The organism is Chloroflexus sp., from assembly GCF_049970315.1.
Taxonomy (GTDB): Bacteria; Chloroflexota; Chloroflexia; order Chloroflexales; family Chloroflexaceae; genus Chloroflexus.
Map to the genome: position 1 here is coordinate 1 of NZ_JBMFNE010000028.1, position 52,054 is coordinate 52,054.

The window sequence follows — 52,054 nt, forward strand, 5'->3', positions numbered from 1 at the left end:
AAAAACCTTGGCGCCCTCTGCGTCCTTAGTGCGCGTCTTGTCTAGCTGTATACCGCACTACTCGGTGACAAGGTACCCAAAAACCTTGGCGCTCTCTGCGTCCTTAGCGCCTTTGCGTTTACCATCCTCTGCGCCTTTGCCTCAACTGCGTCTTTGCTCCCTCTGCATCCTTAGCACCCGCTACCGCCGGTCGGTACGAACAATAACAATCAGCCAAAAAACCTTGGCGCCCTCTGCGTCCTTAGTGCGCGTCTTGTCTAGCTGTATACCGCACTACTCGGTGACAAGGTACCAAAAAACCTTGGCGCTCTCTGCGTCCTTAGCGCCTTTGCGTTTACCATCCTCTGCGCCTAGACCTGTTGCAAGCGGGCCAGCAGCTCTTGCTTCAGATCCCACAACCGTTGACTAAGCGAGACGTGATAAATATGCGGGTTCATAATTCGGCGAACACCGAGATCGAGTCGTTCAACATCAGCATTACGTCGCGCCCGCATCTGCTCGAGTGGTAACGGCTCGGCTACCCGTTGCCCATTCACCATCGCTGGTTCGAGTAGTGGCTCGATCCCGGTCAGCTCGGTACGTTTGAGCAGCCGCTGACGAGTGTGATCGATTGGGTGACGGAGGCGAATATACTCTTCACTCGCCGGATCTTCGTCTTCGAGCGCGATCAGGTCGGCGGTCGCTTTGCCCCGATCATCGTACAAACGCCAAACCCGCTTGAGACCAGGATTGGTCAGTTTCACTGCACTCTCGGCGATTTTGATCGCCGGTTGCCACGTTTGACCATCATGGACTGCTACCAGTTTATAAACTCCGCCAAGGGCACCTTCACCGTGTGAAGTAACGAGCCGCGTCCCAACACCGTACACCAATCGCCGAATGATCGCATCGGCGTCGGCGTTGTAACGCCGTGCTTCTTGGGCAATTTGGCTCTGAATTTGCCAGATCACCAGTTCATCAAGATCGTTCGAGAGGACGATTACGGTATCGGGAAAACCGGCCTGATCGAGCATCAGGGCCGTCTGGATGGCGAGATAGGCAAGATCGCCCGAATCGAGCCGTACCCCAACCGGTTTATGACCTTTGGCGCGTAACTCCTCAAAAACACGGATCGCGTTGGGCACACCGCTTTGTAACGTGTCGATCGTATCGACAAGCAACAGACAATCGTCAGGGTAGACCTCTGCATAAGCACGGAAGGCATCGAGTTCGCTCATACCAAGGGCGAGGAACGACTGCACCATTGCATGGGCATGGGTTCCTTTCGCGGTTTGGCCGATGGTGTAGGCCAGACCGACATTTGAGGTAAAGTCAGCACCACCGATCAAAGCTGCGCGTGTACCGGCATTTGCCCCCAAACCTTGCCCACGCCGTAAGCCAAACTCGAGCACTGTACTGGCACCGCTTGCTTCGCGGATGCGGCTAGCTTTGGTTGCCACCAGCGTCTGGTAATTGAGATGGTTGAGCAACGCGGTCTCAAGAATCTGCGCCATGAACAACGGCCCTCGCACGATGGTCATCGGCGCCTGCGCATGCACGACACGCCCTTCAGGCACCGCCCACATGGTGATCCCACTAAAGTTGCCATGAGCACGCAGATAAGCGAGAAAGTCCTCGCCAAAAATCGGCTTACCAACACGGTTACGTTGACCACGTAATACCTCGATCTCGGCTGGGCCGAAATACGCCGTCTCCATCCAGTCGAGCAACCATTCCAACCCGGCGGCAATACAGTAACCGGCAACGTGCAAACCGTAGTTCGGTGGCTGACGGAAGAAGTGATCGAATTGGGCGGTGCGTTCGTGGATGCCCATGCGAAAATAGAGCTGGGCCATCGTCAACTGGTATTGATCGGTAAAGAGAATACCGGTGGCGGTGCGGAGCTGTGCGCCGTTCATAAGATACTCCAAAATAGTGTAATTATTACACTTAATATATCAACGAAGGCATATTTTGTCAACGAAAGAAAGACCGAAGATGGGCCGCAGCTCTCATTGAGCGTAGCTACACCCCGATGGGGCAGGAGGCAGTGGTTGTGACCTCTCGTCCGTTGTTAGGGTAATTTGTCAGTTTCACACCCTGTGCTAAGGTATAGCCAAAAACTGAGCCAAAGCGGCGAGCAAACTAACAAGCGGTGCGCAACAGCGTGCTCTACACGTTTCGTTGTGGTATCGACAATCCAGATCACCACATTGATGTATCGCCGGGGAAGCCAGGGTGGGTTTCGATAGCGGCAAGCTGACCATGAGTGTAAGAGCCATGTGCTCATCGCTACGCCGGGCATGTTGGCCTTTGTTCACTCAGTGCGGCAGAATAATAACTAATAGCGACCACAGCGATAGGTGGGTTGCACCTTATCGAGCAGCTATAAGATTCGTACAGCCGTCAGGTATTCAACCGAAGCGCTGATTGGGTGAGCAACCCACGCCTGGTTGAGTGACAACCGTTCGTTGCGCCGGGATAATTAACTCTCATTCGCGTTGCTCTGCACGCCGACTTTTCCTCGCCTTGCCAGGCTTTTGAGCCGCCGGATCACCAAAGCTTCGTGAATCTAGCTTTATTACTGTCGGAACATTGGAGAACTGCCCAGACTCGCCCCGCTCTGTTATTGCAGTGCGCTACCCATCCGCTACACTGCATTGTACGTACCGTATCATACAATCCGACGCTTGCTGCATGCTGCGTGGTATACTGATAACAGACTGTAGTGATGAGGTGAATCGTTAATGCTCCGCCTGAACCCACTTAGCGAACGTCTTTGGCATGTCGTCAGTTGGCGACAGGTACCGGCGCATCATCGTGGCCGATGGTTGCTGGGGACCCTTCTGATGCTGTTTGGTATCGGAGTGTTATTGTACGTCTTGGTGACGACATTGCAAATCGAGTACTACCGCTGGGCTGCACGCGGTGATTCGCCACTCCCTGCACCGCGTGTTATAACGAGTGGTTTTCGCCCGGCCGATGCGCGGCCTTTGCCGTTATTACCCGAACTATCGGTCACCTCCCCCGTAACCGGTACGACCGATACGCTCGATCCATCATCGGTTGCACGCACAACTCAAGAGGTACCTACCTCAACGAGCAGCGCTATCGATAGTGGTCTGCTCATTTCAGAGCCTCCTGAACCGCTGCAAGCCGATTGGGTGGCAACGGTAGAACGCTTGGTGATTCCGGCGATTAACGTAGACTCGAAAGTGATCGAAGTAGGTTGGGAGACCGTCGAAGAGAATGGTCAACCGATCTCAGTCTGGCAGGTTGCCGAGTACGCCGTCGGTCAGCATCGCGGTTCGGCCAATCCCGGTGAGGGGGAGAATATTGTCTTGGCCGGTCATGTTGGAGGGTACGGTCGCGTCTTCAAAGATCTCTTCTATCTCAAACCGGGTGATGAAGTCATCGTATACAGTCGTGGTCAACCGTACCGCTATACCGTAGTGGAACGGATTGTGGTTGATGAAGAGGGTGTTTCGCCCGAACAACGTCTTGCTAATGCGCGCTACATTGCCCCAACCGGCTACGAAGTGGTAACGATGATCACGTGTTGGCCGCCCAATGGTCCTGATAAGTTCAAGCAGCGGGTTATCGTCCGTGCGTTGCCGGCACAATCAGACGAACGTACCGATTCGGCGTCAACGCAGTGAGATCTTCATTGCTTACGACTCATGCTCACCGTTGATCCGCGTTGTTTCCAGCATCTCTAATACACTTGCGCCGCGGATAAAAACGCGGCGCAAACCGGCCGGACGGCTGGCGGCAAGTTGGCCGCTGCTGATCAGTCGCTTGACCGTACTGAGGCTTACACCCAGCAAGCGAGCGACTTCTTCACGTGAATAGACGGCATCGGGGTTAATCCCTTCACGGCGCGCCATAGGCCTCCCTTACACCAACCCAAACAACCGGAACACGCCAAGCACGCAGACTACCGCCAAACTCATGCCGGCAATCACCTGCATCAGCGTATGGTTACGAGTGCGTAAGCGTGCCCATCCCAGCACGATAGCTGCCGCCCAGCATATTCCACCAAGTGTAGGTAGATATATACTGGCCAGCGTAGCGCACGAACCAATACTGGCCGAGTGAATACTGATTTTCCAAAATAGGTTGATGATAAATGATAGCAGGTTCATCACTGCTACCGATACCAGCATCGCTAACATCGGGAGCGGTGCTTGTAATACCCACAGAATCGCCGTCCCGATCAGCACATTAGCCATCCCAAACAGATACAGTTCGTTGCGCTGGGTACGAACCGAAATATCATCATCGCTATACGCCCCCTGACGGAGACGAATATTGAAGAAGATCGTTGGCGGGACGACATGGAGAAACGTGCAGAACAACGACCACCACAATCCGCTCACACGGTTATCGTTCCCAAAGATACCAACGATGAAGATGCTAACAATGCCAAGCGGCACTGGATGCAAAATCTGTGAAATCCGACGCGCAATCGTATAACCGCGACCCGGTAAAGCGCCGCGGCTGAGAGCTTCGGCGGTGAGATCTTTCGGTTGCATCATACAAATCATTCCTCACGTGGCCGCGATCATTGCCGCCAACTCACGGTAAATCGCAACGAGATGCTGCCCGGTTTGCTCCCAGCGAAACTTACCGGCTTGCAATGGCCCCGCAGCGCGTAACGGTAACGGATTGCTCAGAGCGACCCGGATACCGGCTGCAATATCCTCGCTGTCAAGTGGATCGACCATAATGGCTGCCGATCCGGCCACTTCTGGTAGGCTCGCTACTTTAGTCGTGACAACCGGCGTTCCACAAGCGAGTGCCTCGAGTACCGGAAAGCCAAACCCTTCGTACAACGATGGGTAAACGAAGGCTTCGGCTAAATTATACAATGCCGGTAGATCGTTATCGGCAACGAAATCGAGAAAACATACTCGGTCGGTCACCTGATACTGTGTTACCGCGGTAAAAATCTCGTCATACAACCAACCACGTCGTCCGGTAATGACAAGCTGCAAATCGGGATAGTCAGATTGTAACAGGGAAAAAGCATGTAACAGACGTACAAGGTTTTTACGCGGTTCCAGCGTTCCGACAAAGAGCAGGAATCGATCCGGTAGTGCTAGCCTTGTGCGCACCGTGGCTAGTTCATCCGACGGTAATGGTCGAAAACGTGCATCCACGGCTGGGTAGAGCAGACGCACACGCCGGCTCGGTATGCCATAGAGTCGACCTAAATCGTTTGCCGTCGACTGTGAATCAACAACAATCAGGTCAGCCCGTCGGAGTGAACGGGGAACAGCCTCGCTCAAATAGCGTCGCAAGCTGGGGTCGGCACAACCCGGTTCGACCAAAAACGTGAGGTCGTGAATGGTCAGCAGGGTACGCGACCGCGTCGGCGGTAAGACAAAATCCGGTGCATGCACCACATCCATCGGTCCGATAAGCCACTCGATCCGCAGTGGTAAGCGTAGCCGTTGCCAGATGATCGTGAGCAGGCGAGGGCTGATCGGTAGCGGCCGTAACGTAACATTTGGATAGGTAGCCGCTAGCTCCTGGGCATAATGGATAAAGGGGTTATCTGGCCCGATCCCACCGGCCGCGTAAAAGAGGTGAAACGTCAGATCAGGCCCGGCTTGGGCAGCAGCACGCACCAATTCTCGCGTGTAGCGACCAATCCCTGCTCCTTGCCAAATACCTGCTGTAAAATCCACTCCGATACGCATCATTACTTCCGCGGGCTGAACAGATAGAGGATGAAACCAAACACGACAATACTCCAGAAGTTGATCAGCCGGTCGAGTAACGTAACTGCCCCACCAAGACTCGTTGCAATGCCGAAGAGGGTCAAGACGACGGTAATCGTTCCCTCGACCACCCCCAAACCGGCGGGGGTAATTGGGAGTGCGGTCAGCAGTGACGATGCTAACGCAATAAAAATAATCGCGGCGAGGTTCAGATCAAGACCGGTATGATGCAAGGATTGAATGACAAACCAAAGCCGAAAGCCTTCAAGCAACCAAATGGCACCGGTGAATGCAAATAAGCGGGGCAGGATTGCCGGCGCAAACGACCGTAGTGCCGATTGCTCAAAATTGCCGTAGACGCGATGCAAACGGCGTGGAATAAACCAGCGTATCTGCGGCCCTAGCCAGCGCATGCCGGCCAGACCACTGATAATAATCACGACCAAGAGCGCTCCAAAGCCAAATACAATCTGGGTACCTTCGGGCATATGCGCACCAAAGGTAAGATACCCGGAGAGCACGAGCAAGCTAAACAGGCCGATCATATCGAGCAACCGTTCGGCAAAAATCGTGCCGAAGGTAGCCGAAAAGGAGACGTTACCGTTGTGTTTGAGTAGATACCCACGGTATGCATCACCGAGCTTGGCCGGTACAATGCAATTGGCAAACCATGACAGATAGATATACTCGATTAAAGCCGGCAATGAAGCCCAACTGCTTCGGCCAGCCTGTAACGGTACACCGGCGTTGGTCAGTAACATACGCCAGCGCAGCGCGCGTAAGGGGAAGGTGAGATAAAAAACCACCAGCCCTAACCCAAGGAGCCACAGATCGGCTGAACGCATGTATTGCCACGTGGTCGCAATGTCAATGTCGAGACCACGGACGACAAATATAATGATCGCGATTGCCAATCCAAACGAGATAAGAGTGCGCGGTTGACGCAATCGTTGACCGAGTGAGAAATCATCGCGCTCTGCTTGGTTGGATTCAGGTAAATCGTTTGTGATGTCAACCACCGATGGACGATCACTCATAGATGTAATCGCCTTCCCATGTGTAGGTACTGATGATGGTTTGCTGGCCGACATGATCGTAGCTACGCTTACGGAATATCTGCAAGGCGACAGGCTATCGATTCACTTCTGCACGGTACCATGCCCAAAAACGCTCTAACCCCTCTTCAATTGCAATGGTCGGTACGAAATCGAGTAATTGTCCGGCTTTCGCTGTATCGGCGAAGGTGATCGGCGGTTCGGTGGCCGGCAGTGGCTTAACCTCGATCTTGGCAGCATAACCGGTGATCTGTTCGAGCAATTGTACAAACCGGCATAGTTCGACCGGTTGCGAATGACCGAGATTAAAGATTTCGTAGGGACGTGGTCGGTCGAGCGCATTCATCACACCGCTGACAATATCATCGATGTACGTATAATCGCGGAACAGATTGACTCCACCGTTAAACAGCGTGATCGGTTGGCGCCGTACCATCCGCTCGACAAAGAGATAGGGGGTCATATCCGGTCGTCCACGCGGCCCATAGACGGTAAAAAAGCGCACGACGCTGGTCGGAATCCCGTACAAGCTATGGAACGTGTATGCGAGAACTTCAGCCGCCTTTTTTGTGGCTGCATACGGTGACAACGGTCGGTCGGTTGGGTCGTCTTCGCGGAACGGAACACGACCGGCTTTACCGTAGACCGATGAGGTCGACGCGATCACGATATTTGCTACTTCGGCACGACATGCCTGTTCGAGAATGACCACGCTCCCGCCAACGTTCACCGACTCGTACAGGAGCGGATTGGCTATCGAGGGGCGTGGTCCAGGCATAGCGGCAAGGTGAGCCACTGCCCGCGGTCGGTAGCGGCTGAAGATGGCAGCGACGGTCTCCGCATCACGAATATCCCCTTCAATAAGGGTAAACCCCGCGTGTTGTAGCGCTTGGGCTAGATTCCGTCGTTTGCGGGCCGGATCGTAGTAGGCGACAAAATTGTCAAGGCCAATCACCTGTTCGCCGCGGGCCAGGAGGCGATCAACCAGATGACTCCCGATAAAGCCGGCAGCGCCGGTCACGAGATAAGTCATAGGTCCTCTTTGCAATTGCGCAGTTCAGTACGACCGATACTGATGGTCGCGATAAGCGCAATGATTGTCCCAAACTGCACTCCCATATTCAAAACATGCAGATTTTCAAAGAGATTGTGACCACTTAGTGTGCTCACCACTCCTATGCCGCCCAGGGCGATACCGCGTGTAAACCAATCGCTCGCTTGTTGAACTGCTCGCACCGCAGTATGCCAAACGCTACCTAGCAAGAGCAGATACGCACTCAATCCGATCAAACCACTTTCGGCAGCGATGTGTAGGTAGTAGTTGTGAGCGTGACCACGAGAATCATACCATGGTTTAATCCATGTGGGTGTCTGCCCACTATACACCAGCCGTTCGTAGGCGATGGTGAAATTTCCCGGTCCTACTCCCAATAGCGGCCGTTCTCGCACCATATGCCACGCTGCTTGCAGGTGCGCCATTCGCTCGACGACGGCGAAGTTATCCGGCGTGATCTCAATATTACGTACATCGAACGGCTGGAGATTGACGATAATGGATGTAAGCCGACTACTCAATGCGGTCGGTAGCAGCCCACTATTCAACAGGATCACTCCACCAAATACTGCCATAAGGATAACCGGTATGCTTTGTCGCAGCATCTGTCGTCCGTACCAGACGCCAAGCACAACCGTCATGACCGTTGCACCGAGTGCTGCTCCTAACCAGCCACCACGCGAAAAGCTCACCAGTAATCCACCAATCAAGCTACCCGCCGTGATGAAGACGACGCCTAAGTGCAACCTATCGCGCCAGGTGTGCCAACGATGTGCGGCGATCATCACTAGGCCAAAACCGGTTGCCAACGGCCATGCCTGATTCAGGTAGCCGGCAAACGAGTTTGGTTGACCAATCGTGCCATAGGCGCGCACCCGCCCGCCCCCAACGGCAAAACTCGCCGGGCCGATCCCGGTCAGGTGTTGACCAATACCGATCAACGCCGTTATCACCGGGGCAGCGAGCAAACAGGCAACGAGTACGGCGCGTCGCCATTGTACTCGATCAGGGTCCTGCAGCGCACTCATTGCAGCAAGGTAGATCAGGAGCACTGTTCCCCAACGGAGTGTCTCTTTTAGTCCCTCACTGCGGCTAAGTGGCGTCAAAGCGGCGGTCACGGCGAGTGTCCAAAGGAAAACAGCCAAAGCAATTCCCGGCATATCCGGCCAAGGCCACCGTCGTTGGGACAATTGCCAGAGGAAGCTTAGGGCCACCAGGATGAAACAGAACTGGGTCACACTCAGCCCACCGGGCAGCGTGACCAATTGCTGGAATGGTACCGAGAGCACGGCCAGCGCTACCGGCCAAATCGGATCACACACCGCCAAACCGAGCGCGGCCAGACCGAGGAGCCAGCTTACGGCGAAAAGTGGTGGAATGAGCGTAATACCAACCCCGACCAAGACAGCCGCGGCTAGCCATAACCACACAGATCGCTCTAATCGTTGACCGGTGAACCAATACATTACCACGCGCCGCGACCGGACAAAATCGCCGGTATGACCATCATCAGAATCCGCAGATCGAGGCTAAACGTCCAATTTTCAGCGTAATAGATATCGAGCCGCACTTGTTCGTCGAACGAGATCTCGCTCCGCCCCAACGCTTGCGGCAAGCAGGCCAAACCTGGCTGCACCGCAAGCCGCCGATGATGCCACGGCTCATACCGCTCGACCTCTTCTGGCAATGCCGGTCGGGGGCCGATCAAACTCATATCACCGAGCAATACGTTGAAGAGTTGTGGTAACTCGTCCAAACTCGTGCGACGCAACCAACGTCCGACGCGGGTCACTCGTGGATCGTCACGCATTTTGAACAACGGGCCATCAGCTTCATTGTATGCCAATAACTCACGTCGGCGTTGTTCGGCATCAGGGATCATGGTGCGGAACTTATAGCAGGTAAACAAACGTCCATTTTTACCGACACGTTGCTGGCGAAAAATGATCGGTCGCCCAGAGTCGAGCCAGATCACAAGCGCGATGATCGCCGCAAGTGGTACGGTTATCGGCAAGGTAAGCAGTACCGCTGCCAGATCAAATGTTCGTTTGAAGAACAGGTTCAATCCGTGGAGTTGGATCTCCTTCGGTTGCAATAACGGTACACCGCTCAGATGCATAATGTCGACGCGGTCAAAGCTCAGTTGATAAATATCCGGGGCAATCTGATACTCGATCCCCATGTGTTGGCAGCGTGCCACCAATTCCGGCAATTGATCGTATTGCCAGAAAGGTAATGCGATGATCACCTGTTGGATGTGGTACGCCTCGATGACCTGTTCGAGATCATGCAGGTCGCCGAGATGATGAAATACTCGCGCGCGGTTGCCGGAAATGATCGGCTGATCGCTAAGATAGCCGACCAACGTGTACCCTGCTCCCGGCGAGGCGGTGAGCGCATGCATGACCAATTGCCCCAAACCGGTACTACCCACGACAACCACTCGCTCGCGCCCAAGCCCGCGCGACCAGAACCAATGCCGTATCCCGATCAGCAAGATGCGCCAACTAAGGAGCAAAGCAATGATCGTAACGGCAGCAAACGCAAAAATGAGCCGTGAATAGAAGAAAGGTCGATGCAGAAATACCACCACAATGAGCAGTGCAGTCATCGTGATCACACTGCCGGTGATAGCGGTAGCCTCATCGGTGAGCGTCATCCGGCGGCTTGGGCGGTAGAAGCCGCGCACCACAAACCGCACACCCAATAGGACTTGGAGAATGAAAACAATGGGAAGGAATGCGCGAAAAGGTACCATGTTCTCGATGGCCACCTCAGCCACAATCTGATCGAACGGTGGTGGCCAGAGAATCTGGTACCGTAACACATACGCCAACACAAAACCGGTAAAAATCAGAATCTGATCGATTAAGAAAAAACCAACCCGTAACCAGCGTTGTGTTTGATGTATCCGCTGGTGTCTTGTTGGTTTCGCGATAACTGGGGCTGGTGAATGTTCGATCATGGACCGGCCTGTGTCTGCATGCCTTACCCGCTTGACAGCACCGTCTAAGGTGTATCGTGGTGAGACGGTGGCGTGTCTCCGGTCTGTTCAAAATGACCGGTAGTGGCCTGCCGCTGCTCAATGTATAGCATTATTCCCGGTGAGACTGCGATTAACACCATGAGCGCAATCAGGCTAATCCAGAGCATACGCGGCTCTTCTCCCTCTTTTTCAGATCGCGGGCATTCGTTGATGAACGGACACGTGGGTGTGCCAGAATCATTTGGTGTCCAGCATACCTGAGTAACACCCAACGTTATCTATCATTTTTGCTGCACAATCTAATGCAGCGCCTTATCTTACCACGATCTTTCCGGTCTGCAACCTGATAAAAAGCTGACAGACGGGAGTTATTCCCGTCTGCCAGTGTCTCAATACAGCTTAGGCTGCATGTGCTTTCGTCGGTTCTTCGGTGCCTTCGGCGGCGGCTTCGATCTGCGCTACGGCATCGCGCGGTCGGACGGTGAGGAACAGGTGGCGATACCGATCCCAGCGGGCTAGAATCTCGCTTCCGCGTAGGCTCTTCGTCAATTCAACGTGGCGACGAATGAGATCGCGCAGCCGCATCTCATCGCGGTCACTCAGAGGGCGCAACTCGACCAACTGGGGATTGTAGCGTCGGGCAAACGTCCCCTGCTCGTCAAGAACATACGCGACACCACCGGTCATACCGGCGCCAAAGTTCCGACCAGTTGGACCGAGCACCACGACCGTGCCGCCGGTCATATATTCACAACCGTGATCACCAATGCCCTCCACCACTGCCGTTGCGCCGGAGTTACGAACGGCAAAGCGCTCACCTACTCGCCCGGCGACGTACAATTCACCACCGGTCGCGCCATAGAGCAGCGTGTTACCGGCAATCACGTTCTCATGCCAGACGTACTGAGCTTCCGGGGGCGGCGCAATGGTGATCAGACCACCGGCCATTCCTTTACCAACGTAATCGTTAGCATCGCCGATCAAACGCAGCGTCATTCCCGGTGCATTGAAGGCACCGAAGCTCTGTCCGGCGTGACCGTGGAACGTAATCGTAATCGTATTGGCAGGCAGCCCTTTATCACCGTACATTTGCCCAATCGCTCCTGCCAATCGTGCACCTACTGAGCGGTCACAGTTGTTAATCTGATACTGTAAGCGCACCGGCCCGCTGGCAGCAAGGGCAGGGCCGGCGTCACGCATAATCCGATCATTGAGACTCTCTTCGGCAGGCAAGGAATTGGGTTTTCCATTGTGTCGGATCGGGCCATAGCCGATGAGCGAGGCTGCACCCAACACCGGTGTCATATCTAACATGTCGGCAGACTCGACTCCAACCTTACGCTGTCGCAGCAGGTCGGTGCGACCAACCGCTTCATCGATCGAGCGTAAGCCGAGGCTGGCAAGAATCTCACGCACTTCTTGCGCCAGATAGCGGAAGAAGGCCATGATCATCTCCGGCTTGCCGGGGAACTTAGCCCGCAGATCGGCACGTTGGGTAGCGATTCCGACCGGGCACGTATTGTTGTGACACGCTCGTGCCATAATACAGCCTTCGGCCACCAATGCTGCCGTACCGAACGAGAACTCATCAGCCCCTAACAGCGCGGCAATCACGACATCACGCCCTGTCTTTAGCCCACCATCGGCACGCAACCGTACCCGCTCGCGTAACCCGTTGAGAATGAGGGTTTGTTGAGTTTCAGCCAAGCCCAACTCCCACGGCACGCCGGCATTTTTAATACTGCTCAGTGGTGAAGCACCGGTACCACCGGCGTGGCCGCTGATCAGAATCGTATCGGCATAGCCTTTGACAACGCCTGCCGCTACCGTACCTACCCCGGCAGTCGCTACCAGCTTCACCGATACCCGTGCATTGGGATTGACCTGCTTGAGGTCGTAGATCAACTGGGCCAAATCCTCAATACTATAAATATCGTGATGGGGTGGTGGGCTAATGAGTGCGACACCGGGCACGGTATGTCGAATACGAGCAATCTCCTCATTCACCTTATGGCCGGGCAATTGCCCACCCTCACCGGGTTTCGCGCCTTGGGCCATCTTGATTTGTAACTCGCTGGCGCTTGCTAGATAGGCTGGTGTGACGCCAAATCGGCCCGACGCTACCTGTTTGATCCGTGAATTGCGTTCATCGTGGTAGCGTTCCGGCGCTTCGCCACCCTCGCCGCTATTGGCCATTGCGCCTAGCCGGTTCATTGCAATCGACAGCGTCTCGTGTGCTTCTGAACTGGTCGAGCCATGGCTCATCGCTGCCGTCGAAAACCGCTTCACAATCGACTCGACTGGTTCGACCTCTTCAATTGGTACCGGCGGACCGGCGGGTACGAATTCCAGCAGATCACGCGGCTCGGTTGGCGGCCGATTGTTGACGAGATCGGCGTAAGCGCGGTAGATCGCATAACCTTCGCGGCTTAGGGTGGGTCCTGTGCTATCACCGTTGAGGGCGTGCGGGCTACGTACCGCTTTGTGTAACGCATGCACGACTGCCGGGCTGAAGGCGTGATACTCACCATCTTTCTTGAACTTGTAAAAGCCGGGATGCGGTAGGATTACACGTTCCGTCTTGAAAGCTCGGCTATGGCGCACGGCAAGGTCGCGGGCAATCCGCTCAAACGAAATACCACCGACGCGCGAAGGCGTACCGGTAAAGCAGCGATCGATCACCTCTTGCGCCAGCCCGACTACCTCGAAAATTTGGGCACCACAATAGCTGTCAAGAGTCGAGATACCCATTTTTGACATAATCTTCAGCAGCCCCTTTTCCAGGGCGTGGATGAAATGTTGTTCAGCCTCGACAGCCAGGGCATGCCGGTATGGCTCGACAGCTTCCTGACTTACACCGTGCTCCGCCCGTTGGCGTACAGCGTCACGCTCGATAGTAATCCGGCGCACACTCGCCAACGCGAGATACGGATTAATGGCTTCAGCGCCGTAACCGATCAGCGCTGCGATATGATGTACTTCACGCGCCTCACCTGTCTCGACGAGCAAGCTCACTCGTGAGCGCAAACCGGTACGGATCAAGTGATGATGAACGGCGCCGGTCGCCAGTAAAATCGGCAAAGCAGCCTGTTCAGCGTTCACACCGCGGTCGCTCAAGATCACAATGGCTGCACCATCGACAACGGCTGTTGCTGCCTCTTCACTCACCCGATCAAGCGCCTTGAGCATCTGCTCGGTGGTAATGTGATGTGCCGGGAAGAGCACGCTGATCGTTACTGAACGCAGCAGCGGATCGGTCTGATCGCGAATTGCTTGCAACTGTGCATCGGTCAAGATCGGTGATGTCAACTGCAAGAGATGGGCATGCTCAGGCGTCTCGAGTAAGATCGAACGTCGGCGGCCAATCCCAACACTCAGCGACATGACCAACTCTTCGCGGAGCGGGTCGATAGGAGGATTCGTCACTTCGGCGAAGCGCTGCTTAAAGAAGTGGAACAACGGGCGGCCTAGTTCCCACTGCGAAAGTGGTGGGATCGGTGTGTCATCACCCATCGAGCCAACCGGCTCATGACCGGTCATGCCCATCGGCTTCAAGATGACGTTCAGCTCCTCAGAGGTATAGCCAAACGCCATTTGCAGTGGTTGGATGTCTTCATTCTCAGTCGGTGGTACCGGTAGGTCGGCCGGCAGATAACACAGATGCTCATTGAGCCACTCGGCATACGGCCGGCGCGATGCGAGGAGCGCCTTCACCTCACTATCGGTGTAAATTCGACCGGCGGCAACATCGACTGCCAACATCTGCCCGGGGCCGAGTTTGCCTTTGCAGACAATCCGTGTTTCGGGGATAGGAACTACTCCTACTTCTGAGCCGGAAACAACCAAGCCATCATCGGTAATGAGATAGCGGGCCGGGCGCAGACCATTGCGGTCGAGCGACGTACCAACGATAACACCATCGGAGAAAGCGAGTGCTGCCGGGCCATCCCACGGCTCGATCAAGCAAGCGTGATATTGATAGAAAGCGCGCAAGGTCGGGTCGATATCGGAAACCTTTTCCCATGCTTCTGGTACCAACATGGCCACGGCGTGCCGAATATCACGTCCGGCCATCACCAGTAGCTCAAGCGTATTATCGAGCATTGCCGAGTCGGAACCGTTCTCATCGATTACCGGCAACAGTTCACGCATCGGCGGAGGACCATCGGGCAGAAAATCGTCCGGTAGCGTAATCGCCTGCTCACGAGCGCGCATCCAGTTTACGTTACCCTGCAACGTATTGATTTCACCGTTATGCGACAGCATACGGAACGGTTGGGCCCGATCCCAGGTAGGGAAGGTATTGGTGCTGTAGCGTTGGTGATACACGGCCAGGGCAGTGGTGAAATCGGGATCGCGCAGGTCGAGGTAGAAATCGGCCAGGTGGGAACCGAGCAGCAACCCTTTGTACACCACAGTACGTGACGAGAACGAGGGAATGTATGCCGGCAAACCAGCCTGCCGGAAGCTTTTTTCCATTGCCTTACGCGCCAGGAAAATCGTGCGCTCGAAGGTACGATCATCGAGACCCTGTGGGCGCCCCACGATAATCTGGCGGATCGTGGGCATTGCCTTACGCGCACGCTCACCGAGTACGTCCGGATCGATAGGTGTCTCGCGCCAGCGGAGCAAGGGCAAGCGATGTTTGTTCAGGGCCTGCTCAACTAGTGAGCAGGCCTTGGTACACTGATCGGGATCGGCAGGCAAGAACAGCATACCAAGCGCGAGATCGGCATCGGCGACGGTTATTCCGGCTGCGGCCAGCTCGCGCTGTAACAGACGGCGTGGTAGTTGGGTCAACACGCCAGCGCCATCACCGGTACGAGCGTCGTCGGCCACAGCACCGCGATGTTCAAGGCGGCCCAAAGCGGTCAGAGCCAGCTCAAGAATATCGTGGCTTGCCCGACCGTTGACGCGGGCCACGAAACCGATGCCACAGGCATCGTGCTCAAAGCGCGGATCGTAAAGTCGGGCTGGGTCTCGCGCAGGAAGGTACATTGCTGGTTCCTTGATCTTCACTAATAAAAACGGATGCCAAAGGTACAAAGAAACACACGCTCGCACGACCTCGGCAACGAGGAGGTGCGAGCGCGCTCTCGCTTTTGCAATTGCAGCGATACGGTGCGAGTACGTCGTCTCACCACAACGTTCGCACGTGGTAGAAAATTCTTAAATAATGATAATAATGGAAGATACAGGGAAGCGCCACGCTCTGTCTTTGAGCGTGATCACTGTACCGCCCGGTACACCTACACATCACTGTTGTCGTGGATTATTGCCTTGTAATATACCGCTCTTGAGCGTTTGTGTCAAGCAATGTGTATAAATGGCCCAAATACCCCCTACTCGCCGGTGAGACGGCGTAATGCTTCGACTAAGCGGCGTGCCTCTGGTGAAAGGTTGGTAGGCAAGACGGCACTTACCGTTACATACAGATCGCCGTACTGTGGGCTGTGCATCAGTGGCATGCCTTGGCCGGTAATCCGAAACACACGACCGTTTTGCGTCTGAGGCGGAATGGTAAGGGTAAGCGTTTTACCCGATAACAAGGGAAGCTGAACTTGCCCACCAAGGAGCAGGGTATACATGCTGACCGGTACGGTCGTATATAAATCTCCGGCTTTACGTTCAAAGCGGGAATGTGGTGTAACCGTTACCACCAGATACAGATCACCGCGGCGGCCACCGTTCAGACCAGGCGCACCTTCCCCTGGAACTCGTACCCGCTTGCCGGTATCAATCCCGGCAGGGATTTTGACCGTGATTGTGCGTGGTGTGCCATTTGGGTTGGCAAATTGGAGGGTACGCTGGGTTCCGTGATAGGCTTCTTCGAGCGTTAGCTCAACCGGTTGCTCGACATCTTGACCGTCGAGGCGAACATTAAATCTACTACCGCTTGTGCGGCGGTTGCCAAAAAGTGTTTCAAACAGGTCGGCAAAGTCCGTTTGACTACTGAAATCGACGCCGCCGAAACCGGTTTGTTCATAGCGATGAAACTCACTGCCGAAGCGGTCGTATTTTGCACGCTGCTCTTTATCTGAGAGTACTTGATACGCTTCGTTAATCTCTTTGAAACGGGCTTCAGCGTTTGGGTCACCTCTGTTCACATCGGGGTGGTATTTGCGTGCGAGTCGCCGATATGCTCGCTTGATCTCATCATCGCTAGCATTGCGGCTAACGCCGAGTACTTGATAGTAATCCTTCATACCACCGCCCTACGCTGTTGGGAAGTTGTTGCAAACATGTAGTTTCGTATTGTAGAGAGCGCTGCCGGTGGCGTCAAGATAAGAGTGTTAGATCTCTGTTAGCAGAACAATGGCGCGGGGTTTGCTCCGCGCCAGAATGAACTTGCCGCCGCAACTGATTGTCAGGCAAACTCGAAACGTTCCAGTTCGTACCGACGGAAGGCGGCAAATGCGGCAAGATCGCGGATCCGGCGCTGAATGAGATCACGTTCAAGTGGATCGTTGTAGCTCCGCACCAAACGCCGGATCGCCTCGTGCCACTCCGGCGGGGGTGTGTAGCGGTATAATGGTTCACCACCGACCGATTTGTTGACGGCCAGAAAGCCGGCGGTGGTTAGCTCGTCAAGTGCTTGTTGGATACTCCAAATATCACGGAAGAGCCGCTCGGCAATGGAAGTCGCCGTTAGCTCACAGCGTGGATGTTCGTGAAACATAAGGAGCAAATGCAATTTTTCCGGTGTATCGAGCACTTGCTCTAGCAAACGTTGCACGTGTGGATCGATCATAGTGCTGCTCCTTCTGGGGTGATCGGCAATGATCACGGGCCAAGTACAGACGAAACCAACGACTCCTACGTCGTGGGAGGAGCGCAACACGGGGATGAGATGAAAATTGTTTCATAGCTCACAGAGATTATACACGATTATTTAACGAATTGCCATCCTTTTGCCGACTTTTTTTATAACAAAAGTGGTTAAACCACAACCAACTTAGTTGTTTTTGCAACCGTTCGCACATGAGTATAATAGAACCGATTGTGGTCGTTCGATAGGAGGTCTCTAATGGCAGCGATCCCAGTTGCAGTCTTAGGCGCAACAGGCGCGGTGGGGCAACGTTTTATCCAGTTACTCGACAAGCATCCACTGTTTCAGGTGGTGGCTCTCACCGGGAGTGAGCGAAGCGCAGGGAAGAAATATCGGGAGGTTTGCCGGTGGGTACTCGATACGCCAATGCCACCGGAAGTGGCCGATCTGACGGTACTGGACGCTGAAGCCGATGTGCCGGCACAACTCGTATTCTCGGCTTTACCTAGCAATGTTGCCGGTCCAATTGAACAACGGCTGGCGGCTGCCGGCCATATTGTCTGCTCCAACGCTTCTAATCACCGCATGGAGCCAGATGTACCGTTGGTGATACCTGAAGTCAATCCCGATCACCTTAAGCTCATCGCCGGGCAGCGCCGCCGCCGAGGTTGGTCGGGCGCGATTGTGACGAATCCAAACTGTACCTCGACCCCTGCAACGATGGTGTTACGTCCGTTGCTGGATACGTTTGGGGTGCACCGAATGTTGTTGGTAAGTATGCAGGCGTTGTCTGGGGCAGGGTATCCCGGTGTCCCAAGCTACGATATTGTCGATAACGTGATTCCCTTTATCGGTGGTGAAGAGCCAAAACTCGAAGTCGAACCGCAAAAGATGCTCGGCCAATTGCGCGATGATACCATCGTCCCGGCTAGCTTCACTACTTCGGCACACTGCAATCGCGTGCCGGTGCTCGAAGGCCATCTCGTCTGTCTATCGATTGAGCTTGAGCGGAAGGCTAGCCCTGAGGAAGTCGCTGACGTGTTACGCGCGTTTCGTGGTTTGCCCCAAGAGTTGCGTCTACCAACGGCCCCTGAACAGCCGATCATTGTGCGTGATGAACCTGATCGACCGCAGCCACGTCGTGATCGCGATGCCGGTCGTGGTATGGCAACGGTGGTTGGTCGGATTCGGCCTTGTTCACTCTTCGACATCAAACTGATCGCGTTGAGCCACAATACCATTCGTGGTGCAGCCGGTGCTTCAATTCTCAACGCTGAACTCATGCATGCACAGGGGTGGCTATGAGCGTGCGGGCAACGATTGCTGATTTAACCGATGATCGCGTGATCTATCGCGATTTACAGCCGTGCGACCCTACCTTACCTTCCTTGCCAATGTTACGTGCCGAATTGGGGTTGCCCGTGAACGTTACGCCACGTAAACGCGATGTGGCTTACGCTCGTGTGATAGTAGCCCTCGCCCGTGCAGCACAGGCGCTCCGCAACGGTCCACCGCTGACAACGGTGGTGGTGATCGGCGATACAGAAAATGACCGACTGCTGACCGTTCATCTCCAGAGCCTTAACGAGGTAGCTACCTATGGGTTCATCGGCGTGGATCGTCCGGTAGCACCGGCGACACTCGAGTGGAACGATGTGGTTGCTACCGCAACTCGATGGGCACTGGTTCATGAATGGGCCGCAGAACTCACGGTACGTGGCGTGAATTGGTCCCAAACAGCGATACTGATCGATATTGATAAAACGTTGCTTGGACCGCGCGGTCGCTCGGATGGAGCCATTGACGATGCCCGTGCTGAGGCGGCGTTGATCGTAGCGACGGAGTTGTTAGGTGATCAATTTGATCGGGCGTTGTTTCGCCGAAATTATACAGAGTTATGCCGCCGCGAATGGCACGCCCTCACGCTTGACAATCAAGACTACACCGTTGCTATTGCCCTATTTGCGACAATTGCAGTGTTTGATTTACCGGCCATCGAAGTACAGCTTGCTGCCGGTCTCTCACCAACATTGTTGGAATTGTTAGTCGCTGCCCAACAGGTACCGGCTGAATTGCAACCGTTGCGTAAGCAGTTGATCGAACGGATTGAAGCGGGGGACCCAACGCCGTTTATCCAATTTCGCCGTGCTGAATTGGTGACGACCGCAGCCCGCATGGCCGATGGTCGATTGACGTTGAGTAACGAGCTGTTTCGCCTAGGACGCGCATTACAAGAGCAAGGTGCGCTCGTGCTGGCTGCTTCTGATAAGCCGGCCGAATCGGCCTTACCATCGCCCGAACAGGTGGCTGCCGGTCTGTTACCGCTCCATCGCATCCCGGCAATACTCGATTAGATAGGCCGAGATCAAAATCACTACCGCTATGGTTGGTTGCACCGACACCAATCATAGCGGTCTGTTGTTGCCAAACAACAAGCTTGTGTCCTAGCCATTGACGACCCGTTCGTGAACGGTAGGGGTTACCGGTAAGAGCTGTTTGATCCGTTCAATCAGCTCATCGAGGAAGAAAGGTTTCGTTACGTAGCCGTTAACGGCTGCTTCGGTAGCAGCTTGTCTTACCTCGGCCGAGTCGTAGGCAGTGACGATTAACGTTGGTGGATAATAGCCGCGTGCGTGGAGTTCCTTGATCAGGCGAACCCCGTTCATACCGCGTAGATTGTAGTCGGTAATCAAGATATCGAATGGTTGTGCCTCCCAGCGTTCGAGGCCCTCTTCAGCGCTAAGAACGCTGGTAAATTCGTAGGGAATGCCAAGACCACGCATGGCCACTTCAATAATGCGCCCAATATGGTTGTCATCCTCCACGAGAAGAATGCGCACAGGTTGATTTGGATGAGATACCGCTGTCATACTTCCTCTCTCCCGATCCCTGCGCCATTGCAAAGTCGGAGAACGGAAGTGGCGCCGGTGACAATAGTACTTTTCTTCCATTCTTAGTATAGCACATGGTTCGCCAGTTGTCATAACAGTTTTATTACTCAATCGTGAATCTAAGTAAATGATGAGAACGTCAGATAAGGCTTTGACAAGCCATGCAAGCGAATCTATAATCAGAGTAGGGGTCACCGAATGGTATGACCCGTCTGATGGGGACATATTAACTTATGTTTTTCGATCAAAGTTTTCAACAGCAATTACGCCGAATTTCTACTATTCTCTTAGTCGTTTACCTTTTTATCTATCCCTTTGCAATTGTATTGGTCGCGCTTGATCAGGTTCCGGTATGGGGCACATGGATGGGTGGTGCGCTCCTGATCTTACAAGGCGCACTGATGGGGATGTGGCTGACAGTTCGTTACCATTGGTATGGCGCTGTTGCTAGCGGCTTGATCCTGATTATTTCGTGGGCGGTAGAGCATATCGGCGCCACGACCGGATTTCCCTTTGGGAGCTATTCCTACACCGATGTGTTGCAACCACAGATCTTTGGGGTGGTGCCGTTGGCTATTCCCTTTGCATGGCTGTTGATCGTGGTAGCGGCCGTCGGTGTCGCCGAGCGGCTGTTTCATCGTGATGGCCGACCGGTCGATGATCGATATCTGCACCCAACGCGCGTGTTGACGGCGGCGTCGTTTGCGTTATTACTTGACGTAACTATTGAGCCGTTCGCCGTCTATATCAACCGCTATTGGGTATGGGCGAGCGATGAGAGCGGCTTTTATTACGGTATTCCGGTTTCTAATTTTGTCGCGTGGTGGGTAACAAGCCTGATTTTATCGTGGGTATTGTTGAGCTTACGGCGGAGTGCCAACCGCAAAGGACTGGTACCGCGACCCTTTATGCAGTGGCTACCACCAACTCTCTATCTGACCAACCTGACGATGTTCGTCGTGGTGAATCTGGCGCGTGGGCAGGTGCTGCCGGCGTTGATCGGCGGTGTGATTATGCTCGTGCTCGTAGGCGATTGGCTGCTGCCACGGCTGGCCCGTCGTCTGCGCCGCCTCGCCGAAACCAACCCCTGACGGTGTCCCAGATGCGATCGATGCCCCAGCGTCCGACGAGCAACGGCTGAAATGTACCGAGCCGTTGCTCGATGACATCGGCACGTAGGCGGTCAACGGCATCAGTAAGGCGTGTAGCGATGTCGGCTCGGATTGCTTCGATGTCATCGTAACTGGCCGGTGGGTGCGGCGGCCCGATCTGGATAAAGGCGTGAGGCCATTGCTGGCCGAGAAATTCATAGCGCAGGGCAATTGGGCATAATGTCACGTCGCGAACGAGTGCAGCAATCCGGGCAATACCCGGGTAGATGGTGAGTGGACGGTAATCATTGGCCTCAATCCGGCCCTGTGGAAAAATGTAGAGGGCCCGGTCGCGTCGTTCACGTAACAGGTTGGCGGCATAGATTTGCGCACGTTGCGCATCTTCAGGGTCGTGACGATTGACCGAGAACGCCCCACACCACGTAAAGAAGCGGTAGGCACGGAGCTGGCGCTCTTCCATCATCAGGTAACTGTCAAACGCGCGATGCATGATGGCCCGGTGAATCAACATCATCATGTAACCGTCCCACCATGCTGAATGGTTAAGATAGAAGATGTACGGTCCGCGCTGTGGATCAGGTCTTGGGCCATATTGGGCAAACCAGACGTGATCGAAGCTGCGCTTGAGCGCGGGTCGGGCAAGCAGATAATAGATAGCTTCGTCGCCGAGCCAGAACTTATGGGCAGGAATGCGTGGCGTGATCATAGGAGCGCGACATTCATCAATTGACTTCACGGGGCAGCGCATGAGGCGCAAGCGCTGCACGGGCGGTTGTGTAGGCGGTTCGCACAAGCTCGATCGGTGCCGGGTCGTCGGCGGTGAGCGCTGCGGTGCCGGTAACCACCAAACCGCATTGGATAACTGCCGCCTGTAATGCCGGCAGCACCGAAGCTGCATATGGCCCAATCGCAACCAGTACTGCATAGCGCTTACCGAGATCGACAGCACATGCCGCGCGTAAGAGATCGTTGAGGCGAGCCGGCAACTGTGGCGTCGATGCCGGCGTGACCATCACGATCAGCTCAGCATCGCGCATATCGGCCACAATCTCAGCTACCAATAGATCAGGCTGTTCGCTGGGAAGGACACCGAGAAATGCGGCTCGCTTGACCGGAGGTATTGCCCCCAACAGGGCACTCAGTACCTCTGGCGCCGGATCGTCTTCAGCAGCACTGCCGCAAATGCCGAGGGTGAAGAGATAACCGTCGTGCATAGCCTAGCCGTCCACTCCTAATCGGCGGCAATTGCCGGTTCAGGCACGACTGCATCTGTTTCGAGATACGGTGCGAAGAATCGCTCAATTGCTTCTTGTGCTGCGGCAAGACTGGTAGAAGTATGAACGGCGACACGCAGATGGTTACTGCCGGGTAAGCCGATGTAAAATTGACCGATCAGTTGCTTGATCTTATTAAGTGCCAGCCGTTCGGGTAATTCTTCGGCGCAGATCGCCATGTACTCCAGCAAGAGATTGTACTTATCGGCAGGAGTTGGCTCAAACGGTGTGCGGCCTTGGCGCAGATCGGCGACTTGGCGAAAAATCCACGGATTAGCGATTGCACCTCGTCCGATCATCACTCCATCGGCGCCACTATCGCGTAATCGGATGAGTGCATCTTGAGCGGTGACGACATCACCACTCCCGATCACCGGGATTGAGACGGCACGCTTGAGCGCTGACACACGTGACCAATCGGCTTGCCCTTTGTACCCTTGCTCACGAGTACGCGGATGCAGCGTTAATGCAGCAACGCCAGCAGCTTCGGCGCGCTGGCCGGCTTCAATAAAATTGAGGCTCTCTTCGTCCCAGCCGGCACGCAGCTTGAGTGTCACCGGAATCTGGACGGCTGCCCGCACCGCTCGCAAGACCCGTTCCATCTTGGGTAGATCGCGCAGCAACGCCGAACCATGCCCGCCACCAGTGACTTTCGGTGACGGACAACCGCAGTTAATGTCGATAATATCGGCCCCTAATTGCTCGACGACCCGCGCTGCATTCGCTACGAGATCGGGATCGTTGCCCGAAATCTGCATGGTCAATGGTCGTTCTTCCGGTAGATAGTCGAGCAAGCGATGGCGACGCAATGCTTTTGGGCTAACGCTCGCAGCGTTGGTCATCTCTGTGCTCACCAAACCACACCCACCCAGCCGCAATATCATGCGGCGGAAGATGCTATCGGTGACGCCGGCCATCGGGGCCAGAATGATATTCGGTTCTATTTTGATGTGTGCGACATAGTATGCTGTTGGGAGCTGCACAATTTCGGTGAAGGGTATTTGGTTACTCATACCTTCTATTATAGCAGAGAGTGGGCAAGGCGATGCAGTTCAGCGCCGATCAATACCGTAAAATCCCGGCAATACGCTGGTGAACGCTTAGCGAACCGTTCGGCACAAAAATCACCTGCCCACCCCGCTCGATCACGGTGGCAATGACTTCGTCAACCGCATCATCGAGCGCACCCGGTGTCGTCGAATCGTCGACCGGTGTTAGGCGTTAGGCGCAAACCGCTCTCGTCGATCAAGGCCGGCTGGTGATAATCTTCTTCCACCAAGAGCGTTGCCATACGACTTTCTTGTGCAAACCGCCATACTTCACCGAGGGTTGAAGTGGCGCGCTTTCCACCCACTGCGGCATCTAGTTCACGCAAGATTTGGGTGCGCCGGTGGTGAAGGTTGGTTTCAACCAACGGCCAGATCAAACGACCGAGATCCTGAGCGCTCATTGTATCGTAATTACCGGTTAGTGTAGCAATGATGGCGTCACTATGCTTGCTCACTTCACGAAAGAAGGCAAGATACCGATCTATGCCGACTAAGGCTAACGGCAATCGATCATCGGCCATAAACGTGCAAATGCGGCATCCACTTGACGAAAGAAGATTCGGTGGTGCTCATCACGATAGGCCGACTGGTTAATTGACGCATCATTGGGAATACCTCGTTTACCGCCCGGCCCAAGGTGGAACATTGGAAACCCACCGGTCTCGATCTCGCTCAGCGTCTCGCGGGTTGCCTCGAACAAGCGAGTTGGTTTCTCGCTGAGGGCCAACACCCAATACCGCGGTGTACGATTGAGGGCAAAGACCAGATCGCGGGTAAAAAAGGTTTCATCGACCACGACCCGCTCGTGGAGCGGAAACGGTACCATGAACATCCGCGCCATGTCTTGATTAACAAAGATCGCTAAACCATCAAGCGTGTAGCGATAGTCGATATCGTTAGTTATCTCTTCTAACCGACGCAATATCGGCTCAATGGTGCGTTTACCGTACTCGGCGATCAGCTGATTCACCGCTGCCGTCACGAGGTTCTTCACGTGGCGTATTATTCCCGACCATTGTTTATTTCTTCCTACCTCTCCACGCACTGCGCTAGCAAGACAATAGGATAACCGAGTAATCCTGAAGTGACTAATGCGGTAACAACAGAATTAACAGCAGTGGTTGTTTCTATTGCACTGATGAGGCCGTTCACCGCGGATAAAAGTAACTGACGCACTGGAAATACAGTTGATCGTCTAGCACTCAACACACTGCGGGATGATATATTCGTTGTAATGCGTTATCGAGGGTTACTGCTGCTGCTCACGTGCCAGATAGTAGGTCATACTCTGCAAGACCGCCACCGGATCAATATACCGTACCCAGACATCTTCCGGCGCTTGCAAAATCATCGGTGCATAGCTTAGGATGGCGCGCACACCGGCCTCAATGAGTACATCGGCGACCCGCTGCGCCTGAATCGCAGGAACCGCGATAATCGCCAATTTGACCTGCTTCTCAGCAACCACGCGCCTCACGTTGGCAAAGTCTTGAACGATCAAATCGCCAACTCGCTGCCCGATCTTAGCTGGATCAGAGTCAAACAGGGCGACGATCTCGATCCCCTCGTTGCGAAAGCCTTCGTAACGGGCAATCGCTTGGCCAAGCAAGCCGATACCAACCAGCACAACCGGCCAATGTTGATTGAGGCCAAGAATCCGCTCAATGTGATGCAATAGCTTTTCGACATCGTAACCGATGCCTTGTTTGCCAAACTCGCCGAAATACGAAAGGTCTTTACGGATTTGGGCAGCAGTCACATTGATCCGCTCGCCGAGTTCCTGTGATGAGACGGAATGGATCCCCTCTTCGAGTAGGTAGCGTAGACTGCGGGCATAGAGTGGTAGCCGCCGAATAACAACATCAGGTGGTTGATCTGAACGCTCCACGAAAGACCTCCATCAGATCGGGGAGAGTATGTGAAGTGTAGCACAAGGTTTGTCGTTCTGCAAGAGTATTTTACCCCTCATCGGTCTGTATTGTGCTAAGCATCATCACGTGGCCCGTCCTCTCGGCAAGGACGTCAGATATGCTACAATGCGCCCGCAGAGAAGTTGCCTGAGTACAGGATACAACAATGGATACGCTGGCGGGTAGGAAGATAGTCTTAGGTGTATGCGGTAGTATTGCTGCCTACAAAGTCGCGCAACTGGCACGCGACCTGACTTTGGCAGGTGCATGTGTTGATGTCATTATGACGGAAGCTGCCGAGCGATTTCTCGGACCGGCAACGTTTCAGGCTCTCACCGGGCGTCCGGTGCTCACCGATATGTGGGCTTTGCCCGAAGATGGCGTGATCGGCCATGTGAGCCTTGGGATGCAAGCCGATGCCGTGGTGATTGCACCGGCGACGGCAAATACGTTGGCTCGGTTGGCTGCCGGTATTTGTGATGATCTGCTGACGACGACCGTTTTGGCGACCCGCGCACCACTGTTGATTGCACCGGCTATGAATCCGTCGATGTACGAGCATCCGGCGACCCAAGCCAATGTTGCGACGTTGCGCGCACGCGGAGCTTGCGTCATCGAACCGGAATTCGGTCGGATGGCCGAACCGGTGTTCGGACGTGGCCGTCTGCCCGAACCGGATGACCTGCTGGCCGAGATTCGCGCTTTGCTCGGTCGTCATAGCGGGCCGCTGCGTGGCCGGCACGTGGTTGTTACGGCAGGCGGTACCCGTGAGCCGATCGATCCGGTACGTTATCTCGGCAATCGGTCATCAGGGCAAATGGGCTATGCACTGGCGGCACGTGCCCGTGATCTCGGGGCAACCGTGACCCTGATCAGCGGACCAACGGCGTTACGTCCGCCGCGCGCGGTAACGTTTGTCGCTGTGGAGACAGCGCTTGAGATGCGTGCTGCGGTACAGGCTGCTTGTACCCACGCCGATATTCTCATTATGAATGCGGCAGTGGCTGATTTTCGCCCGGCACAAGTTGCCCCTGAAAAGATCAAAAAGCACGGTGAAGAGGGCTTGACCTTGCACCTGCTGCAGAATCCCGACGTTGTCGGTGAATTAGCCGCGCGTACCGACATCTTTAAGGTCGGATTCGCAGCCGAAACGCACGACTTGCTAGTCAATGCACGGAGTAAACTTCAACGTAAAGGCCTCCATCTAATCGTCGCAAACGACGCAATTGCTAGTATCGGACAACCTGATATTGCGTTGATCGTTCTCGATGGCGAGCAGGTGGTCGAATTGCCACGCCAGTCTAAAACTGAAGCCGCCGCTACCCTGCTTGATGTGATCGTAGCACGATTTGAGCAATGGCTGGCGACACGTCAGTCATTTGCCGGAGAGATGGGAGACCGATGACCACCGAACCACAACCGAATCAATCATCACCTGAACCATCACCAACGTCACGCGAGACTCGTCGGCTCACTGCACCGCGGTTACCACGCACTGCTGAGCCTAAAGCGTCATGCACGCCTTCACCGAGTGAGATTGATGAGTTGATCAATGCACTTGGTGATCCGAATCATCCACGTCACACTGTCGCCGTTGATGAATTGGTCGCGATTGGGCCTGCTGCCGTTCCGGCACTCTGTGCCGTTGTTGGGCCACATCAGCCGTGGTTGACGGTCTACCGCGCGACCGAAGTGCTCGCTCAGATTGGTGATGGTCGCGCGACCGGCCCTTTGATTGCGGCCCTGAACCATCAAAACGCGAATGTCCGCTGGGGAGCCGTGCGCGCACTCGCGCAAGTCGGTGATGTGCGGGCACTGTTTGCGCTACGCAAAGTTGCCCAGACCGATCAGGGTCGTACCAGTTGGGGCGAATCGGTTGCCGGAGTAGCTCAGAGTGCGCTTGATCTGCTGAATCGGCGCAGTATTTGGTCGCAGAGTCTTGAATTGATCAAACTAGCGATTGTGAGCGTGATCTTCTTACTCTCGATGGCACTGGCCTTCGGCGTGATCGGCACGCTCCGCAATGAACTTGATCAATTTGGGCGCTACGTACCAGGCCAAACCGAATTGCCGACCTTGGTATTGCCGACCACACGACCCACAGCAACCCCGCGCCCGACGCTTGCCGCCAATCAAACAGTGGGTCCACAGCCGACGACACAGGTTATCACCGGTACGGCATTGCAAGTGGCGAATGTGCGACCACTTCCCGGTACGAATAACCAACCGATTGGACGCATTAACGCCGGTGATGAGATTATCTTTATTGCCCGCACTGCCAACGGTCAGTGGTATCTGATCCGACTCGGCAATCAGCGGAGTCCCGACTCGTTTATCGCCAATCCTGATGGTAGCGGGACGGGGTGGGTAAATCAGGCGCTGGTGTCGCCGCCATCGGCTGACGTGCCGGTGCAAGAGCCGTTGCCGGTTACCGTGCCGACAGCAACCCCATAGCGGTAGATGTAAGCAGTGGTTGGCTTGATACGACATACACTGAACCATGCGCTGGGATGGGCTACGGTAGCAGTGCTCATCATTACCTTGCTCGGCCAGTTGCCGATGCAGACGACCTTTGACATCGGTCGTACCGATGCTGCGGTGGTGCAGGGGTTTGGTGAACCGGAAACAGGTGATCCATCGTCTGATGGTATGGTTAGGCGAGCGTTGCCGACAGCAGCACTGCGGATACCGCATGTTGGCGCACCGGCCACGCTCACAATCCGCTGGATGGCACCGGCTGGCACGCCCGTACTGATCGCGGTCAATGACGAAGCGCCGATCCAGCTCCTTGCCCGTGGCGGTTGGGAAGAGCATTCGTTCACAATCACAAGCGGCTGGCGAAAAGCGTTTGATCTGGTTGTGAGGATTACAACACCAGCACCTACAGCGAGCGTTTGGTTGGATCGCGTAACGCTTACCGCAACCCCACCGCTCTGGCCCTATCCGGCGCAACTCGGATATGCAGCACTCATCGGCGCACTGATCGGTAGCTTGTTGGCCCAGCGCCCGCGCTGGCAGCCACTGATTGCCATTGGTGGCTACGGCCTGCTGTGGCTGGTGCTGTACCGTATAAGTTCTTACCCGATCCGCTATCTCCCGGCGATAACGGTTGTCATGCTGGGCGCTATCTGGTTTGTCTGGCGTTGGCCCCAATTGGCAACGTATTGGCCGCCAGCGGTTACCCCGCTGCTAGCAGTCGGAGTGGCCGTTGGCTGGATGATCTGGCTCATACCGGCGATGCAGGCCCACGTCACACTGGCGCGTCCCGGGGTGGAAAATGACTTTCGCGTCTTTGCTACGCGCGATACGATAGCGACTATCTTTCAGGCAGATGGCTTTTACAACCTCGGTTATCCGTTACTCTTGTGGCTAGTACGACCACTGACATTCGACAATCCGTTTTTGGCCGGACGCCTGATCGCTCTGATCAGTGGTGGGTTGCTGATCGGCGGTAGTTATCTGCTAGCTCGCTGTTTTCTGGCTCCTGCGCCGGCTCTGCTGACCACCGTCTTCCTTGCATGGAGCGGGATGGTTGTGCAGTATGGTCTGCTGGTGGGCAGTGATATGCCATTTGCCGTCGCGTTTACGTTTGCGGTTGCCCTGACGCTGCACGCCGGACGTTCTTCGACGGGATGGATGGCAGTGCTGGCCGGAGTGTTGGCCGGGTTCGCGTTTCTGATACGTCACCCCGGTCTGTTACTTCTCGTGTGGGGAGCCGCTACCCTCTGGTACCTGAACAGACGACGCGCTGCATTCCTCTTTGTCCTTGGGTTTGGGTTAGCCGCAGCGCCCCAACTTGTCGTCAATACCGTGCAAACCGGTCAGCCATTGTTTAACCAACAGGCCAAAAATATCTGGTTGGCGGTGTACGCTAACACCGACTGGCAGCGATGGGATGAAGTTCCCAACAGTATCAGCCTACTTGAGGTTGTTGGGCGTGATCCGATCCGGTTCTTCACCAACTGGAGCCGCAATATCGTTGGTTTTCTGGGGGCAGGAGCCGAAGATGTGAGCGAGTTTGGTCGGGCCGATCAGTTACGTCTGTTAGGGTGGCCGACCAATTGGTTGGCTATCGGTGGGTTGGTAGTAGGCGGATGGCTGGCGTGGCACAAGCGAACCGATCGGTGTTGGTTGGCATTGTTGGCGCTGATCGGTTTGTACGTTGCCGCGATCAGTGTCGCTTTCATCTTACCACGCTTTTGGTTACCGTTGGTGCCGCTGTATGCGGTGGCGGCAGCGTGGGCACTTACCCACTTGCTAAACCGGCCACGTTCCTTATTAGCCGCAGGGTTAGGGCTGATCGTTTTGCTCTGGCCTGGACCACAGATGGCCGTCAGTGCGGTCTTGACTGCACAACCATCTGATGAAACAGGAGCTGTGGCATTGGTGCAGCAAACGATAACGACATCCGGGGCGCGCGTGGTTGCCGCGATCCCCGACCGTCTGCCGTTGGTGAAGTATTCAGCGATTGCCCACCTGATTACCGAGCGTGTCCCACTAACAGTTACTTTTGCCGAATTACAGGCGCTGCATGCCGATTATGTACTTTGGGATAATGCTCAAGGCGAACCACCGTTGCCTACGCCAAACCAACGTCGAATCGGTGATGGACGGTTTACCTTGTATCGAGTACGCTGATCAAATGACCGTTCTCTTATCGTGCCCGGTCTGTACGTAATATGTGTCCGACTACGAGCGTATGCTCCTCTTGTTAATCTCTGGTATCATAGCACGGATAAAGGCAGAGCCGATAGCAGACCGTCATGGATTATTCGTCGACGTGCACATCAGCCATTGAACAATTGCAGCGCAGGCCGCTGACTCGCCTGCACGCACTGATCCGACAACCGGTCGTTTGGCTGGTCCTCTTGATGATGCTGGGTCTCGGCTTACGACTATGGTTTTTAGCCGTCAACCGGATCGACCCGCGCTTTTCCGCCGCCGATGACGGCGATTATTACGCGCGTGCGTTGCAGTTCGCCGTTACCGGTGAATACCACGACAACTCGTGGTTGGTACGCCCACCCGGCCACATCTTCTTCTTTGCGGCCATGCTGAAGATCGGTCTTTGGTTAGGAGATCCGGCAATTGGCATCTCCTTAATTCGGGCCGTGCAGATCGGATTATCGATCGCCCTGATCCCGCTTGGCTATGACATAGCGCGGCGTCTATTCGACCGGCGTACCGGTGTGATCTTTGCCACAATCCTCGCCATTTGGATGCCGATGGTTGAATTGCCGGCCCTGATATTGAGTGAGCCTCTCTTCTTCAGTATGCTGGTGATCCACGCATGGATGCTCGTGCGTTGGCGTGACGAACGACGAGCACGTTGGTTGATCGGGGCCGGTATCACGCTGGCGTTGGCTGCTCTGGCGCGCTCACCCGGACTGTACGGTGTACCGTTTGCGGTACTGTTTATCGCTCTGAGCGTATGGCAAGCTGCGCATCAACTGCGTCTTCGGCGGGTGATTCTGGCATTGCTGAGCTTCTTACTGCCATTTGCAATAACCATTGCGCCGTGGACGATCCGTAATTATCTCCTGTACCACGATCTCATCGTGGTTGATACACTCGGCCCGGTTAATCTGTGGATTGCGATGAGCGATGCTGTGCATGAAGGGCGGGGTGAAGGCGAGGCCAAAGGGATATTGCTACAAATTCCACAAAGTGAGCGGCAACGTTTCATCAGCGCTGAGCTGCGAAGGATTTTACAGACAGAACCTTGGCGATTTATTCGCAATTCCTGGCCGCATTTTCAACATATTTGGAAAGCTCAATTTATTGAAGACTTTCTTGTTAAAGCGAGTTTCTTTACCCGTCCGTTGCGCTCAGTATGGCCGCTCGGTCTTATCGGCGATCTGATATGGTTCGCGTTTACCGTCGCTGCACCGTTTACACTACTATCACGCCTGCGCGAAGGAGCCTTCCGCCTTATTGCCCTCGGTTGGATTGGGTATACCTGCCTTATGGTAATGCTCACCCACGTCGAGCCGCGTTATCTCTTGCCCATCTGGCTCTGGTTAGCACTCTATGGCGCAGCAGCATTGGCTCAAATTGGTCAACAGCCGTTGCACTTCGAACGATATAGCTGGGCAGGGCTGGCGGTAAGCATAGCGCTTGTCGCGCTGATTATCGGCTACCGCGATTACCCGCAGATCATTCGGCACGGTATCGCGCGCGAACAGGCGTGGATGGCTGCCCAACAAGCCCTCGCCCGCAATGACCCTGCGGCGGTCGAGCAGGCATATCAGGCAATGTTAACTGCCGATCCCGATTTTGCCGATGGACGTGCCGATTTTGCCCGTTGGCTTCTCGCCCAAGGTCGCTATGATGAGGCGTGGCAGGTGATCGGTGATTACCAAACCCACCGTGGTAATTTAATCCGTGGGGCATTAGCCCGTGCCCAAGGAGATGACGAAACGGCAAAGTTACTTCTGCGCAACACTGAAGAGTTGGCCGGTGAGGATGTTCAGCGGCTAGCCCTCGAGTGGCTTTCACCATCGCCCACGTTTGTTCTTACCCTCGGCAACGATCTCGACCTCGGCTACGTGATGGGATTTGCCCTCGGTGAACAGGTGGGTGATACGACGTTTCGCTGGTTACACCGTGAGGGTATCATTCGTTTGCCGGTACCAACCTTGCTGACCGGTACCGAGATCATCGCGCTCCGGCTCGCTGCCCCCCAACCAACGCCCCTCACCGTAATGGTCGGTTCCCAAGTATACCAGATCACCGTTGTACCGGGCGGTTGGCGGGTGTATCTTCTACCACTCCCGGCAACAACCCGCGGTACCGATGAAGTGGTTATCACGCTACAGGCGCCAACGTTTGTACCGTACCGTCAATTTGCCGATAATACCGATGCACGCCCGCTGAGCGTGATGGTAAACCAAATAGCCATACGATAAAGGTTGGACCATACAGCCTATGCAAACTACGCCTCATATGACGTCGATCGTAGCCGGCGACTATCCCTTCACGGTGAGTGTTGTCATTCCGGCTTACAATGAAGCCCATGGTATCGCCAAGGTTATTGAGCGCATCCGCACTTACATACCTACCGCCGAAATTATTGTGGTCGATGATTGCTCACACGACGACACGGCAGCCGTCGCACGAGCGGCAGGTGCTTGCGTCATTCGTCATCCCGTTAACCGTGGTAACGGCGCCGCGGTGAAGACCGGCATCCGCCGTGCTCATGGTGAGGTGGTGTTGCTGATGGATGCCGATGGGCAGATGGATCCGCGCTATATTCCAGACCTTCTCAATGGGATTGCTGCCGGTTACGATATGGTTGTCGGCGCGCGTACCCGCGATACCCAGGGTGACTCCATCTTCCGTCGTCTGGGGAACCGGGCGCTTGATGCTCTCGGTAGCTATCTGGTTGAGACCGAGGTCCGTGATCTCACCAGTGGGTATCGGGCAATCCGCCGTGAGGTGATCATGGAGTTTATCAATTTGCTCCCCAACCGTTACTCATACCCAACAACCAGTACGCTTGCCTTGCTCAAAGCCGGTTACCTCGTCGGCTATGTCCCGGTGATGGGTCAGCGACGGCAGGGTGGGCGGAGCGGACAAAAGTTGCTGCGCAATGGCATTCGTTTTGGTTTGATCATTCTTCGGATCGTTTCGCTATTCGCACCCTTGCGCATCTACCTGCCGGTAGCCCTTGTGATGCAGGTCTTTGCGTTCATCTCCTTTCTCATCAGTTTCTTTCTCACCGATCCGTTCCGCTTCCATATCCCTAATTCAGCAGTCGGGTTATTCGTCGGCAGTATTATCATCTTCATGTTCGGACTAAATGCCGAACAAGTGGCGGCGTTGCGCTTCCAACGTCCACCGCACGTTCAACAAGAGGACTAGTATGGCGCGCCCGTGGTTCTCATGGTTGCTGCGTTTAATCGGGCCGGCGCTGTTGATCGGGTTTTTGGCGACGAGTGATCTACGCTTACTCTGGGAGATCCTCCGTGCAGCAGAACTTGCGCCGATCGTACTATCGCTGGCGCTCATGCCACCGTTTGTCATTTTTAAATCATGGCGCTGGACCCAAATCCTCCGCGCAATGAACATGTCGCTCGATTTGCCTTCAGCCTGTGCCCTTTACACCGTCGGTCTTTTTTACGGTACGACAACGCCGGGGCAAGCCGGCGATCTGCTCAAAGCGGTCTATTTGCGTGAACGAGGCTTACCGACGGCGCCGGCCCTGCTCTCGGTAGTGCTTGATCGACTGTGCGACCTGATCATCATGGCGCTCCTAGGGATGATCGGCGTCTTTGCCTTAGGCCAACTGTTGCCAAGTCGTGAACTCCAACAACTGATCGTCATCGCAATGGGTGTCGGTTTGATCGTTGTGACAACGCTGCTCACTGCTCGCAAGCCGCGCTCATGGCTCTTAACCGAGGTGTTGCCTCGCGTAGCGCCACGCTTACGTACCCGTCTTGACCATTGGAATGAACAGATGCATAGTCTCACCATCACACCTCGGCTGGTCATTGTGGTGAGCGGTGCGACCCTCCTCTCGGTCGCTTTTACCTTTACCCGCCTGTGGCTGCTCTTTCTCGCCCTCGGTCTTACAGCTATTCCACTGCTGGTGATCGTTGGCTCTTCGGCGTTGATTGCAGTGTTGCAAGCGTTGCCCATTTCAATTGGTGGAGTGGGCGTGCGTGATGTGATCCTTATCGCGATCCTTACCGCCTATGGCTATACCCAAGAACAAGCGCTTGCCCTTTCGACCACTTTCTTGCTGATTAACATCGAACATACGCTGGTCGGTTTCATCGTCTCATTCTGGTACCCTCTCGGTCGGAGTGGTACAATATCCCTATGACTTACGAACGTTATGCGACCGTGTACGACAGAAGTGGTCAAATCCGCTTTGCCGTTCTGACCGCTATGTACCTGAACGAGATTTTACAGCGCCATCCGGTCACGGGTCGGCGCATGCTCGACATAGCATGTGGGACCGGCACTCTGTTGGCAATTCTCGCCGAACAAGGTTGGACGGTGGCGGGCATTGATGCCTCAGCCGCCATGTTAAGACAAGCGGCCACCAAACTTGCTACCGTCACAAGTGAGGGTGAGTTACGGCAAGGTGACATCCGTCACATAGCCGATATAATGCCGGCACAGACGTTTGATCTCGTAACGTGTACCTATGATAGCCTTAACTATCTGCTCAGCCCCACCGATCTGGCCGCTTGCTTCCGGGGGGTTGCCCATGTGCTGGTGCCGGGTGGATTGTTCGTTGGCGATATGAATACCCGTCACTTTCTGGCCGTTGATTGGGAGACATGCTTACTCCATGAACAACCGGGATATGTGCAGATAGAACGTTCTCATTTCGAGCCGGCAAGTACCATCTCAACGATGTGGCTCACCGGCTTTATCGGTAATGATGACGATGGGTACGAGCGCTTCGATGAGATTCACATTGAGCGCGCGTATCCGCCTGAACAGGTTGCCGCACTGATGTCCGATGCCGGTCTTGTCATCGAAGGGTGCTACGACGGCTTTACGTTTCAATCGCCTTGTGCTACGACCCAGCGTATCCATTGGGTCGCTCGAAAACCGTTATGCCAAAACTGCTCATTCTCTCAACCGGTGGTGCGTTAGTTATTCGACGGGCACTAGGTAGCCGTGACGAACAGTCGCTGACGTTACGCCCCGATCTTGCCGTGACCGTTGAAGAATTTGCTAACTTGCCCGGTAGCCATCTGACGCCACAGCAGGTATTTGCATTAGCCCAACGTATTCTGGCGGTGCGCGAAGGATACGACGGCATTGTCGTTGCCTCCGGGAGCGACACCTTAGAGGAAACGGCGTACCTGCTCGATCTCCTGTTACCCGACGGCCCACCACTCACTATAACGAGTTTACCGCGGCTTAACGCCAGTGGCGCATTTGCTTCCAACGGCTTATCGGCAGCCATTTCTGTTGCGACTACACCGTCGGCAGCCAATCTCGGCGCATTGGTAGTCGTTGATGATACCATCTACCCGGCACAGTCGCTCCAGACGCAGTTTAGTCAAGGTGTCGGCATGTTTACCGCTGCCGGCGGCGCCCTGGGGCGGGTAGAAGGCGATCACGTCTGTTTTCGTTACCGTCCACTGAACCGTCAGCATATCGCCGCCCCCCGCCTGGTTGAGCCGGTTGATCTGATCCGGGTCGGACAAGGCGCTGATGATAGACAGTTGCGTCATAGCATCGCCGATAATGTGGCCGGGATCGTGATCGAAACGTTGGGGAGCGGACGAGTGCCGCCATGGTGGTTACCGACAATCGGTGAAGCCATCCGGCAGCGCATTCCGGTAGTCGCGGTGAGTCGGGCTGGTGTTGGTGGGTTGGGAGACGAATTTGGCTTCGTCGGGGCTTACCACGATCTGCGCAAGCTTGGGGTAATCTTTGCCCACGATCTGAGCGGGATCAAAGCGCGTCTTAAACTGATGGCGGCACTCGCTGTAGCGCGCTCGCCGGCTGAATTGCGCACACTCTTTCGCTAATTATTGGTGAGACGCATAACCCTCCGCCGGTATGGTACTGAACGGCGCAAAACGACATGCGAACATAACAGAGGTTTCCATGGTAGAGGATCGAACCGCAATGAATGTGTTACCACCCCTAGAAGAAAAAGCGGCGTATGTCGAACGGATGTTTGCCCGCATTGCCCGCGGCTACGATCGGGTTAATCGGGTCATGACATTCGGCTTAGATCAAGGTTGGCGACGAAAAGTAGTTGAATACGTAGCGCCACCAGTCAATGGGCGTGCGCTTGATGTAGGGACCGGCACCGGCGATTTTTTGCCCGAACTCGCAGCGTGGGCGCGCGAAGGGATCGTGATTGGGATCGACTTTACCGTACCGATGATGCGTGCCGGTCAGCCAAAGATCGCCGATCTGACGGCCAATGGGCGGGCCTTCTTCATCGCCGGTGACGCACTACAGTTGCCTTTTCCCGATAATACCTTCGACTCCATTACGACCGGCTTCGTGTTACGAAACGTCGTTGATATACCTGCGGCGCTACGTGAAATGTATCGGGTAGCTCGCCCCGGCGCGATGATGGCCTGCCTTGAAGTGGCTCGTCCGCGTAATCCGATTATCCGCTGGGGGCATCGTCTCTACTTCGAGCAGGTGGTGCCGTGGATCGGCGCACTGCTCGGCGGCGATCGGCGCGCGTATACCTATCTGCCACAATCGGCACGTCTCTTTCCCTCGCCTGACCGTCTAGCCGAGATGATGCGCGAAGCCGGTTGGCGGTATGTCTTTTATCGGCTGTACGGTCTTGGCGCTGTCGCTATCCATGTTGGGGCGAAGGTGTAACGACGCATGCGTAGCGGGTAAGGCGTCGTTTCTATTCTTGCCGTCACGGAAAGGGTAAGCAGATGTACCACGATGACGACGATATGATGCGACGACGTACACAACGGCTCGACCGGCTGCGTCGGCAACGCGAATGGATCAATGATGAATTATTCGATGATATGCCACCGCTACGTTATCGATCACGTTCAACCGGGAGTATTTCACCACAACTTGCCTTCCTCGTGTTGATCCTGCTGATCGTCGCTGTTGGTGGCTTCTGGTTCATGCAACGTATCAACGAACTCGGTAGCAGCGTGCCGAGTTTGCAAGTGATCGTGCAAACACCGACACCGCAGATCATTAGTGGTACGGCGGTTGTCCAGCGTATTCAGCAATTGAGCCGGCTTGAAACGAGTAAGTACACGATCGAGCGCGTCATTGACATTCGCCAAGGCAGCAACATTCCGATTATTGGCGACTGGCTGGCCGGTGATGCCATTCTGCTGATTGCCCACGGTACCGTGGTTGTTGGGGTCGATCTGAGCCAACTCACCACTGATGATGTAACCGTATCGCCTGATGGGCAACGCATTACCGTGCGCTTACCGCCGGTACAGGTGCTGAGCGCAACCCTCGACAACAGCAAAACGCGCGTCTATAGCCGTGAGCGTGGTCTCTTTGCGCCGGAAAACCCCAATCTTGAAACGCTGGCCCGGCAGACTGCCGAACAGCAGATCCTGCAAGCCGCCTGTGAGGATGGCATTATGGAGCAAGGTACGCGCAATGCTGAAATCGCCATCCGCCAGTTTCTCGGTCTGATTGACAATGTTACGGTTGAGGTCATCACCTCGCCGCCAGGTGAATGTCGGGTCATGCCTTGAGCGCAAGATCGGTTTCGGTTATGAGAGTATGATGAGAGTTCCCTATGGTATGCTGCTCGGTGGCTTGGGTAGCTATGTCGATAGCTACCTTTCTTCACTCCTGGCCGATGCCGGTTATCAAGTGTGGATGGCGATCGGTCAGCAGGCGGTGTTAGATGCTCTGAGTCGACAAATTGATGTAGCGCTGATCGATCTACCGGGAAGCAACTATCTCGATCAAATAATTACCTTACGTGCTGACTTTCCCGGTATCCTTTGCATCATCGGCCCACGTAACGACCAATTGATCGTTACAACGCTTGAAAGCGGCGCCGACGATTACATTCCACGTCCGTTTCGGGGTGATGAGTTACTGGCTCGCATACGGGCGCAGTTGCGGCGGTGGCAACGCTATCTGCCACCGCCGTTCGCAATTGGTCATTTTTACTTCGATCTTGCGCAACGTACCGTTACGTATGCAGGAACACCCCTCACCCTCGACCTGTCAACGTTTACGTTGCTCCGTGTGTTAGCGGAAAAGCCGTATCACATCTTCCCTGCTGACGAAGTGGCCGATCTGGTCTGGGGACGCGGGAACGAGCATCGTCATCAACTACTTGCCCAGACATGGCTAAGGTTGTGTCAACAACTCGACAATGCACCTGAACTGTACGGCAACCCTACGCAAGGACTAGGCCTAACAAGTCCTAACGCGGCATAACCTGCGTGACGACGCCCATAATATAGCTCACTCGTACCGGATCACCCGCCTGCGGATTCGGATAGATGCTCTCGATGCCGATCCGTGCTCGAATCGGTTGTGTTTCGCCTTCGTGGTGGAAAGTGATGTCATAAAACAGGGTACCGTGAATATCAACGCGCTGCACGGTGAGCAGCACGGCTTCGCGCATACCGGTTACGATCATGGCTGATTGCTCCTTGAACGTTCAATTAAGTGATAGTTAAGAAAAAACAACCACCGCGTTGGGTGCAGTGGTTATTTGCCATGTCACGAGCAAAGACGCGGGAAATTATACTGCTAGTAGGTGTAGTCTGTATCAGTGGGTAGATTGAGAAGGTGTGTTCACCGATGTCCCTGTAATGTCACGGGCAACATCATGAATGAAAGCGGCGACCTCGCGTGGTCGTTGTTGTTGTGGCATATGACCGCAATTCGGCAAGATCAACACTCGCGCATTCGGTATATTGGTACAAAAGAAATCGCGCGACTCACGGGGGATAAAGTGGTCGGCGTCGCCCCAAATCATTGCCACCGGTACCCGTAACGACCGCAGCTCTTCGGGGTACAACATATCACGCTCATCAATTGCGGCCACAAACTGGGTGACCGGATCACGCCGGAAGATCATCCACAACCCTTCACCGGCAAAATACAATGGTAAGGGTGGTCGCCCGTACATCTGACGCAACACAGTGCGAACTGCTCGCTTATCGGGCAACTCAATAGCTTGCAAGAACGGCTCCCACGACTCACGCCCACGCAAGAGCGCTCCGCCCGGCGCAAGTAAGACGATACCTGCCACCAATTCAGGCGAAGCCAGAGCGACGCGCACCGCGATCCATCCCCCCATCGAATTACCTACCAGCAACGTAGGCCGACCGATCACATCGCGGATCATCGCCTGGACCAGTGCTACTTGCTGGGAAATCGTGGCGTAACGCTGGCCGGGAGGAAAGCCACTCAGACCAAAACCGGCCAAATCGAGTGCATACACCGGGCCAATATCGGTGAGGCGTGGCATCACAAATGACCATGTTTGGGCACGGTCGGCAATACCGTGTAACAAAAGGATTGGCAATTGGCCATTCCCTCGTGCTGGCATCAGATAGTAATGGGCGCGGATACCGGCTAAGCGCCGTTCGTGACTCGTCGCGCCTAACCGTAACAGCATCCGATGACTAATCCCGTAGATCAGGGGAACGGCTGCCGTTGAGAGGGGCGTTAACAGCTTACCCACCATCGCCTATTCCTCCTCACTCGCATAAACGCACGAAACACCGGCGCCCGCCGTACAGACCAACGGTTGTAGAGTACGTCCGGTTCGAATGGCATAACCGGCGATCATCGCCGCGACGAACTCATCGACCTTCTCTGCTTCGACCAACGAGACGGTACTACCGCCAAAGCCACCCCCGGTCATGCGGCTGCCATAACACCCCGGTGCAGCCAGTGCCAGGTCGACCAGCGTGTCAAGTTCGGCGATACTGACGCGATAATCGTCGCGCAGACTTTGGTGTGACTCAATCATGAGTTGTCCCATCTTCACCACATCCCCGGCGGCAAGGGCATCGGCGGCGGCCAACGTGCGTTCGTTCTCGCTCACAACATGGCGGACGAGCGGCAGCAGTTCTGGCGGGAGCAGATGACCGTACTCGGCGAGATCGGTCGAACGGACATCGCGAAGCGCTTGGATCTTGCCCAACGCCAGACGCAGGATGCGGACCGCCTCCTCGCAACCGGCCCGCCGCTGATTGTATTCAGAACCGGCCAGACGGTGGCGCACACCACTATCGCACACGACAACCCGCACACCGGTGGGAATTGGTATCGGACGATAGCTCAAGTCGCGGCAATCGATCAACAGTGCATGACCGGCCTCGCCCAGGGCAGCGATCAACTGGTCCATAATCCCACAATTAACGCCGACGAATGAATGTTCAGCACCTTGCGCGAGCAACGCCAGTTCCTCACCGAGCAAGTTGATCTGGTTGAGTAGTTGGAACGTATAGCCAACCGCCACTTCAAGAGCTGCCGACGACGAGAGACCACTACCGGCGGGTACATCACTATCGATCAAGAGATCGGCCCCACGCAGGGGCAAATCACGGGCTAACAATCCTTTAGCCACTCCCCGGATGTAATTCACCCACTGGCGCTGCGTATCACGCACGATGTGATCGAGATCGAATTGATCCTCGTCACGGAATTTAACGCTAAATACACGCACAATTCGATCATCACGTGGACGAGCAGCCACATAGGTTGCCCGATCGAGCGCCATTGGAAACACGAAACCATCGTTATAGTCGGTATGCTCGCCGATCAAATTAACCCGACCGGGAGCACGCGCGATTCGGGTAGGTGGTTTGCCGAAATACCGCTCAAAGGCAGCATAAATCGTCGATAATTCAAACATAACACTACTCCCCATACGGCCCGGATGGCCTGCGTGGGGAGTATAGCATCGGTAGGCGCAATAGTGCAACGTATGACATTGCCGATGCTAATCGGCGCCCGCTTGTTGCGCTGCTGCGGCCATACCATCGGCATACTCGCGTTTGCGACGAAGATCATTAGGGCTGTGTGCCGGAGCAAAAAAGGTCACGGCTAAGGCTGCCAGCGCAAAGAGCAACGGTGCCGTAAATACAGCCGCAAGTGCTGCTGCCAGTGCCAGGCGCGGCTCGCCGGCCAATACCACCGTTGTTGCTCCTTCGCCGAGCAAGGCATCAACCGGTATGGCATCAGGTTGCAGACCACGTATGGCCAGTTCGGTAGCTAATCGGTTGGTCAACAGCGTCCCTAGTACGGCCACACCAATCGTTCCTCCAATGGTGCGTGCGAATTGTAAGCTTGCCGTTGCCGCACCCAAAACGCTTCTTGCCACCGTACTTTGCACGGCGATCAAGAACGAGGGAATACTCGCTCCCATGCCGATGCCCATCAATCCCAGTGCCACTGCCAATTCCAGTTGGCTCATCTCAGGACGCAGACGAGCCATCATGAGTGCGCCAACGACGAAGATTATCATTCCCCCTATGACCAACGAACGGTAACTAAACCGCAATAACAACCGACCACCGATAATGCTGGTACATACCCAACCCAGCATCATTGGCGTTAGGGTGGTGCCGGCTTCGGTTGCACTGGCCCCTAATACGCTTTGGGCAAAGAGTGGAACATAATTCATACTACCGAACAGCACACCACCGGCCAGGATACCGTGTAGACACGCAACGGCAAACATTCGTTCACGTAGTAAACGCACCGGTAGAATGGGGGCCGGCGCCCGTAGCTCGACCATAACCAAGAGTGCTAACGTCGCGGCGGCAGCGCTAAGCAAAGCAATTCCCCGCAGCGAAGACGGTTCATTAAGGCCGAGCAACAACGACACAACACCTACACTCAGCAATGCAGCACCGGCATAGTCAATGGGTGGTCGTGTACCGGCCATCCGAACCGGATCACGCCATGCCATCCACACGAGCGCCGCAACAATCGCAGCCGGCGGTAAATTGATCCAAAAGACCCAATGCCACGAAATCTGATCGACCAGAAACCCACCGATCAGTGGGCCGATCACCGAGCTGACACCCCATACTCCCGAAAAGAGACCCTGGACCTTCGCCCGTTGCTCAAGCGTAAAGATGTCGCCCACGATAATGAATGCCAACGGCAATAACCCACCTGCACCCAATCCTTGGAATGCACGGGCCATAATCAATTGAGGCATGGTGGCTGCCAACCCACACCACAGTGAACCCAGGCTAAAAATAGCAATGGCCGTGAGGTAGACCGGTCGCCGACCAAACAGGTCCGACAAGCGACCAAATATTGGCCCGGCAGTAGTCGAAGTAAGCATATAGATGGCGAATACCCAACTGAAACTGGTAATATCGCCAAGGTCACGCACAATACTTGGCATAGCCGTTGCAATGACCGTCGATTCCATCGAAGCCATAAACAAACTCATCATCACACCAAGTGTGATCAAAACGGTGCGTTGGTGGGTCACAGCATACTCCTTCGGCGACACAATACGACGGGGAAATCGGATAGGTGAACAGTCCAATATTGTTTTGATAAACGATACCGCAAGATTGAAGTTCGTGCAAGGGGGAGAATCACGGGTACGTGTCAGCCTGGCGAGACGCTAAAGCAACCGCAACGATGGTTCTGGTCGCGGTAGCCTCAGCAGCCGGTCGGCACGTAACTTCAGCGTACCATCGAAACGGCGGGCCGACGATAGGCAGGCAAAGCAGGGAAACGTGGTGGGCGAGCCGGCTTGGGTTGAGCAGCCAATTGCATACCTTTACGCCACAGACGAAGATCGATCAACTCGCCGGCTACCTCACGCGCAGCCTCGACCCCGATTGCAAACCCTTTCTCAGGCGTCGTCAAATCAAGGGTCGCAATAGAACTCACATCAGGCTGGATCAGCAGATCGGGCGGGTACTGTTGTAAACGCAATTCGGTCGCCTCTGCCATGAGCAAACTCAATGCCCGTTGAGCGACAGCGAACTGCTTAGGAGCGAACATCAAGCGAGAAAAGAGATTGTCGTGCTCTTCTGGTTGGAGGGAAAAATCGGCGTTCGCATCACGCAAATCAACCGCGATAACCCGCTGCGCCCCCATCTCATAGGCAACATCAACCGGCAGGTTATTCAAAATCCCGCCATCGGCCAGCAGCATCTCGCCATACGGCACCGGCGGGAAGAGCGCCGGCAATGCCGTTGTCGCGAGCAACGCCGGCACCACCGGTCCCTCGCGGAGGACAACCAACTCACCACTGACCAAATCGGTTGCTACGACGGCACAAGGCAGCCGGAGATCGGCAAAGGTACGATCACCGAGCAGACGGCGCAGCATCTCCTCGCGTCGGCGTTGACCAATGATGCCGGTACCGGTTGGATCAGGAATGGCAATCCGACGAAGGGCGCTCTGGCGAAAGACCTCTTGAATCGCGTTCAGATCAAAACCGGCTGCGTAGAGCACGGCAACTGCGCCACCTGCCGACGTCCCAACGATCAGGTCAATCGGGATCTCCAACTCCTCGATCACTTGTAACACACCGATATGGGCTGCACCTTTGCCACCGCCACCGCTCAGTGCCAAACCAATCCGCCGTTCCTCTGGTGGATTGGCGGTCGGTCGGAATCGTTCGCGGATGTGATTGAGCCATTGAGTTACATGTTTCATAACTCAAATTATACACCCGTTGCTCCACCGATGGGTAGCGACTTGTGGCCGATTATTGGTCGTGCATGCAAGTACTGCGGTCGTTGCCGGCAGTTTACTCGTCATCGATCGGCAGGTTATGCTGACGAGCAAGATCACGCAGGGCGTGAGTCAGGCTTTCAAACTGACGCAAGAGCAGACGTACTTTGAACACCGCCCCTTCGTCGCGTTCGATCCATTTTGCCAGATCGCCATCGAAAACGGCACGAGCCAGCCGATCACTTTCATCGACCATCTGGTCGAGTGAGCGAATGCGAAACACTCGCGCTTTATTTTTAGGCTGGTTTTCAATCGTCTCTTCAACCACTGTCAAGTACTCATCGGCGCTCGTTTCCTCTTGTTCCCACTCTTCATCATCCGCCGTCAGATCGGCTATCGCCACCGATGTGTGGTGCAGCGGCCCACCACTACTGACGTCCGGCGTCGCCTTTGTCCGCAACTCAGCACCCTGTTCGAGGGCCTGTAGCGCGATTTCAAGTGTCAAGTTCGGGTTCGCGGCGAAGTACGTGGTAAGCCGACTCAGTTCGGTCGCCGACATCCCTTCTTCAACGGCAAATCGGGCCAATTCAATCTGGGTTTTCGGATTAGTGATGCGGCGCAGATGTTGGGCCTGGGTCACATTCAGTTCACCGCGCCGGATCATCTGCTGCACCTCTTCAGGTAGTTCAAGCAGGCCTAAATACCGACGCACCGTCCGTGCCCCTAGCCCTACGGCCTGCCCGACTGCCTCATCGAGTTCGCTATCGGGAAGTTTGCCGCGTGTCGCAACGATATGTTCACGCAGACGGGCAAAGGCGCGTGCCTGCTCGATATCATTGAGGTCTTGCCGCTGCACATTTTCGATCAATTGACGTAAGAGTAGGTCGGGGTCATCGTTATCGAGGACAATGCATGGCACTTTACTCAGACCGAGCTGGATTGCCGCGGCCCGTCGTCTTCCGCCGTACACCACTCGGTAGCGCCCGCTCCCGATCGGCGTCACCCCTATCGGCTGCAACAGCCCATATTCAGCAATTGTCGCCGCTAATCCGGCCACATCACCCGGCTCCTCGCGCACTCCGGCCGGATCGATCTCCAATTGGCGCGGATCGAGGTAGAGTAGCTGCATTGGGAATGCTCCCGTTAACAACGCAATGACCGGTCAACACCGGTCATTAGCTCCTATCCGAACAAGTGTACCAAGTATAGCAGGCTTGCTCTATTCTGGCAACTCGGCTACAATGGTCTTGCCTACATTATTAGTTGATAGTTGATAAAACAGTATCTTCCATGTTCGATCTTTCTAACCGAACTGCCATCGTGACCGGTGCAGGGCGTGGCATTGGCCATGCTATCGCTGCTGCGCTCATTGCCCACGGTGCGCGCGTTGCCCTCTTCGACCGCGATCCAACGTTGCTCACCGATGCAACGGAGGCGCTCGGTGCGGCCACGCTGAACACTGTAGTCGATGTAGCCGATGCTACCAACGTACAAGCAGCCATCGAGACGGTGATCGAACAGTGGGGACACATTGATATTCTTGTTAACAACGCCGCAATTTTGAGCACAAAACCTTTTCTCGAATTGACCCTATCAGAATGGGAACAAACGTTGGCGGTTAATCTCAACGCACTTTACTATACATGTCGTGCCGTTGTGCCGACCATGATCGCCACCGGCTACGGTCGCCTGATCACCATCGCTTCGGTCGCCGGTAAACGGGGTGGTGGCATTCTTGGTAATGCTGCATATAGCGCGGCGAAGGCCGGCGCCATTGGGTTGACGAAAGCCCTGGCTCGCGAACTTGCCCCTTACGGTATTACCGCCAATGCGATCTGTCCTGGTCCCGTGGAGACACCTCTGCTCATGGCAATGACGGCAGAACAACGCACACGTGCTCAAATGCTTATTCCGCTTGGACGATTTGCTCACCCGACTGAAGTGGCGGCAGCCGTCGTCTTTTTGGCTTCGGCGGAAGCTGCGTTCGTCACCGGTGAAACGCTCGATGTTGATGGCGGTATCACAATGGATTAATGACAAATCGCCATTCGTTCCTCGTTCGTACCGTATGGTACGATTGTTCTGTATCAGGTAGTGACACGGCGAGGCTGCCATGCACGAATCTTCTTTCGCGACCCTGTCAGTTGCTCAAGTGCGTCAACTCCAGCGCTTTTTCCTGTGGGTTGTCGGCATCGTGGGCGCAGTCGCTATTGTCGCCACTGTAACCGCTCTGATCTGGCAAACATCAACCTTGATCGCTCTCATGATCCTCGATTGGGTGTTAGTCGTAGGTCTGTTGCAGGCTTGGGCACAGACGCGCAGTGGGCAGGTACGGGTTGCACTCACAACGGCGTTTGTTGCGATGATCGGTTACGGATTAATCGGAGCTATCGTTGTACCAAGTTTGGCGAATTTGATGGCCTTTGCTCCGATTATCGCGGTTGTGTCAATGTTGCCGTTTCTCAGCGGGGTAATGCTCAGACGGTTACTGATCATTGCGTGGATTGCCGTTATTGTTACCATGTTACTGGGTACCCAAATCCGTCTGTTACCCCCTATCCCGGATGTTCTGACAAAGCCGTTCCAAGTTGTCGGTGTACTCAGTATCAGTGCTATCCTCTTGTTACAACTGTGGTTGTTTCACGAACGCTTGTTCGGTGTGATCAACCAATTGCGGCTTGTGAATGAGGACCTGCAACGCGAACGAGCCAGTTTGCAAGAGCGGGTAGCGCAGCGTACCGCCGATCTCGAGCGAGCCTTGGCCGAAGTTGAACATCAAATGGCCGAACAAGCTCGCCTGCTCTCTGAAAACGAACGTCAACGTGAGTTGATCCGTGGCCTGAGTATGCCGGTGTTACCGGTGAGTAGTGAAACCTTAGTTATGCCGTTGGTTGGCGAACTCGATGAGAGTCGGATCGCGTTAGCGCAAGCGACGGCGTTGCAGGCAATTGATCAGATGCATGCCCGCCATCTCGTCCTTGACATCACCGGAATGCCGTTTGTCGATACAACGGTGGCCGGTGGTCTGATCCGCTTAGTTCAAGCAGCAAATCTCCTCGGTGCGCGGGTGACACTGGTGGGGGTGCGCCCAGAGGTGGCGCAGACGATGGTTGCACTCGGTATTGACCTTGCCAGTGTTGCGACGGCTGCCGATCTGGCGTCGGCTTTGCATCGTGAGCCGATCACGAAATAATGTCAGTACGGTAGATAACCGCAAAGGCGCATGTTGGAATTGCGCCTTTGCGCTGTTGACTGCTGCGATCCGTTCATCGGTACGAACGATTTTGGCGCCGACGCTGTCGTTCAGCCAGCCAGCGATCAAAGGCCTGTGACAATTCGCGCCAGTTGAAAATCTTGACGTCAGGTGCAACTTTGTTCCGCTGGATGATCACCCACGACCATAAGATAGCTTGTCCGATAAAGACAAAGATGACAATGCCGACCATAATCCAGAAGTCCATCGCTCGCCTCCTGTATGCATCCACGTTTGACATATCATACTGCGATTGTGCAGTGAATGCAACAGCGTGAAGGGTAGCATTTTCTTCATGCATGATACCGCTTCCACTCGTTGTCGGCTAGTCTTTACGTGAGATAGCATCCTTGCTATCTCGCTGCTATAATCACCGTACAAGTCATTCCGGCATTGTCGTACCGGCAATGTGGCTGAACGAAAGGAAGATCGTTCGTGAGATATGTTGGTCTCATCCTCATCTCGATACTGTTGGTGGCGTGTACTCCCTCGCCAACCCCGACACCAACCCCGACGCTTACCCCGACCACTCCGCCACCCTCGATAACCCCGACCCCGCTGCCAACCCCGACCCCGCTGCCAACCCCAACTTCGGCGGTAGCACCGGCGGGTAGTGCGATTCCGGCAGCGATCCGGCAAACGGCAGCCATTGACACCTACCGCATGCAGTTAACGATCAACGGCAGTGGGCTGGTCGGTGGGTTTAACCTGGGAAGCACGAACACGGAACTGCTCGCGCTCGATGCTCGTTTTGCCGGTGCTGATGTATCCTTTACCTTACGCGGTTTTCTGGCTGCATTCCTCGGTGCTGATGTTACGCGTGGTTTGCAGGCAATCACGGTGCGTGGTGTGAGCTATGTGCGTGGGCCGTTGACGTTCCTCGGCGCGCCCGACGATGTGTGGTATCGACTAACCGCCGAGCAGAGTGTTATCGCCACACCACCGGTTCAAGTCGACACGACATTGTCGGCAGTCGGCAATGCGGGAGCCGATTTCAGCCGTTTTACTATCGGTGAGGTTGCCGAACGTGATGGCGTACCGTGCCAGGCGTATCTCGGCGACCGTGATGCGACAACTGCGCTTTTTGCCAGCCTGGGTGCAGTTGGGTTACAAACTCAGTTGCCGGAAGGTACCGTTACCGATGCGGCCACTACCATCTGGGTGTGCGAAGATGGGTATTTGCGCCAGTTGTCGATCACGTTTCGTGGGACGACAACCGATCCACAGGGGCAAGCCCAACCTTTCTCTTTCGCCCTTGATGTTGAACTGAGTGAGATCAACGGCAATATTACGATTACGCCACCGCCAGATGCCCGTGATTTGCCTGCACCTGGCAATACTACGCTGCGTCCGTAGCCCCAACCGGCATGCAACGTCGTAGCTCGTTTGGACGTACTGTATATATCGCTCTAGCTAACGTCCTCTCACTACGGCAAAAGGAGAAAGTTCATGCGGCTGATACACCATTGGTTATTCGGTTGGTTGCTCGGTCTTATGTTTATCACATCCGTGTGGGCACAGGGCCGGCTCGTACTAATCGATCCCGGCAACCGACTCAACGACTCGGCAGTGCAGGCGGCAGCCGAACCGTTGCTGCGACGTGGGGCGCAAGTCGCCGTCTACGTCGTTGATCGCGGTAACGAAACCGATTTTGAGCGTCGCTTGATTGCTGATGGCCTCGGACGCAGTGATGGTTCTGTGCGCTCGAATCTGATTGCTATCTACGTCGCAGTGAACGATCGCTACAGTGCGATTTTCTTCGGTGACGAATGGAATGCAGCGCTGGCGGTGAATGATAACTACGAGACGATCCGCTTGAACCACCTGAACCCTGGCCTTGCCGCCGGCAACTTTACCCGCGCTATTACCGATGTGCTCACTGCAATTGAATCTGCGATTGTCAATCCGCCGCGCCCTGGTGGTGGAGTTACGATTGTAGCCGATCCAACACCGGTCGTCTTCGGTGCATTAGGCCTCATCGGTACTGTGGCTGCGGGGGCTGGTGTGTACACCGTGTACCGTCGCCGGAAGACTCGACTGGCTGCTGAGCAACGATTGCAGCGTGCGCGTGAGCAGATAGGCACTCTGATTGTCCAACTCGGTCAGCGGTTTGCAAATGCTACCGAGAAGGCGAAGTTTGATCGCATTTCGTACCCCTCCGATGCTGTAGCCGAGCTTGCGCAGATGCAGGAATCGGCGCAGCGTCTGTTTAACGAGCTGAAAGTTGCGTTTGATGAGATCGGTGAACAGCTCAACCGTGAAGCTAAACCGTCGTTGGCCGACCTTGATACAGCAGCGTTGGCGTATGAACAATTACAGGAGAAAGTAACCGCCGTTAACGAACGCTTGAGGGCCATCGAACAACGTCGAGCCGACCTTGATGCGCTGATGCAACAGGCGCAAGAGGATGTGAACCGCGCAAAAAAACTTCTGACCGACGTCGCTAAGCGTTTGCCGCAGTTTGGTAATGAGCTATCCGATCATGCCGCTGTGTTGGCTCCGATTCAACGAGTCTTGACACAGGCGGAAGCTGCTTTGGAACAGCGCGAAGCTCATGCTGCAATGACTGCGGCACAAGCGGCGTCGGCGATTACTCAGCAACTTACCGAGATTCTTGAACGGTATTCAACCACTCGTACCGCAATTGCTCAAGGTCGGCGTACTGCCGAGCAGTTGGCGAGTGAAGGGTATCGCATGGACGCCTGCCATGCAGCGCTTGACACGGCTCGTGCAGCCCTTGATCGCTTGGCCGTAGCATTGCAACAGGGCGACCTTAAGGCAGCAGCGACGATCATTCATGAAGCAGAAACTGCGTTCAACCGCGCGCGCCAAGAGGGCTTCGATTTACCGGCCATCCGCGCCGAGAATGAACGACGCATTGCGGCATTGGCCGAACGTGGGCCGCAAATCAGCGAACTCATTGCTGCCGGACGCGAAGCGTTTGATCTCGTCGATGAGTTTGCCGAAAGTACGTGGTCGGATATTCGTGGCAACGGTAGCGAAGCCGAAGCCGCAGCCGAACGGGCCTTCGAGCACTGGGAGCAAGCAAAGGCGGCCAATACCATGGAAGCGCAAGCGTTCTTGGAAGCCCGTTCATACCTCGATGCTGCCGAACAGGAGCTTACCCACGTAGAACGTCTGATCACGGCGATTACCGACCGTCTGCGTGCGCTGGAAGAGGCGCGAAAGATTGCCCGCGATCTGATCGCCGAAGCTGAGCGCTCGCTGCAAGCAGGTCGCACATTTGTCGCGGCACATGACGCTGATGTCAGTCCGCAAGCCGATGAACTCTTGGCACGAGCTGCTGCTCTGTTACAAACTGCACAGGCCGAGATGCAGAAAGAGAAACCGGATTGGTTGCAGTTGGCGTGGGCCGCCCGTGAGGCCAACCAATTGGCCGATCAAGCGTTGACCAATGCCCTTGATGAAGCTGAACAGACGGCACGCTTGCAAGAGCGGGTGCAGCAGGTGCAACAATTAGCCACGGCTGAGGTGCAGAAATTGGTGAATTATGCCACCGTTCATGATGCTGATCTGACACCGGCCACCCGCCAGCAGATAAAGCAAGTCCGACAACAGGTTGAAGCGGCGTTTACCCTGCTCCGCCGCGCCGAATCGTATGAAGATGCTGCCCGCCGGCAGGCATTGACAGACGTAATCCAGCGCTATCAAGCACTCGCCGAGGCGGCTAAGATGGCATATCACGCTGCCTACACCGATGTGCAACGGCTTGAAGAGTTACGAACGGCTCTTAATCGGACATTGCAAGAGGCACGCCAACGCCTCGACCAGATCGAACGATTGAAGGCAACTGCTTCCCGCGCCTCAGTGATGGCGGTCGCAGATAAATACACCGCCTTACGGCAGCAGTTCAATCAAATCAGGTTGCCGATTAACGGCGAAGATGCACTCCATGCTGCACTGGTGAAGGCACAGGCGATAGCCGGCGAAGCAGCCGAGTTATTGATTGCCTTGCAGCCACTGCAACCATCGTGGCAGGCAACCGATAGCGTCGCCACAACGATCATTCGCACAACCGGTGGCTGGGGATACAGCCGGAGCTGGAGCGGCTCGTCGAGCCGTTCATCGTCGTCGAGGAGCGGGTGGAGTAGCCGCGGCGGTGGCGGTGGTTCGTTTGGCCGCGGCGGTGGCGGTGGTTCATTTGGGCGCAGCGGTGGTGGTGGTGGTTGGTAGCTCGAGCAGCACCGGTGTTTCGTCCGTAAGAGTCTGCCACGGCATAAGGTTATCGTCGTTGACTGCCGGTGTTGGTGCGGTTAGTAGCCGATGGGGACCATAGCGAAAAAAGAGACCGTGCTGAGCACAACGGAGATAGACCCCCTCAGGGTTCAACGACTGATGGCAGCGAGGGCAAACAAGATTGGTATGCATAGATCTCCTCCTAAATCGCACGCCGCCCGACCCTACTGGGTGAGCGGCGTTGCATTGACCGGCATCGTTACCGATAGATAATTTCTTCTTAGCTATTGTACAATATTATGGCTACTGTGTACAGCCACTAATTCTCAGGTTTGGACACGTACTGGGACGGGGAAAGCACCAACGCAGCGCAGGCTGCCAACGCAGTGTTAGTTCTGCCACCATACATGACATGAGATGAAATGTGCCATTGTTGCCTTAGCAACACAAACACGTCCGAAGCGTGTCTCTCTTACTTGCCCTTGTTGCGCTGCGCTTTGTCATTTCGCGCGTAGCGAGGAATCTACCAATCCGGCTCACTCCGATGCCCCCCTTTTGTCATTTCGCGCGCAGCGAGCAATCTTGCCATCCGATGCACTTCGCTTACCGTGACCGGCTCTAAAGATGTCTCGCTTCGCTCGCCATGACACGGGGAGGATGACGCGCGGCGCTCGCTATCCCA

44 protein-coding genes and 1 pseudogene are annotated in these 52,054 nt (G+C 55.2%); 19 read left to right on the forward strand and 26 right to left on the reverse strand.

What is annotated here, in order from left to right; translation table 11 throughout:
- Window positions 1–350: 350 nt before the first annotated feature.
- The gene (locus tag ACP5OT_RS15400; RefSeq protein WP_428111714.1) at window positions 351–1,898 is read right to left on the reverse strand and encodes a nicotinate phosphoribosyltransferase; all 1,548 of its coding nucleotides are present in this window, start codon (window positions 1,896–1,898) and stop codon (window positions 351–353) included.
- An 828-nt stretch (window positions 1,899–2,726) separates the two neighbouring features.
- On the opposite strand from ACP5OT_RS15400, the gene ACP5OT_RS15405 reads away from it, so the two are divergent.
- Window positions 2,727–3,638 carry a sortase gene (locus tag ACP5OT_RS15405; RefSeq protein WP_428111716.1) on the forward strand — a complete coding sequence of 304 codons (912 nt, stop codon included), beginning with the start codon at window positions 2,727–2,729 and terminating at the stop codon, window positions 3,636–3,638.
- Between the two features lie 12 nt (window positions 3,639–3,650).
- Here ACP5OT_RS15405 and ACP5OT_RS15410 read toward each other — a convergent pair whose 3' ends face one another.
- The 11 genes from ACP5OT_RS15410 to ACP5OT_RS15460 form a co-directional block, all read right to left on the reverse strand.
- Entirely contained in the window at window positions 3,651–3,866 is a 216-nt protein-coding gene (locus ACP5OT_RS15410; RefSeq protein WP_424674735.1) for a helix-turn-helix domain-containing protein, read from the reverse strand.
- Between the two features lie 9 nt (window positions 3,867–3,875).
- Entirely contained in the window at window positions 3,876–4,517 is a 642-nt protein-coding gene (locus ACP5OT_RS15415) for a phosphatase PAP2 family protein (RefSeq protein ID WP_424674734.1), read from the reverse strand.
- 12 nt (window positions 4,518–4,529) lie between these two features.
- Window positions 4,530–5,684 (reverse strand): glycosyltransferase family 4 protein, encoded by a 1,155-nt coding sequence (locus tag ACP5OT_RS15420; protein WP_428111719.1) that lies wholly within the window; start codon window positions 5,682–5,684, stop codon window positions 4,530–4,532.
- 2 nt (window positions 5,685–5,686) lie between these two features.
- Complete coding sequence (locus ACP5OT_RS15425; protein ID WP_424674732.1) at window positions 5,687–6,742, reverse strand: lysylphosphatidylglycerol synthase transmembrane domain-containing protein; 1,056 nt, start codon at window positions 6,740–6,742, stop codon at window positions 5,687–5,689.
- A 94-nt stretch (window positions 6,743–6,836) separates the two neighbouring features.
- Entirely contained in the window at window positions 6,837–7,793 is a 957-nt protein-coding gene (locus ACP5OT_RS15430; protein WP_424674731.1) for a GDP-mannose 4,6-dehydratase, read from the reverse strand.
- Window positions 7,790–9,280, reverse strand: a complete 1,491-nt coding sequence (locus tag ACP5OT_RS15435) for an O-antigen ligase family protein (protein ID WP_428132628.1) — start codon at window positions 9,278–9,280, stop codon at window positions 7,790–7,792. The genes ACP5OT_RS15430 and ACP5OT_RS15435 overlap by 4 nt, the downstream gene beginning before the upstream one ends.
- The gene (locus ACP5OT_RS15440; protein WP_428132630.1) at window positions 9,280–10,779 is read right to left on the reverse strand and encodes a sugar transferase; all 1,500 of its coding nucleotides are present in this window, start codon (window positions 10,777–10,779) and stop codon (window positions 9,280–9,282) included. The genes ACP5OT_RS15435 and ACP5OT_RS15440 overlap by 1 nt, the downstream gene beginning before the upstream one ends.
- Window positions 10,780–10,823: 44 nt before the next feature.
- Entirely contained in the window at window positions 10,824–10,967 is a 144-nt protein-coding gene (locus ACP5OT_RS15445) for a hypothetical protein (protein ID WP_424674728.1), read from the reverse strand.
- A 232-nt stretch (window positions 10,968–11,199) separates the two neighbouring features.
- The gene (gltB, locus tag ACP5OT_RS15450) at window positions 11,200–15,798 is read right to left on the reverse strand and encodes a glutamate synthase large subunit (RefSeq protein ID WP_424674727.1); all 4,599 of its coding nucleotides are present in this window, start codon (window positions 15,796–15,798) and stop codon (window positions 11,200–11,202) included.
- 344 nt (window positions 15,799–16,142) lie between these two features.
- Complete coding sequence (locus ACP5OT_RS15455) at window positions 16,143–17,006, reverse strand: DnaJ C-terminal domain-containing protein (protein ID WP_424676146.1); 864 nt, start codon at window positions 17,004–17,006, stop codon at window positions 16,143–16,145.
- Between the two features lie 161 nt (window positions 17,007–17,167).
- Window positions 17,168–17,551, reverse strand: coding sequence for a hypothetical protein (locus ACP5OT_RS15460; protein WP_424676145.1), 384 nt, complete (start codon window positions 17,549–17,551; stop codon window positions 17,168–17,170).
- A gap of 276 nt (window positions 17,552–17,827) precedes the next feature.
- Between ACP5OT_RS15460 and asd the strand changes: the two genes are divergently transcribed.
- Both asd and ACP5OT_RS15470 read left to right on the forward strand, forming a co-directional pair.
- Window positions 17,828–18,874, forward strand: coding sequence for an aspartate-semialdehyde dehydrogenase (gene asd / locus ACP5OT_RS15465; RefSeq protein ID WP_428111726.1), 1,047 nt, complete (start codon window positions 17,828–17,830; stop codon window positions 18,872–18,874).
- Window positions 18,871–19,923, forward strand: a complete 1,053-nt coding sequence (locus tag ACP5OT_RS15470) for a hypothetical protein (protein ID WP_424676143.1) — start codon at window positions 18,871–18,873, stop codon at window positions 19,921–19,923. Before asd ends, ACP5OT_RS15470 begins: the two co-directional genes overlap by 4 nt.
- 90 nt (window positions 19,924–20,013) lie before the next feature.
- On the opposite strand, the gene ACP5OT_RS15475 is transcribed toward ACP5OT_RS15470, so the two are convergent.
- Window positions 20,014–20,439, reverse strand: a complete 426-nt coding sequence (locus tag ACP5OT_RS15475; RefSeq protein ID WP_424676142.1) for a response regulator — start codon at window positions 20,437–20,439, stop codon at window positions 20,014–20,016.
- A 254-nt stretch (window positions 20,440–20,693) separates the two neighbouring features.
- Between ACP5OT_RS15475 and ACP5OT_RS15480 the strand changes: the two genes are divergently transcribed.
- A complete protein-coding gene (locus ACP5OT_RS15480) occupies window positions 20,694–21,551 on the forward strand; it encodes a carotenoid biosynthesis protein (RefSeq protein WP_424676141.1) in 858 nt (285 codons plus the stop codon).
- Here the strand turns inward: ACP5OT_RS15480 and ACP5OT_RS15485 are convergent.
- From ACP5OT_RS15485 to ACP5OT_RS15505, 5 genes and pseudogenes are all read right to left on the reverse strand, one after another.
- Window positions 21,472–22,278 carry a lysophospholipid acyltransferase family protein gene (locus ACP5OT_RS15485; protein ID WP_424676140.1) on the reverse strand — a complete coding sequence of 269 codons (807 nt, stop codon included), beginning with the start codon at window positions 22,276–22,278 and terminating at the stop codon, window positions 21,472–21,474. The genes ACP5OT_RS15480 and ACP5OT_RS15485 overlap by 80 nt on opposite strands.
- Window positions 22,279–22,294: 16 nt before the next feature.
- Window positions 22,295–22,786: a hypothetical protein gene (locus ACP5OT_RS15490; protein ID WP_424676139.1), complete on the reverse strand. Its 492-nt coding sequence runs from the start codon at window positions 22,784–22,786 to the stop codon at window positions 22,295–22,297.
- A gap of 17 nt (window positions 22,787–22,803) precedes the next feature.
- Window positions 22,804–23,859 carry a tRNA dihydrouridine synthase DusB gene (gene dusB / locus ACP5OT_RS15495; protein ID WP_424676138.1) on the reverse strand — a complete coding sequence of 352 codons (1,056 nt, stop codon included), beginning with the start codon at window positions 23,857–23,859 and terminating at the stop codon, window positions 22,804–22,806.
- Window positions 23,860–24,020: 161 nt separating this feature from the next.
- Window positions 24,021–24,736: pseudogene (locus ACP5OT_RS15500) on the reverse strand (hypothetical protein).
- A 408-nt stretch (window positions 24,737–25,144) separates the two neighbouring features.
- On the reverse strand, window positions 25,145–25,783 hold the full coding sequence (locus ACP5OT_RS15505) for a redox-sensing transcriptional repressor Rex (protein ID WP_424676137.1): 639 nt from the start codon (window positions 25,781–25,783) through the stop codon (window positions 25,145–25,147).
- Between the two features lie 188 nt (window positions 25,784–25,971).
- Between ACP5OT_RS15505 and coaBC the strand changes: the two genes are divergently transcribed.
- From coaBC to ACP5OT_RS15560, 11 genes are all read left to right on the forward strand, one after another.
- Entirely contained in the window at window positions 25,972–27,210 is a 1,239-nt protein-coding gene (coaBC, locus tag ACP5OT_RS15510; protein ID WP_428111732.1) for a bifunctional phosphopantothenoylcysteine decarboxylase/phosphopantothenate--cysteine ligase CoaBC, read from the forward strand.
- Window positions 27,207–28,259 (forward strand): HEAT repeat domain-containing protein, encoded by a 1,053-nt coding sequence (locus tag ACP5OT_RS15515; protein ID WP_424676135.1) that lies wholly within the window; start codon window positions 27,207–27,209, stop codon window positions 28,257–28,259. Before coaBC ends, ACP5OT_RS15515 begins: the two co-directional genes overlap by 4 nt.
- 15 nt (window positions 28,260–28,274) lie before the next feature.
- The gene (locus ACP5OT_RS15520; RefSeq protein WP_428132633.1) at window positions 28,275–30,443 is read left to right on the forward strand and encodes a glycosyltransferase family 39 protein; all 2,169 of its coding nucleotides are present in this window, start codon (window positions 28,275–28,277) and stop codon (window positions 30,441–30,443) included.
- Between the two features lie 125 nt (window positions 30,444–30,568).
- Window positions 30,569–32,713, forward strand: a complete 2,145-nt coding sequence (locus ACP5OT_RS15525; RefSeq protein WP_424676133.1) for a glycosyltransferase family 39 protein — start codon at window positions 30,569–30,571, stop codon at window positions 32,711–32,713.
- Between the two features lie 37 nt (window positions 32,714–32,750).
- Window positions 32,751–33,668 (forward strand): glycosyltransferase family 2 protein, encoded by a 918-nt coding sequence (locus ACP5OT_RS15530; protein WP_428111736.1) that lies wholly within the window; start codon window positions 32,751–32,753, stop codon window positions 33,666–33,668.
- A 1-nt stretch (window position 33,669) separates the two neighbouring features.
- The gene (locus tag ACP5OT_RS15535) at window positions 33,670–34,632 is read left to right on the forward strand and encodes a lysylphosphatidylglycerol synthase transmembrane domain-containing protein (protein ID WP_424676131.1); all 963 of its coding nucleotides are present in this window, start codon (window positions 33,670–33,672) and stop codon (window positions 34,630–34,632) included.
- Window positions 34,629–35,417, forward strand: a complete 789-nt coding sequence (locus ACP5OT_RS15540) for a class I SAM-dependent DNA methyltransferase (protein WP_424676130.1) — start codon at window positions 34,629–34,631, stop codon at window positions 35,415–35,417. The genes ACP5OT_RS15535 and ACP5OT_RS15540 overlap by 4 nt, the downstream gene beginning before the upstream one ends.
- Window positions 35,378–36,304, forward strand: coding sequence for an asparaginase domain-containing protein (locus tag ACP5OT_RS15545; protein ID WP_424676129.1), 927 nt, complete (start codon window positions 35,378–35,380; stop codon window positions 36,302–36,304). Before ACP5OT_RS15540 ends, ACP5OT_RS15545 begins: the two co-directional genes overlap by 40 nt.
- A gap of 100 nt (window positions 36,305–36,404) precedes the next feature.
- Window positions 36,405–37,124: a bifunctional demethylmenaquinone methyltransferase/2-methoxy-6-polyprenyl-1,4-benzoquinol methylase UbiE gene (gene ubiE, locus ACP5OT_RS15550; protein WP_424676148.1), complete on the forward strand. Its 720-nt coding sequence runs from the start codon at window positions 36,405–36,407 to the stop codon at window positions 37,122–37,124.
- Window positions 37,125–37,207: 83 nt separating this feature from the next.
- Window positions 37,208–37,987, forward strand: coding sequence for a DUF4230 domain-containing protein (locus tag ACP5OT_RS15555; RefSeq protein WP_424676128.1), 780 nt, complete (start codon window positions 37,208–37,210; stop codon window positions 37,985–37,987).
- Window positions 37,988–38,015: 28 nt separating this feature from the next.
- Window positions 38,016–38,687 carry a response regulator transcription factor gene (locus tag ACP5OT_RS15560; RefSeq protein ID WP_428132636.1) on the forward strand — a complete coding sequence of 224 codons (672 nt, stop codon included), beginning with the start codon at window positions 38,016–38,018 and terminating at the stop codon, window positions 38,685–38,687.
- On the opposite strand, the gene ACP5OT_RS15565 is transcribed toward ACP5OT_RS15560, so the two are convergent.
- From ACP5OT_RS15565 to ACP5OT_RS15590, 6 genes are all read right to left on the reverse strand, one after another.
- Window positions 38,674–38,892 carry a hypothetical protein gene (locus tag ACP5OT_RS15565; protein ID WP_424676126.1) on the reverse strand — a complete coding sequence of 73 codons (219 nt, stop codon included), beginning with the start codon at window positions 38,890–38,892 and terminating at the stop codon, window positions 38,674–38,676. The genes ACP5OT_RS15560 and ACP5OT_RS15565 overlap by 14 nt on opposite strands.
- A 132-nt stretch (window positions 38,893–39,024) precedes the next feature.
- Window positions 39,025–39,948 carry an alpha/beta fold hydrolase gene (locus ACP5OT_RS15570; protein WP_428132638.1) on the reverse strand — a complete coding sequence of 308 codons (924 nt, stop codon included), beginning with the start codon at window positions 39,946–39,948 and terminating at the stop codon, window positions 39,025–39,027.
- Window positions 39,949–39,951: 3 nt separating this feature from the next.
- Window positions 39,952–41,124, reverse strand: a complete 1,173-nt coding sequence (gene galK, locus ACP5OT_RS15575) for a galactokinase (protein ID WP_424676124.1) — start codon at window positions 41,122–41,124, stop codon at window positions 39,952–39,954.
- Between the two features lie 87 nt (window positions 41,125–41,211).
- Window positions 41,212–42,720 carry an MDR family MFS transporter gene (locus tag ACP5OT_RS15580; RefSeq protein ID WP_424676123.1) on the reverse strand — a complete coding sequence of 503 codons (1,509 nt, stop codon included), beginning with the start codon at window positions 42,718–42,720 and terminating at the stop codon, window positions 41,212–41,214.
- 200 nt (window positions 42,721–42,920) lie between these two features.
- Window positions 42,921–43,904, reverse strand: a complete 984-nt coding sequence (locus ACP5OT_RS15585) for a patatin-like phospholipase family protein (RefSeq protein ID WP_424676122.1) — start codon at window positions 43,902–43,904, stop codon at window positions 42,921–42,923.
- A 94-nt stretch (window positions 43,905–43,998) separates the two neighbouring features.
- Window positions 43,999–45,051: a ParB/RepB/Spo0J family partition protein gene (locus tag ACP5OT_RS15590; RefSeq protein ID WP_424676121.1), complete on the reverse strand. Its 1,053-nt coding sequence runs from the start codon at window positions 45,049–45,051 to the stop codon at window positions 43,999–44,001.
- 161 nt (window positions 45,052–45,212) lie between these two features.
- Here ACP5OT_RS15590 and ACP5OT_RS15595 point away from each other — a divergent pair, with 161 nt between their 5' ends.
- Together ACP5OT_RS15595 and ACP5OT_RS15600 are read left to right on the forward strand one after the other, a co-directional pair.
- Entirely contained in the window at window positions 45,213–45,956 is a 744-nt protein-coding gene (locus tag ACP5OT_RS15595; protein WP_428132641.1) for an SDR family NAD(P)-dependent oxidoreductase, read from the forward strand.
- Between the two features lie 811 nt (window positions 45,957–46,767).
- Window positions 46,768–47,115 carry an STAS domain-containing protein gene (locus tag ACP5OT_RS15600; protein WP_428111748.1) on the forward strand — a complete coding sequence of 116 codons (348 nt, stop codon included), beginning with the start codon at window positions 46,768–46,770 and terminating at the stop codon, window positions 47,113–47,115.
- A gap of 73 nt (window positions 47,116–47,188) precedes the next feature.
- Here the strand turns inward: ACP5OT_RS15600 and ACP5OT_RS15605 are convergent, their stop codons facing one another.
- Window positions 47,189–47,383: a hypothetical protein gene (locus ACP5OT_RS15605; RefSeq protein ID WP_287907152.1), complete on the reverse strand. Its 195-nt coding sequence runs from the start codon at window positions 47,381–47,383 to the stop codon at window positions 47,189–47,191.
- Window positions 47,384–47,610: 227 nt separating this feature from the next.
- On the opposite strand from ACP5OT_RS15605, the gene ACP5OT_RS15610 reads away from it, so the two are divergent.
- Both ACP5OT_RS15610 and ACP5OT_RS15615 read left to right on the forward strand, forming a co-directional pair.
- Window positions 47,611–48,531, forward strand: coding sequence for a hypothetical protein (locus ACP5OT_RS15610; protein WP_424676119.1), 921 nt, complete (start codon window positions 47,611–47,613; stop codon window positions 48,529–48,531).
- A 93-nt stretch (window positions 48,532–48,624) separates the two neighbouring features.
- Window positions 48,625–51,369 (forward strand): TPM domain-containing protein, encoded by a 2,745-nt coding sequence (locus ACP5OT_RS15615; RefSeq protein WP_428132643.1) that lies wholly within the window; start codon window positions 48,625–48,627, stop codon window positions 51,367–51,369.
- Here the strand turns inward: ACP5OT_RS15615 and ACP5OT_RS15620 are convergent.
- Window positions 51,334–51,564 carry a hypothetical protein gene (locus ACP5OT_RS15620; protein WP_424676117.1) on the reverse strand — a complete coding sequence of 77 codons (231 nt, stop codon included), beginning with the start codon at window positions 51,562–51,564 and terminating at the stop codon, window positions 51,334–51,336. The two genes, ACP5OT_RS15615 and ACP5OT_RS15620, sit on opposite strands and share 36 nt — an antisense overlap.
- Window positions 51,565–52,054: the final 490 nt, after the last annotated feature.

What these genes read in the sequence shown, in the direction of transcription:
- ACP5OT_RS15540 (WP_424676130.1), top strand. Translation starts at nt 34,629, where the DNA reads ATGACTTACGAACGTTATGCGACCGTGTACGACAGAAGTGGTCAAATC.
- ACP5OT_RS15615 (WP_428132643.1), top strand. Translation starts at nt 48,625, where the DNA reads ATGCGGCTGATACACCATTGGTTATTCGGTTGGTTGCTCGGTCTTATG.
- coaBC (WP_428111732.1), top strand. Translation starts at nt 25,972, where the DNA reads ATGGATACGCTGGCGGGTAGGAAGATAGTCTTAGGTGTATGCGGTAGT.
- ACP5OT_RS15565 (WP_424676126.1), bottom strand. Translation starts at nt 38,892, where the DNA reads ATGATCGTAACCGGTATGCGCGAAGCCGTGCTGCTCACCGTGCAGCGC.
- ACP5OT_RS15480 (WP_424676141.1), top strand. Translation starts at nt 20,694, where the DNA reads ATGTTTTTCGATCAAAGTTTTCAACAGCAATTACGCCGAATTTCTACT.
- ACP5OT_RS15570 (WP_428132638.1), bottom strand. Translation starts at nt 39,948, where the DNA reads ATGGTGGGTAAGCTGTTAACGCCCCTCTCAACGGCAGCCGTTCCCCTG.
- ACP5OT_RS15470 (WP_424676143.1), top strand. Translation starts at nt 18,871, where the DNA reads ATGAGCGTGCGGGCAACGATTGCTGATTTAACCGATGATCGCGTGATC.
- ACP5OT_RS15425 (WP_424674732.1), bottom strand. Translation starts at nt 6,742, where the DNA reads ATGAGTGATCGTCCATCGGTGGTTGACATCACAAACGATTTACCTGAA.
- ACP5OT_RS15525 (WP_424676133.1), top strand. Translation starts at nt 30,569, where the DNA reads ATGGATTATTCGTCGACGTGCACATCAGCCATTGAACAATTGCAGCGC.
- ACP5OT_RS15590 (WP_424676121.1), bottom strand. Translation starts at nt 45,051, where the DNA reads ATGCAGCTACTCTACCTCGATCCGCGCCAATTGGAGATCGATCCGGCC.
- ACP5OT_RS15585 (WP_424676122.1), bottom strand. Translation starts at nt 43,904, where the DNA reads ATGAAACATGTAACTCAATGGCTCAATCACATCCGCGAACGATTCCGA.
- ACP5OT_RS15460 (WP_424676145.1), bottom strand. Translation starts at nt 17,551, where the DNA reads ATGATCGATCCACACGTGCAACGTTTGCTAGAGCAAGTGCTCGATACA.
- ACP5OT_RS15410 (WP_424674735.1), bottom strand. Translation starts at nt 3,866, where the DNA reads ATGGCGCGCCGTGAAGGGATTAACCCCGATGCCGTCTATTCACGTGAA.
- ACP5OT_RS15515 (WP_424676135.1), top strand. Translation starts at nt 27,207, where the DNA reads ATGACCACCGAACCACAACCGAATCAATCATCACCTGAACCATCACCA.
- ACP5OT_RS15435 (WP_428132628.1), bottom strand. Translation starts at nt 9,280, where the DNA reads ATGTATTGGTTCACCGGTCAACGATTAGAGCGATCTGTGTGGTTATGG.
- ACP5OT_RS15545 (WP_424676129.1), top strand. Translation starts at nt 35,378, where the DNA reads ATGCCAAAACTGCTCATTCTCTCAACCGGTGGTGCGTTAGTTATTCGA.
- ACP5OT_RS15560 (WP_428132636.1), top strand. Translation starts at nt 38,016, where the DNA reads ATGATGAGAGTTCCCTATGGTATGCTGCTCGGTGGCTTGGGTAGCTAT.
- ACP5OT_RS15475 (WP_424676142.1), bottom strand. Translation starts at nt 20,439, where the DNA reads ATGACAGCGGTATCTCATCCAAATCAACCTGTGCGCATTCTTCTCGTG.
- ACP5OT_RS15490 (WP_424676139.1), bottom strand. Translation starts at nt 22,786, where the DNA reads ATGCACGACGGTTATCTCTTCACCCTCGGCATTTGCGGCAGTGCTGCT.
- ubiE (WP_424676148.1), top strand. Translation starts at nt 36,405, where the DNA reads ATGAATGTGTTACCACCCCTAGAAGAAAAAGCGGCGTATGTCGAACGG.
- asd (WP_428111726.1), top strand. Translation starts at nt 17,828, where the DNA reads ATGGCAGCGATCCCAGTTGCAGTCTTAGGCGCAACAGGCGCGGTGGGG.
- ACP5OT_RS15620 (WP_424676117.1), bottom strand. Translation starts at nt 51,564, where the DNA reads ATGCATACCAATCTTGTTTGCCCTCGCTGCCATCAGTCGTTGAACCCT.
- galK (WP_424676124.1), bottom strand. Translation starts at nt 41,124, where the DNA reads ATGTTTGAATTATCGACGATTTATGCTGCCTTTGAGCGGTATTTCGGC.
- ACP5OT_RS15600 (WP_428111748.1), top strand. Translation starts at nt 46,768, where the DNA reads ATGCCGGTGTTACCGGTGAGTAGTGAAACCTTAGTTATGCCGTTGGTT.
- ACP5OT_RS15530 (WP_428111736.1), top strand. Translation starts at nt 32,751, where the DNA reads ATGACGTCGATCGTAGCCGGCGACTATCCCTTCACGGTGAGTGTTGTC.
- ACP5OT_RS15485 (WP_424676140.1), bottom strand. Translation starts at nt 22,278, where the DNA reads ATGATCACGCCACGCATTCCTGCCCATAAGTTCTGGCTCGGCGACGAA.
- ACP5OT_RS15445 (WP_424674728.1), bottom strand. Translation starts at nt 10,967, where the DNA reads ATGCTCTGGATTAGCCTGATTGCGCTCATGGTGTTAATCGCAGTCTCA.
- ACP5OT_RS15555 (WP_424676128.1), top strand. Translation starts at nt 37,208, where the DNA reads ATGATGCGACGACGTACACAACGGCTCGACCGGCTGCGTCGGCAACGC.
- ACP5OT_RS15400 (WP_428111714.1), bottom strand. Translation starts at nt 1,898, where the DNA reads ATGAACGGCGCACAGCTCCGCACCGCCACCGGTATTCTCTTTACCGAT.
- ACP5OT_RS15420 (WP_428111719.1), bottom strand. Translation starts at nt 5,684, where the DNA reads ATGCGTATCGGAGTGGATTTTACAGCAGGTATTTGGCAAGGAGCAGGG.
- ACP5OT_RS15440 (WP_428132630.1), bottom strand. Translation starts at nt 10,779, where the DNA reads ATGATCGAACATTCACCAGCCCCAGTTATCGCGAAACCAACAAGACAC.
- ACP5OT_RS15595 (WP_428132641.1), top strand. Translation starts at nt 45,213, where the DNA reads ATGTTCGATCTTTCTAACCGAACTGCCATCGTGACCGGTGCAGGGCGT.
- ACP5OT_RS15605 (WP_287907152.1), bottom strand. Translation starts at nt 47,383, where the DNA reads ATGGACTTCTGGATTATGGTCGGCATTGTCATCTTTGTCTTTATCGGA.
- ACP5OT_RS15405 (WP_428111716.1), top strand. Translation starts at nt 2,727, where the DNA reads ATGCTCCGCCTGAACCCACTTAGCGAACGTCTTTGGCATGTCGTCAGT.
- ACP5OT_RS15535 (WP_424676131.1), top strand. Translation starts at nt 33,670, where the DNA reads ATGGCGCGCCCGTGGTTCTCATGGTTGCTGCGTTTAATCGGGCCGGCG.
- ACP5OT_RS15455 (WP_424676146.1), bottom strand. Translation starts at nt 17,006, where the DNA reads ATGAAGGATTACTATCAAGTACTCGGCGTTAGCCGCAATGCTAGCGAT.
- dusB (WP_424676138.1), bottom strand. Translation starts at nt 23,859, where the DNA reads ATGAGTAACCAAATACCCTTCACCGAAATTGTGCAGCTCCCAACAGCA.
- gltB (WP_424674727.1), bottom strand. Translation starts at nt 15,798, where the DNA reads ATGTACCTTCCTGCGCGAGACCCAGCCCGACTTTACGATCCGCGCTTT.
- ACP5OT_RS15415 (WP_424674734.1), bottom strand. Translation starts at nt 4,517, where the DNA reads ATGATGCAACCGAAAGATCTCACCGCCGAAGCTCTCAGCCGCGGCGCT.
- ACP5OT_RS15430 (WP_424674731.1), bottom strand. Translation starts at nt 7,793, where the DNA reads ATGACTTATCTCGTGACCGGCGCTGCCGGCTTTATCGGGAGTCATCTG.